The organism is Streptomyces sp. NPDC052107, assembly GCF_040680215.1.
GTDB lineage: Bacteria > Actinomycetota > Actinomycetes > Streptomycetales > Streptomycetaceae > Streptomyces.
The window spans coordinates 111,371-166,422 of record NZ_JBFAWG010000012.1; the positions used below are offsets into that span (position 1 = coordinate 111,371).

Below are 55,052 nucleotides of genomic sequence, written 5' to 3' on the forward strand. Positions count from 1 at the left end.
GGCGGTGGGCAGGTCGTGTCCGACGCCGACGAGGATCGCGGCGCGGTCACCGGCCTCCTCGACGGTCGACTCGGTGACCAGGCGGCGCTCTTCGGGGGTGAGGGCGTAGAACTCGCCGGTGTTGCCGTTCGGGGTGAGGGTGCGGATCCCGCCGTCGAGCAGGCGACGCAGCAGGGCCCGGTGGGCGGCGGTGTCGACGGAGCCGTCCGCGGCGAAGGGGGTCACCGGGATGGCCACCACGTCGGCCAGGGCCGCCCGTTGGCTCTCGAACGTCACGCTGCTCATGGATGACCTTCCTGTGCGTGGGGGGCGGCTACCTCGGTTTCTCCGGTGTCCTCGGTGTCCTCGGTGTCCGAGGTGTCCGAGGGGAATGCGCGCCGGACGAAGGAGGCGATGTGGGCGTGCAGGGCGCTCGCCGCGCCGTCGGCGTCGCCGTCGAGCGCGAGCCGGAGGATCTCCCGGTGCTCGGCGGCCTCCCGCTCCCAGGAGGGGTCGGCGGCCCAGGCGACTGCGGAGACCAGCGCGGCCTGGTCGCGGACCTCGTCCAGCATCCGGCCGAGCAGCGGGTTGCCGCACGGCAGGTACAGGGCGCGGTGGAACTCCCGGTTGGCGAGCGACCGTTCGGCGGTGTCGTGGGCGGCGTCGGCCCGGCTCAGCGCGTCACGCGCGGTGTCGAGTGAGGCACCCCGACGGACGGCCCTTCGCAGCGCCTCGGGCTCCAGCAGCAGCCGCACGTCGTAGACCTCGCGTGCCATGTCCGCGTCCACCATGCGCACCGTGACGCCCTTGTACTGGTTCATCACGACGAGACCGGTCCCGGCGAGCGTCTTCAGCGCCTCTCGCACCGGGGTCTTGGACACCCCGAACTGCGCGGCCAGCTCCGCCTCGACCAGGGCCTGACCGGGTGTCAGCTGCCCGGTCAGGATGCGGCGTTTGATCGCGTCCAGCACGAACTGCGTGCGGGACGGGATCGGGGTGGGCACAGAGGTCATGCAGCCCTCTCGGATCTCATGTATCGCGTCTCATATATGACATACGAAGTACGACGCGTTGAAGGTAGGAGGGGGGCCGTGTTTCGTCAATGCCTCTGACAAAGAAGGGGGGCGGCGACCTCAGACGGTGCGGGTGTCGCCCTCCACGGCGGTGTGCGTGGGCCGGCCGGAGACTGCGGCGGCGCGGGCGGTGGCTTCCTCACGGGTGAGCGTGGGTCCGACATGGGTGACGAGCAGTTCGCGTACCCGCGCCTCGAGGGCGATACGGCCCGCGTCCTGCGGCGTCAAATGGATCTGGTGGCCTTCGCGATGCTCATCGGTGTCCGCCTCGCACAGGAATCGGCGACACCGCGCCTGTTCCCGCACAGAATGTCGTCCCATCGACGGGCGAGCGGCGGACTGGAGATCTCCACCGCTTCCCGCAGCAGGCCGTCGGCGGCGAGCGCGTGGAGATATTCGAGACTTTCGGGAGTTTCGTCGGCGGCACCTTCCGTAATGTCGGCGCGGGTTGCCTCAGAACATTTTTCGGGCGGCGTGGTGGGAGCCGCCCCCCGGTGCGCCTCCGCAGGCCCGGATTCCGGGCTTTTCCCGACTCGGCCCGCGGCCGGAAAAGGGATTTTCCGGCCGCGCAGAAGTGCCGCTGGAGCATGTCCCGATCTATTTTCGCGATAATGCGATGATCGATGCTTCTGTGAGGTATTTCCGTTACGGACGCCACCCCGGGTCCCGCCCGCTCAGACCCACCACCCGGTCCAGCAGGGGTGCCTCCGGCGGCACCGGGACGACCGGCCCGAAGATGCCGCCGCCGCGGTTCGGGTCCTGGGCGGCCGCGAGCAGGAAACCGTGGGCCGAGTCGAGGGCTGCGGGGTCGGGAGCATAGGGCCGGCCGACGGCGCGGGCCAAGTCCCAGCCGTGGACGACCAGTTCGTCGGCGACGACGGCGCCGGCGACATCGCCGGGCAGGTTCACCCCGCCCGCGCGGGTCATGCCGGTCCAGGCGTCCGGTTCGCGCCAGGCGTCGGCCAGTTCGTCCAGGACCTTGGGCAGCTCCTCGCGCCAGCCGGGGCCGATGTCCGGGACGGCGGCGTTCGGGTTGGTGTCCGTCGTCGTACCGAGGTCCTTGCGGGCCGCGTCCCGGAAGGCGACGGACAGGTGCAGCAGGTGGCCCAGCAGATTCCGCACCGCCAGGTCGGGGCACGGTGTGCGGCCCGACAGCTGCTCGTCGGTCACGGACTCGGCGAGCCCCGCCAGGATCCGGGTCTGCGGGCCGAGGTCGATCATGGTCATGCCGCTACTCCTCCACGGTTGCACTCGTACGAAGGACTGACCGGCCGACCCGCGAAAACTCATCGGTGCCGCGCGGCCATCGCCACGGCGATCGCCCGCCGCCCAGGCACCACACCGCGATCACCGGGTCGCACAGCGCGCAGCCGAACGAGGAGTCATGGGCGAACGGGATGATCGGGTGTCCCTTGAGGTGGTGCACGACGTCCCAGGCCGTGTGCAGCAGCCAGCCGACGCCGATCCAGGCCCAGGAGTCGAGGCCCTTGTAGGCGACAAAGGTGGCCACCGCGGTGAACGCGAACTCCCAGCCGCCGAGCCCGCCGCCGCTGAGGTAGGCGGCGCCCGCGCCGGCGACCATGACCGCGTTGAGGCGGCGCCGGTGGCGTTCCGGGACGAGGGACATCAGCAGGACGTAGACGATACCGATCAGGATCGGGGCGATGTAGCGCATGACGCCGACAGTAGGTTCGGGCGGGCGCGCGCCCCAGGGGCATTTCTGACAGGTTCCGACGGATTGTCGCCGTCTGCCGGCCCTCCGGGACAGGGCATCTTACCGATCCGCGCCCGCCCGCCTTAGACCCACGATGAGCAGGCATGACGACTTCATGGACCCTGCTCCCCGTGCTGCGGGACCGCAACACGGGGCTGTATCTGACGGCGGTGGTGGTGTCGAGCTTCGGCAACTCCGCGCTGTTTCTGGCATCGGGTGTGTGGGTGAAGGACCTCACCGGGTCCGACGGCCTGGCCGCGCTCTGCATGCTCGCCATGTGGGCCCCCACCCTGGCCGGACCGCCGCTGGGCACGATCGCCGACCGCGTGCCACGCAAGCCCCTGCTGGTGGCCCTGAACGCGGGCCTGGCGGCCCTGCTGCTCACCCTGTGCACCGTGGACTCCCCGGGCGGTCTGTGGCTGCTCTTCACCGTCCTGCTGGTCTACGGCGCCGCCGAGGTCGTGCAGGACGCGGCCGAGTCGGCCCTGGTGACCGCGGCGATCGGCCCGGAGCGCCGCGGCGACTTCAACGGGCTGCGCATGGCCGTCACCGAGGGCATGAAGCTCGTCGCCCCGCTGACCGGGGCGGGTCTGTACACGGCCTTCGGCGGCCCGGCCGTCGCCTGCCTGGACGCGGGCACCTTCGTGGTCGCCGCCAGGCTCTACGCCCTGCTGCGGGTGCGCGAGGAACGGCCCGCCCGGTCCGGCGGCAGCCGGCGCGAGGAGACCGCGGAGGGCGTCCGGCACCTGTGGGGTCACCCGGGGCTGCGCCCGCTGGTCCGGGCGGGCGGTGCGACGATGCTCCTCACCGCCCTGTGCAGCACGACGCTGTACGCCGTCGTCGACCGGCTCGGCCACTCCCCCGCGTACGCGGGCGTGCTGTACGCCGTCCAGGGCGCCGGTTCGGTGGCGGCCGGGCTCATCTCGGGCGCCGCGCTGCGGCGGCTCGGCGCGCGCCGGTTCGCGGCGGCGGGGATCGCGCTGACGGCGCTCGCGGTGGCCGCGCGTGCCGTGCCCTCGGACGCGGTGGCCCTCGCGTCGTCCGCGGCGGCCGGTCTCGGCCTGCCCTGCGTGCTCGTCGCGGTCTTCACCGCCGTGCAGCAGCAGACGCCCGGCCCACTGCTCGGCCGGGCGACGGCCACCGCCGGCACCCTGGTCTTCACGCCCAACGCCGTCGGACTGGCCGCAGGCACGGGGCTGGTCGAACTCGTCTCCCCCGCACTGCTGTTGCCGCTGTACGGCCTCGCGCTGCTCGGGACGGGCGCTTCCCTGGCTCAGCGCGCGGACAGCGCCTCGCGCACCGCCACCAGGTCTCCGTCGGACGCCAACCCGGCGTGATAGAGCCGCAGTTCGGTCGCGCCCTGAGCACGCGCGCGTGCCGCGTCCGTCGCGAGGGTGCCGGGGCTGCCGCCCATCCCGGAGACGACGGTGAGGTTGGCGGCCAGCACCGTCCGCTCCCGGCCCTGTTCGGCGAAGGGCGCCAGCAGGGCCGTACCGCCGGTGCAGGGCACCACCACGCCGTCGGCCGCGGCGATGACGCGGGCGGGGTCGGCGCCGGCGTTGGCGCCGCAGTGGTAGGAGACCGGGTCGGCGTGCAGCAGGACCTGGAAGCCGGCCGGGGCGGCGGCGCGTACGGCGGCGACGGCCTCCTCCTGGAGCGTGCCGGCGGTGTCGTCGCGCCACGCGCGCGTGCGGGCGGCCTTCTCCTCGCCGAGCAGCTTCTCGACCGTCGGCCAGCCCTCGTCGCCGGTCGCGCCCCGCCACAGCGGCTCCAGCGCGGTCCGCACGGAGGCGGCCAACTCCCCAGGTTCCATGCCCTGTTCGGCGTACCCGGCGCGGCAGGACGGGCAGAAGCACAGGGACATCAGGTACTGCCCGGCCTCGCCGAGACCGACCCCGGAGATCTTGTCGTGGGCGTGCAGGTGCTGGAGCCCGTACCAGCCGAGGGACTCCAGCTCGGTGCCGTGCGCGCCGGGGCGTACGGCGGCCTCGGCGGCCAGGTCGACCAGGTACGCGCGCGTGGCGGGCTGGGCGATGCAGGGCGCCCACGGGTAGTGGTCGCCGTAGGCGTTGACCACCGAGGTGTCCGGGTGTTCGGCGCCCAGGCGGGAGTTGTGGGCGAGCACGACCCAGGTGTGCACCTCCAGGCCCGCCGCGGCCAGGGCTGCAGCCGCCTCGCCGTAGGAGTCGCCGGGGGCCCAGCGGCCGGCGGGGTACGGCCTGAGGCCGCGGCCCGCCCAGCGGTCGCCCGGCGGGTAGAGCACGGCCGCGTACTCGGCGGTGACGATGCGGTGGCGGGGGTGGCGCGGGGTCAGGGCCCGCGTGGAGTGGTAGGCGGCGGCGAGGGTCACCTGCTCCACGCCGAGCCCGGCGATGCGCGCGGGCGCCTCGGGATCCCCGTCGACATCCCAGGGGTAGACGAACGCCGACGCCTTCACGCTGTCCCCTCCAAGCCGTACCGACGCCGGCTCACGCGTCCTCCTCCAGCAGCGCGTAGCCCCGCTCGATCAGCTGGGCGAGCTGTTCGACATGGTCCTCCGCCGGTTCGTGCAGCGGGGGCCGGACCTCGCCGACGTCCAGGCCGCGCAGCCGTACGCCCGCCTTGACGAGCGAGACGGCGTAACCGCGGCCCTGGGCGCGCAGTTCCACGAACGGGCGGTAGAAGCCGTCCAGAAGGCGCCGCAGGGTCGCGGTGTCGCCCTCGGTCAGGGCCCGGTAGTAGGCGAGGGCGATCTCGGGGGCGAAGCAGAAGACGGCCGAGGAGTACAGGGGGACGCCGAGGGCGTGGTAGGCGAGCTGGGTCTGCTCGGCGGTGGGCAGACCGTTGAAGTACAGGAAGTCGCCGGTGACTTCGGTGCGTACGGCGCTGATGATCCGCTGCATCAGATCGAGGTCGCCGAGGCCGTCCTTGAGGCCGATGATCCCCTCGGCGCGGGCGAGTTCGGTCACCGTCCGCGGGGTGAAGACGGCGTTGTCCCGCTGGTAGACGATGACCGGCAGGGCGGTGGCCGCGGCGACCTCCCGGTAGTGCCGCAGCAGCCCCTCCTGACCGGCGAGGACGAGGTACGGCGGCATGGCGAGGAGGCCGTCGGCGCCTGCCCGCTCGGCGAGACGGGCGTAGCGGATGGCGAGCGCGGTGCCGTAGCCGGCGCCCGCGACGACCGGGACGCGTCCCTCGGCCGCCTCCACGGCCACCCGGACGCAGGCCTCGAACTCCTCGGGCAGCAGCGCGTGGAACTCCCCGGTGCCGCAGCAGGGGAACACGGCGGCGGCACCGGCGGCGACGCCGCGGCGGACGTGGGTGCGGTAGACGTCGAGGTCGAGCGAGCCGTCGGGGCCGTAGGCGGTGACGGGGAAGAAGAGCGGCCCGCTCGGTTCGCGGAGCCGTTCGGTGAGAGGGGCTGGCGTCACGGGCTCTCCCTTGAGACACGCCGGTGCATGTTTCTGATCCACGTCTATATTTCTGAACGCAACCACGCTAAGGGGCCCACTTATGGCAGGTCAAGCAGGCAAACTCGCAACACTCGGAGCGAATTCACTGACATCACGGGACACTTGACGGTGCACGGCGAAAGTCTCTAGCGTGTCCATGTATGTGAATATCGGCCACAAGGAGAACCGAGGATGCCCGCTCCCCGCACCGTTCTGCTCACCGGCGCCGCCGGCGGACTCGGCACCCTGATGCGGTCCCTGCTGCCGGAGTACGGTTACACGCTGCGCCTGTTCGACGTGCGCCCCATCGACGACGCGCCGGACGCGATCACCGCCGACCTCACCGACACGGCCGCCCTGCGCGAGGCCGTCCGGGGCGTGGACGCGATCCTGCATCTCGCGGGCATCTCCCTGGAGGCCCCCTTCGAGAAGATCCTGAAGTCGAACATCGAGGGCACCCACAACCTCTACGAGGCCGCCCGCCAGGAGGGCGTGCCCCGGATCGTCTTCGCCTCCTCCAACCACGCCGTCGGCTTCACCCCGGCCCCGCGCGCGGGCGAGCCGCTGATCCCGATCGACACCCCGCGCCGCCCGGACACCTTCTACGGCCTGTCCAAGTCCTTCGGTGAGGACCTCGCCCAGCTGTACTGGGACAAGCACGGCCTTCAGACCGTGTCCGTGCGCATCGGCTCCTGCTTCCCGGAGCCGACCAGCGTGCGCATGCTCTCGGTGTGGATGAGCCCGGCCGACGGCGCCCGCCTCTTCCACGCGGCCCTGACCGCCGAGGAGGTCGGCCACACGGTCGTCTACGGCTCCTCCGCCAACACCCGGCTGTGGTGGGACCTGACCAGCGCGCGGTCGCTCGGCTACGAGCCGCAGGACGACTCCGAGCCGTACGCCGAGAAGCTGATCGCCGAGCAGGGCGAGCTGGACCCGGCGAACCCGGCACACAGCCACCTCGGCGGGCACTTCGTGAACGACCCGCCGATCTGGCCGTACTGAGCCTCCCGGGCGCCTCGGGCAACTGTCCGAAGATCCCCGGCGGCGCAAAACGATCGCGCACGCGCGCGGGCGGGCACCGAACGGGCCCGCCCGCCGCCGTGTTCGGGCATCCACGGCGCCCGCTCCCACCCGGCCGGGCACCGCCTCGCAGGTCCGCGCCGGGCACTGCCCTCGGTAAACGGGCGCAAGCGGGCAGTATCGGGCCCGCAACAAGCCTGGTCACTGTCGCACACCCGCTGTAGAACTTCCCCCAAGGGTCCGAACGGGCAGTTCCGCGGGAAAGTGGGTGACGAGATGAGCACAAGGACGGCGGAAGAACGCCAGCGCGCGATCGTGCGGGCCGCGCGCGCCACCGGCTCGGTCGACGTCACCGCGCTCGCCGCCGAGCTGGGCGTGGCCAAGGAGACCATCCGGCGCGATCTGCGCGCCCTGGAGGACCACGGACTGGTCCGCCGTACGCACGGCGGCGCCTATCCGGTGGAGAGCGCCGGCTTCGAGACGACGCTCGCCTTCCGCGCCACCAGCCACGTGCCCGAGAAGCGCCGGATCGCGACCGCCGCGGCCGCGCTGCTCGGGGACGCGGAGACGGTCTTCGTGGACGAGGGCTTCACCCCGCAGCTCATCGCCGAGGCCCTGCCGGCCGGCCGGCCGCTGACCGTGGTCACCGCGTCCCTGCCGGTCGCGGGCGCCCTGGCGGAGGCCGAGCAGATCTCGGTGCTGCTGCTCGGCGGCCGGGTCCGGGCCGGCACGCTGGCCACCGTCGACCACTGGACCACGAAGATGCTCGCCGGTTTCGTCCTCGACCTCGCCTACATCGGCGCCAACGGCATCTCCCGCGAGCACGGCCTGACCACGCCCGACCCGGCGGTCAGCGAGGTCAAGGCGCAGGCGATACGGGCCGCCCGCCGCACCGTCTTCGCGGGCGTCCACACCAAGTTCGGCGCGGTCAGCTTCTGCAGGTTCGCCGAGGTCGGCGCGCTGGAGGCGATCGTGACGAGCACCCAGCTCCCGGCCGCCGAGGCCCACCGCTACTCCCTGCTGGGCCCGCAGGTCATCCGGGTCTGAAAGTCCAACCCACTCCCCTAGAGGCCCTCCACACCGCTAATTGCCCCTTATCTCCCGATATCTCCAGGAGCGATCCATGCGAACCCAGAGCCGACGGAGGCCGCGAGCCACGCTCGCCATGGCTGCCGCAGGGACGCTGCTCGCCCCGCTGCTCTCCGGCTGCTGGGTCGGAGCGGGCGGGACCGGTTCCGGCGGCAACTCCATCAACGTGCTGATGGTCAACAACCCGCAGATGACCGAGCTGCAGAAGCTCGCCCCCCGCTTCACCGAAGAGACCGGCATCAAGGTCAACTTCACGGTCCTACCCGAGAACGACGTCCGCGACAAGATCAGCCAGGACTTCGCCAACCAGGCGGGCCAGTACGACGTGGCGACGCTGAGCAACTACGAGATACCGATCTACGCCCGCAACGGCTGGCTGCACGAGATGAGCTCGTACGTCGCCAAGGACCCGTCGTACGACGAACAGGACGTCCTGGGCCCCATGCGCCAGTCCCTCACCGCCTCCGACGGCAAGCTCTACGGCCAGCCCTTCTACGGCGAGTCGTCCTTCCTGATGTACCGCAAGGACGTGTTCGCGGCGAAGGGTCTGACGATGCCGGCGCATCCGACCTGGCAGCAGGTCGCCGACCTCGCCGCGCAGGTGGACGGCGCACAGTCCGGCATGAAGGGCATCTGCCTGCGCGGCCTGCCCGGCTGGGGCGAGATGATCGCGCCGCTGACCACGGTGGTGAACACCTTCGGCGGCACCTGGTTCGACAAGAACTGGAAGGCTCACCTCGACTCCCCGGAGTTCGAGAAGGCGACGAAGTTCTATGTCGACCTGGTGCGGGGGCACGGCGAGTCCGGCGCCGCCCAGTCCGGCTTCGCCGAGTGCCTCAATGACATGACCCAGGGCAAGGTCGCCATGTGGTACGACGCCACCTCCGCGGCCGGCCTGCTGGAGGCGAAAGGATCCCCCGTCAAGGGCAAGCTCGGCTACGTCCCCGCCCCCGTGGAGAAGACCCCGTCCTCCGGCTGGCTCTACACCTGGGCCTGGGGCATCCAGCAGGCCTCCCGCAATCCGGACAAGGCCTGGAAGTTCGTGTCCTGGGCGTCCGGCAAGGAGTACGAGCGGCTGGTCGGCGAGACCAGCGGCTGGCCGAACGTCCCGGCGGGCAAGCGGGCGTCGACGTACACCAACGCCGACTACCGCGCATCGGCCGCCGCCTTCCAGGACATGACCAAGCAGGCCATCGAGAGCGCCCGCCCGAACGACCCCGGCGTACAGCCGCGCCCCGCGCCCGGCATCCAGTTCGTCGACATCCCCGAGTTCACCGATCTCGGCACCAAGGTCTCCCAGGAGATCAGTGCGGCCATCGCCGGACGCCAGTCCGTCGACTCGGCCCTGAAGAAGTCTCAAGCGCTCGCCGAGAAGATCTCCAAGGAGTACGAGGGACGATGACCGTGACGACAGCACCCCTTGCGACCACACCGGTACGCGCCACGCGGCAGCCCTCCGCCCGCCTGCGCGCCTGGGCCACCCGGGCCCCCCTCATGCCCGCCCTCGTCTTCATGATCGTCGTGACCCAGCTGCCGTTCGTGGCCACGCTGGTGATCTCCTTCTTCGACTGGAACGCCCTCTATCCCAAGGCCCGCCACTTCACCGGCCTGGACAACTACCACCAGGTCCTGACCGACGCGGACCTGCGCCACTCGGTCTGGACGACCGTGCTGCTCACGGTGACGGTGGTGCTGGTCAGCCTGGTCCTCGGACTGGCGCTGGCCCTGCTCCTGGACCGGAAGTTCCGCGGCCGGGGCGTCGTCCGCACCCTGCTGATCGCCCCGTTCCTCGTCGTCCCGGTGGCCGCTGCCCTGCTCTGGAAACATGTGCTCTACAACCCCGAATACGGCCTGCTCAATGGGTTGTTGCACTATGTGGGCGGCCCAGAGCCCGACTGGATCTCCAACACCCCGCTGCTCGCGGTCGAGGCCTCCCTGGTGTGGCAGTGGACGCCGTTCATGATGCTGATCCTGCTGGCCGGACTGCAGAGCCGTGACCACGAGCAGATCGAGGCCGCGCGGGTGGACGGCGCGAACGACTGGCAGGTCTTCCGCCATCTGACGCTCCCGCACCTGCGGCGCTACCTCGAACTCGGCGCCCTGCTGGGCTCGATCTACATCGTCCAGAACTTCGACGCGGTCTTCACGATCACGTCCGGCGGACTCGGCACCGCCAACCTGCCCTACACCGTCTACCAGAGCTTCTACCAGGCCCACGAGAACGGCCTCGCCTCGGCCGCCGGCGTCCTGGTGGTCATCGGCTCGATCATCATCGCGACCTTCGCTCTGCGCGTGGTGTCGTCCCTGTTCCGCGAGGAGGTGTCCCGCGCATGAACGCCGTGCTCCGCCGCAACGGCCTGGGTCTCGTCGCCTGGCTCGTCGGGATCGTGTTCTTCCTGCCCATCGCCTGGATGGCGCTGACCTCCTTCCACTCGGAGGCGGACGCGGCGACCAATCCGCCGTCCTTCGCCGCGTCGCTGACCCTCGACGGCTACCGCGAGTTCTTCGGGTCGGGCGGCGGCGCGAGCCCCTGGCCGGCGCTGATCAACTCCACGGTGGCGTCCGTGGTGTCGACGATCTGCGTGCTGCTCCTCGCCCTGCCGGCGGCGTACGCGCTGTCCATCCGGCGGGTGAGGAAGTGGACGGACGTCCTGTTCTTCTTCCTGTCCACGAAGATGCTGCCGGTGGTGGCCGGTCTGCTGCCGATCTACCTGTTCGCGAAGAACACCGGGATGCTCGACAACATCTGGCTCCTGGTCATCCTCTACACCTCCATGAACCTGCCGATCGCGGTGTGGATGATGCAGTCCTTCCTCGCCGAGGTCCCGGTGGCGGTGATCGAGGCGGCGCAGATCGACGGCGCCCGGCTGCCGACCATCCTCGCGCGCGTGGTCGCCCCGATCGCCCTGCCCGGCATCGCCGCCACCGCACTGATCTGCTTCATCTTCAGCTGGAACGAGCTGCTGTTCGCCCGGGTCCTGACGGGCGTGGTCGCCGAGACCGCCCCCGTCTTCCTGACCGGCTTCATCACCAGCCAGGGCCTGTTCCTGGCCAAGGTGTGCGCCGCGTCGCTCGTCGTCTCCCTGCCGGTGCTCGCCGCGGGGTTCGCCGCCCAGGACAAGCTGGTCCAGGGCCTGTCGTTGGGAGCTGTGAAATGAAGGCCGCCGTCATCGAGTCCGTGGGCCGCGCCGTCGTCACCGAGGTGCCCGACCCGACTCCGGGCCCCCGCGAGGTCGTCGTCGAGGTGGCGGCCTGCGGCCTGTGCGGCACGGATCTGCACATCCTCCAGGGGGAGTTCGCGCCCAAGCTGCCGATCGTCCCCGGGCACGAGTTCGCGGGCGAGGTGGTCGGCGTCGGCGGCCAGGTCACCGAGGTCGCGGTCGGCGACCGGGTGGCCGTGGATCCCTCCCTGTACTGCTACGAGTGCCGCTACTGCCGCGACGGCCACAACAACATGTGCGAGCGGTGGGGTGCGATCGGCGTGACGACGGCGGGCGGGGCGGCACAGTACGCGGTCGCCCCCGTGGCCAACTGCGTGAAGCTGCCCGAGCACGTGCGCACCGAGGACGCGGCCCTGGTGGAGCCGCTGTCCTGCGCGGTGCGCGGCTATGACGTCCTGCAGTCCCGCCTGGGCGCCCATGTGCTGATCTACGGCTCCGGGACCATGGGGCTGATGATGCTGGAGCTGGCCAAGCGGACCGGAGCGGCGAGCGTGGACGTGGTCGACGTCAACTCGGCCCGCCTGGGGACCGCCCGCAAGCTCGGCGTCTCGGGCGCGGCGGAAAGCGCGGAGGAGCTGGACCGCCCACAGGGCTGGGACGTGGTCGTGGACGCGACCGGCAACGCGGCGGCGATCCAGGACGGGCTGGAGCGGGTGGCGAAGGCGGGCACGTTCCTGCAGTTCGGGGTGGCCGACTACGCCACCCGGGTGACGATCGACCCGTACCGCATCTACAACCAGGAGATCACCATCACCGGCTCCATGGCGGTGCTGCACAGCTTCGAGCGGGCGGCCGAGCTGTTCGCGAACGGGGTGCTGGACCCGCAGGTGTTCATCAGCGACCGGATCCCGCTGGCCCGGTACCCGCAGGCGCTGGAGCAGTTCGCGGCCGGGGTGGGACGGAAGATCGTGGTGGTGCCCTGAGGCGATTCGGGGTCGGGCCCTGAGCCGATCGGGGGTCGGGTAAGGGAACGGTAAAGCGGTGTCGTTCGTTCACCCGGCATGACAGCTATGACCCCTGGCTCGAACATCCCTCTCCCCGCCGCGCGCGTGACGGTGGACGTCGCCGCTCCCGTGCGGCTCGACGTGTCGGGCCTGCTGCTCACGGCCGACGGCAAGGTGCGCTCGGACGACGACTTCATCTTCTACAACCAGCCGGCGGGGCCGGGCGTGACGTACACCTCCGGCGGCGGTGCGGCGCCGGACGCGATCACGGTCGACACCGCCGCCGTCCCGCCGGACATCGAGAAGATCGTGGTCACGGCCAGCCCGGACGCGGCCGGCCAGACCTTCCAGGGCATCGAGCCGACGGCCACGATCCGCGACGCGGTCGGCGGCACGGTGCTGGCCACGTTCACACCACCGCAGCTCGGCGCGGAGACGGCGCTGGTCGTGGTGGAGATCTACCGCCGGGGCGGCGTCTGGAAGGCCCGCGCGGTCGGCCAGGGATACGCCAACGGGCTGGCCGGCATCGCGACGGACTTCGGGGTGACGGTGGAGGAGCCGGCGGCCACGCCCGCGGCACCCCCGCAGCCGGCCGCCGCCCCCGCGGCCCCGCCGCAGCAGCCCGTCGCTCCGCCGCCGCCCACCATGCAGCCACCGGTCACCCCGCCGGTGTCCGCTCCCCCGGCCCCGCCCTCCCCGGCACCGGGCGCGGGGAAGATCAACCTCGACAAGGGCCGGGTCAGCCTCCAGAAGAACCAGACCGTTTCCCTGATCAAGGGCGGCCGCCCGCTGCTCTCCCAGGTCAAGATGGGGCTCGGCTGGGAGCCTGCGTTCCGCGGCGCGGACATCGACCTGGACGCCTCCGTCATCGCCTACGGCCCGCAGCGCAACCACATCGACAGCTGCTACTTCGGCAAGCTGACGATCCTGAACGGCGCGATCAGACACTCCGGCGACAACCTCACCGGTGAGGGCGCGGGCGACGACGAGGTGATCACGGTCGACCTCGGCCGGCTCTCCCAGGAGGTCACCGGCCTGGTCTTCACGGTCAACTCCTTCTCCGGGCAGAAGTTCACCGAGGTCGCCAAGGCCTACTGCCGTCTGCTGGACGCCACCACCGGCGAGGAACTCGTCCGCTTCGACCTCACCCACGCCGAGCCCCAGACGGGCGTGATGATGGCCAAGCTCATCCGCCAGTTCTCGGGCGAGTGGGACATGACGGCGATGGGAGACTTCGTGAAGGCCCGGACGGTGAGAAACATGGTGAAGCCGGGGGCGCAGGCCCTGTAGCTCGTCGGGGGCGGGGAGCTGTGCGGCCGGAGATCGCCGTCGGGGTGCGGACCGTTGCCGGGCGCGGGTCCATCGTGGCCGGCCGCGCCCGCGCGGCGGTAGCCGCATATTCAATGCGGCCCCGCGCCCCTTCGGGGCGCCAGCCCCTCCATCAGCAGTGCCAGGTACCGCCGGATCTCCCGCCCCTGCCCGCCCCCCAGTTCCGAAGCCGTCGCCACCCCGTGGGCCAGCCGCAGCAGCTCGATCGGCCGCAGGTCGGCCCGCAGGGCACGCTCCTTCTGAGCCGCCTCCACCAACCGGCCCGCCGCCCTCTGCACCGTCGTGGCGCACGCCGTCGACGCGGCCGAGCTGCCGTCCGTGACCGCCGATCCCAGCAGGGCCTTCATCCCGCGCACCTGAATTGTGGCCACGCACAGCTCGTTGAGCCACTCCATCAGCGCCTCACCCGGCGGCAGTTCCTTCGCCAGTTCGTCGGCCCGCGCCCCCAGCGCCTCCATCCGGTCCACGTACGCGGCCTCCAGCAGCGCCTGCCGGGTCGGGAAGTGCCGGTAGAGCGTGCCGGAGCCGACGCCCGCCCGCTTGGCGATGTCGTCCAGCGACGCGTTCTCCCCATGCTCGGCGAAGGCCTGTGCCGCCACCTTCAGCAACCGCTCGTAGTTGCGCCGAGCGTCCGCGCGCATGGGTCTGACCTGCGGCATCCAGCAACTCCTCGCACACCGGGGATCGTCTCCACAGCCTAGCGAGACCCGGTTCGCCCGGTCAGCGCCGCTCGGGTGGCTCGTATCCGCCGCTCGCCGGGTCCGGTCCGGTGTGGCGGCGTACGGCACCGGTGCCCAGGCCGACCGTGGCGCGCGTCCGCATGGGGCCGTCACCACGGCGGGACAGCACGGCGATCTCGTCCACGCGCGCGTGCAGCACCCCGAGCCGGGCGGCGCATTCGGCCGCGAGGACACGCGGGACACGGGTGCGCCCGAGCGAGAGGTGCGGGGTGAAGCGGGGGAAGCGGTCCGTGCAGGACGGGAAGGGCTCCGCCAGCACGCGCCGGAGCTCCGTCCAGGGCGCGGCGCCGGCCGCCGCGGGGTCGAGCCACACGGTGGAGTAGGACCGGTGGCGGAAGGAGCGGACCCCGCCGAGCCGGATGTCGAAGGGCTCGCACTCCGTGGCCGCGGCGGCCAGCAGCGGGAGCGCCGCCGGGAAGTCCTCCTCCGGCACGAAGCCGAAGATCAGGTTCACATGGGGCGGCCAGCGCCGGATCTGCGGGTCGTGCTCGGCGCGGATGCCCTGGATGGCGGGCCACAGCCCGGCCGGGGGCAGCCATGCCACGGCGGTCCGGGGCGTGGGGGCCGACTCCAGGCGGCCGGGGGCCGCCGCCGGGAGGGGGACCTCGGGCGGACCGGGCACCTCAGCCGGTCGGTGGGCCTCGGGCGGTCGGTGGGCCTCGGGCGGGCCGGGCTTCGCGGGGCGGGGCACCCTTCCATCATGGCCCCGCCCCCCAAGCGGGGCGTCGACGCGAGCTCGGCCCGAACAGGGCTGGGACAGAACTAGAACAGGGCGCTGTAGGCGTTGAGCGCCGGCTGGCCCCCGAGGTGGGCGTAGAGCACGGTGGAGTCCGCGCCGATCTCGCCGCGCCCGACGAGATCGATGAGCCCGGCCATCGACTTCCCCTCGTACACGGGGTCGGTGACCATGCCCTCGGTCCGCGCGGCCAGCCGCATGGACTCCAGGGTGTTCTCGTCGGGGATGCCGTACGTCCCCGCGTGGTACCGCTCGTCCAGCACGATGTCCGTCTCGGTCAACTCCCCCTTCAGTCCAATCAGTTGACCCGTGGCGTGGGCGATGCGGGCGATCTGCCCACGGGTGGCGGCGGGTTTGGCCGACGCGTCGATGCCGATCAACCGGCGCCGCCGTCCGCCCGCCTCCTCGAGCGCCCGGAACCCGGCGACCATGCCCGCCTGCGTGGACCCGGTCACCGAGCACACGATCACCGTGTCGAAGAAGACGTCCAACTCCTCCTCCTGCTGGGCGACTTCGTAGGCCCAGTGGGCGAAGCCGAGGCCGCCGAGCGGGTGGTCGGAGGCGCCGGCCGGAATGGCGTACGGCTTGCCGCCCGTCGCCTCGACGTCCCTGAGCGCCTGCTCCCAGCTCTCCTTGAACCCGATGCCGAACCCGGCCCGCACCAGCCGCACCTCGGCCCCGGCCAGCCGGCTGATCAGGATGTTGCCCACCTTGTCGTACACGGAGTCCGGCCACTCGACCCAACTCTCCCGCACCAGCACGCACTTGAGTCCAACGCGGGCGGCGACGGCCGCGACCTGGCGGGTGTGGTTGGACTGCACCCCGCCGATCGACACCAGCGTGTCGCAGCCCTGGGCGAGCGCGTCGGCGACCAGGTACTCCAGCTTGCGGGTCTTGTTCCCGCCATAGGCGATCCCGGAGTTGCAGTCCTCCCGCTTGGCCCACAGCGAGGCGCCACCGAGGTGCGCGGTCAAGCGTGGGAGCGGATGCACCGGGGAGGGACCGAAGAGGAGGGGGTAACGCTGGTACGACGCCAGGGACGCGGGCTGGGACACGGGGCCTCCAGGGACGGAGAAGGGATCAGTCGGGGTCGGCCAGGTCGGTGAGCGTGCGCCAGATCTGCTCCGTGACGCGGACCGCGCCGTCCACGTCACCGCCGGCGCAGGCCTCGATCAGCCGCTCGTGCAGTCCGGCCGAGCGGCACGATCCGCCCTCGCCGAAGCGCTGTCGCTCCAGGCGGCGGATGAGCGGGGTGTAGCGGGCGACGGTGGCGGCGGCCGCGCGGTTGCCGGCCGCCCGGACCAGCACGTCGTGCAGATCGTCGTCGCCGCGCAGGGCCTCGTCCACGTCGCCGGCGCGCGCGGCGGCGGCGAACCGTTCGTTGGCCGTGCGCATCTCCGCCACGTCCGCCGGCCGCAGCCGGGGGACGGCGACCCGGGTGACCAGCTCGTGCATGGCGCCGACCACGGCCGCCGCGTCCCGTACGTCGGCGGCGACGAGCGGGGTGACCCGGGTGTAGCTCTGCGGCTTGCTCTCCAACAGCCCCTCGTCCACCAGCCGGGAGAAGGCCTCGCGCACCGGCGCCCGGGACAGCCCGAGCCGCTCGGCGAGGTCGGCGTCGCGCACCACCGCGCCGGGCTCGATCTCCCCGGCCACGATGGCGTCCCGGATCGCGGCGTAGGCACGGTCCCGCAGCAGGGTGCGGGGAACGGGTCGTAGGGCCTGCATGACTAAAATGTTAGATGTCAGCCTGCTGCCCGACAATCCCCCAGGCACAGATGTGGCCCGCACCCCCCGTAGAAGTGCGGGCCACGCTCAGGGCCGGATGCGGATCAGGCCTGCCACGGCCAGCGGCTGTCGTCGGCCGTCTCAAGGAGGGAGACCATCCGGAAGGCCGCGTCCGAGAGGCCGCCGAAGGTGTGGCGGTTCCCCGTGCCCGACGGTCCGTGGCCCGCCCGGTATCCCTCCAGGTTCCAGGTGTAGACGGGCACATGGGCCGGGATCTGGGCGGTGGGGTCGCCGTGCCGGTTCGGGGCGTACTGCTCGTCGGTGACGATCAGCACCCGGTCGTGCTTCCGGTAGTGCCGGCGCACCGCGTCGGTGGTGTCGGTGCCGCCCAGGCTGCCGAAGCGCTCCAGGATCTTCAGCACCGACTCGCCCTTGCGGAACCTCACCTTGTCACTGGCCGTACCGAACTGGACGAGGTCGGCGTCGGCCGCCCGCAGGGCGAGCGCGGTGCCGAAGATCGCCGCCGCGTCGGCCCGGGTGAGCTCCGAGCGGTCCCGGGACTGCGCCCAGAACATCGAGCCCGACCGGTCGACCAGGACCAGCGTCCGGCCCGGCAGCGCGGGCACGTTGGCCAGCGAGTGGCCGAGCGCCTGCTCCAGCGGGTAGGACCAGCGCAGCGACGGCGCGTGCCGGTAGGCGGCGAGGTAGCGGAAGGGGAACTGCCGCGAGCGCGCCACCTGCTCCGGGTCGCTGATCTTCGCCGCCACCCGGACCGCGACCTCGTCGGACACCCCGGCCTCGTCGAAGTTGCGCAGATTGCGCACGAGCGCCATCGCACCCATCGACGGGATCACGGCCTCCCAGGCCGCCTTGTCCATGGGGCCCTGGAGCCAGCCGGCCAGCGCCTCCCAGGTGATCCCCGCCGCCGCGAGCCGTTCGGTGCCACCGGGCGAGGTGACGACCGCCCGCCGGTCCCGCACCGGCAAGGCCATCAGTTCGCGGTGTGCGGTGAGCACCGGCAGGGACGCGGGCGGCACGGCGGTGTCCGGGTGGTGCCGGCGGTCGAGCGCGTACTGGAACAGCTCGCCCTGCCACGGCTTGTCCGGGTCCGGTGCCGCGTGCACCAGGTTGAGGATGTCGCCGAAGCGGTAGCCCTTGGACGCGGTGTCGTACTTCAGCAGCGACTTGGCGTGGTACAGCCGTCGTACGGCGTCGGCGACTCCGCGCTTGACGGGCTTGGGCACGGCACGGCCGTGGACGGACGTCCAGTACGCGAGCAACTCGCCGGGCTCGTCCGGGCGCTGGAGTACGGAGTCCACGACCTGCCGGTTCGACGGGCCGTCGGTCGCACCGGCCGTCAGACGTGCGTGCACGTACTCGGCGGCGCCGACGAGCGAGGCCGTCCGCAGGTGCCCGTCCCCGCGCAGCCAGCCGAGCAGGCCGGCCGTCCAGTCGGGGTCGCCGACGGCGAGCTCGCGCACGAGCCGGGCGAACCGGTCGTCGCGGTCGGTGCCGGACTCGTAGAAGGTGCTCCGCGTGACGAAGTTGGAGACGGCGAGCAGAAAGAGCTCGGAGCGTGCGTCCCGCTCGTGCCCCCGGCCGCCCTCGTACGTCGACAGGGTCCGGCCGGTCGTGGTGACGGGCGAGATCGGCTGCGCCTTCGCGACACGCGTGTTGAATCGCGCCATGGTGAATTCCCCCGAATTCCTTGCCATTTCGGAGGGAGGCGCAGCAAGTGGAGGGTGTCCGAGGTCGAGAGTCGGCGACGGTCCTTAGTCAGATGCTCTATCCATTGAGCTACATCGACCCGTGGTCGACGACGGGAGTCGAACCCGCAACCTTCTGATCCCATGAAGTATCCGCGGCCTGCGCACCGGACACCCGCCATGAGCTGCGCCTCCCGAGATCAAGTCGGCTGCGGCTGTTGTTTCATTCCTGGAGAGGGAAGTAGCCGCTGCCATCGCACCGGGAGGTGCGTGACGTTGTGATCTCACTGTAGGAGGCGCAGCTCTGGAGGTGCGAGCCAATTAATCTCCGCTTCCGGCGTTACCGCTGCTGCCGCTTCCACGGCCCGGTGATGGCGAGCATGATGCCGGGCGTCTGGATGTTGGCGAACAGGATCCGGCCGTCGGGTGAGAAGGTGACGCCGGTGAACTCGCTGTACTCCGGCTCCGCTTCGGTGCCGATGTTGAGCTCGTTGCGGGCGATCGGGTAGGTACGGCCGCTCTCGGTGGCGCCGAACAGGTGCTGGACGCCCTCGCCGTCCTCGGCGATGACGAGGCCGCCGTACGGGGAGACGGTGATGTTGTCGGGGCCGTCGAAGGCGCCGTCCTTGGCCGGTTCCGGGTTCACACCGAGCAGCACCTTCAGGGTGAGGGTCCGGCGTCGCGGGTCGTAGAACCAGACCTGGCCGTCGTGCTGGACCGGGCTCTCCGCACGGGCGAAGGAGGAGACGATGTAGGCGCCGCCGTCGCCCCACCACATGCCCTCCAGCTTGCGGGCGCGGGTGACCTGGCCGTCGGTGAACTGCTTACGGACCGAGACCGTCTTGGCGTCGCGGTCGGGGACGTCGACCCAGTCGACGCCGTAGACCGTGCCGATCTTCGTGGCGCGGGACAGGTCGTCCACGAACTTGCCGCCGGAGTCGAAGCACTTGAAGGCCTGCAGCACACCGGCGTCGTCGGCGAGGGTGCGCAGCTTGCCGCGGCCGTGGCGGAAGCCCTCCGGCGGGGTCCAGCGGTAGAGCAGGCCGTTGGGGCCGGCCGCGTCCTCGGTCAGGTAGAGGTGGCCGCGCTTGGGGTCGACGACGACGGCCTCGTGGGCGTAGCGGCCGAGGGCCTTGATCGGCTTGGGGTCGCGGTTGGCCCGGCGGTCCTCCGGGTCGACCTCGAAGACGTAGCCGTGGTCCTTGGTGAAACCGTTCTTGCCGGCCTTGTCCTCGGTCTCCTCGCAGGTCAGCCAGGTGCCCCACGGGGTGCTGCCGCCCGCGCAGTTGGTTGCGGTGCCGGCGATGCCGACCCACTCCGCGACCTCGCCGCCGTGGCGGACCTCGACGACGGTGCAGCCGCCGGCCGCCGCCGGGTCGTAGACGAGGCCCTCGGTCAGCGGGACCGGGTGCGGCCAGTTGGCGCGAGCGCCGGCGAGCTCGTGGTTGTTGACGAGGAGGGTGGTGCCGCGGGGGCCCTCGAAGGTGGCGGTGCCGTCGTGGTTGGACGGGGTGAACTCGCCGGACTCCAGCGTGGTCTTGCCGCTGTAGGTGATGATCTTGTACGTGAAGCCCTCGGGCAGGGCCAGGATGCCGTTCGGGTCGGAGATCAGCGGGCCGTAGCCGACGCCGTGGTGGCCACCGTGCGCCGACTCCGCCTCGTCGCTGTCGATGTCCGTCGCGGCGAGGGCGTTCGGCGCCGTGGCGAGCGCGCCGACGCTGCCCGCCAGGGCGACACCGGCACCGGTGATCGCGGATTTTCTGGCGAAGTCCCTGCGGGTGAGCGACATGGTGTGTCTCCTGAGACGGTGGGAGTGCCGTGGAGGGTGGCGGACCTCGGTTCGGCGCACACGCTCCCGCCACACCTTGAACGGGAGTTGAACAAAGGACTACTTCAGAGGCCCTTGTTCAAGAATCCGTATGCGCCACCCCATGACCGGCCCAAGGAGATGTCAAGCCCCGTGCTGCGACCGCGCCTTGAACGCGGCCTTGCGCGCTTCCTTCGCCACCTTCTTGTCCGGATGCAGCCGCCCCATCGCCTCCAGCACCTCGGCCGTGGCCGGATGCTCCACCCGCCAGGCCGCGGAGAAGAACCCGCTGTGCTGCTCGGCCAGCCCCTCCACCAGCGCCTGGAGCTCCTCGGAGTTGCCCTCGGCCGCCAGCTGCGCCGCCACCGTGTCGATGGTCAGCCAGAACACCAGCTCCTGCGACGGCGCCGGCACACCCGCCGCACCCCGTTCGCTGAGCCACACCCGGGCGAGCCCGCCCAGTTCCGGGTCGTCCAGCACCTCCCGCAACGCCGGCTCGGCCTCCGCGCCGATCAGGGACAGGGCCTGCTGGCAGCGCAGCCTGCGCAGCGGCGCGCCCGCGTCCGCACCCCGTGCCGCCGCCAGCAACTCCCGTGCCGCGGTGAGCGGTTCCCGCCGGGCGAGCCACTGCTCGGTCTCGGCGCGCGCCGCCGCCTGGCCGAACGCGGCCGTACCGTCGAGCAGCGCGTCCGCGCCCTTGTCGGCGAGGTCACCGACGGCCGGTGCCTGGAGCCCGGCCTCCAGCAGCCGCGCCCGCAGCCCGTACGCGCCGAGCGGGGTGAGCCGGACCATGCCGTACCGCGAGACGTCGGTGTCGTCCACCGGCGCGGCGGGCTCCTCGTCGGCGTCGGCCATGAGGGCCTCGTCCACCGGCCGGTACTCCACGACCCCGGCCGGCTCCAGCATCCGGAACTGGTCGTCCAGCCGCATCATCGCGTCGGAGACCTGCTCCAGGACGTCGTTGGTGGGCTCGCCCATGCCGTCGGGGAGGATCACCGAGGCGGCCAGGGCGGGCAGCGGGACCGGGCCGTCGCTGGGGCCGTCCTCACTCACCGTCAGCAGATACAGGTTGCCGAGGACGCCGTCCAGGAACTCCGCCTCGGCCTCGAGATCCCAGTCGAGTGACGAGAAATCGATCCGGCCGCCCCCGTCCAGGGCGTCGACCAGATCGTCCAGATCCGGAACGCTCGCGTCGGCGATGACGGTCTCCAGCGCGGCGAGCCACACGGCGAGCACATCGGCCGGAGCACCGGCGGTGAGCAGCTTCAGCTCCTCGCCGGCGCGGACCGTTCCGGCCTCCTCGTCCACGATCTCGACCAGTCCGGCGTCCACGGCGACCCGCCAGGCCTCACTGGCGTACGCGGCGGCGTCGTCGCCGCTCAGTCCGAGCAGTTCGGCGGCGGCCGGAAGCTGCTCCTCGGCCAGTCCGCCACCGGCGTCCACGCGGGTCTCGGGCCCGGCCCAGCGGGCGAGGCGGGCGGCGCGGGAGAGCAGCGGAGTGGACAGCGCGGCGCGTGCCAGCTCCGCTTCGGAGTGCAGCCGTACGGGCGGCAGGGGGGCGCTGTCTGACATCGGCTGGTTCTCCTCGGACCGTGAAAGGGCTCAGCCGCTCAGCCTAGACGGATTTCCACCCATGCCGCCCGGTTCATCTCCCCGTCAGCCGTCGTACATGGCCGAAACCTTGACAACTCCCCACCCCAGGCAGGAGATTGACGCGCGTAGAAGTTGGGGGGACAACTGTTCACTCGGCTCTGCGCGTGTCACAGAGGGCTACGAGCCCCACACGCTCCCGTACCACCCTCGTCCCGGCGCATCGTCACGTCCCCGGAGGGATCCCTTGCCGAGCAGGTCTTCCGCGCGCCTCGCCGCGCTCACCGTCGCCGCCGTCTGCAGCGCGGCGTCCGCCGTCGTCCTCACCTCGCCCGCCCACGCCGACTCCGTGCGTATCCACGACATCCAGGGCACCACCCGAATATCGCCGTTCGCGGGCCAGAAGGTGACGGACGTGCCGGGCGTCGTCACGGCCACGCGCGCATACGGCTCCTCCAGAGGTTTCTGGATCCAGGATCCGAGCCCGGACGACAACCCGGCCACCAGCGAGGGCGTCTTCGTCTTCACCAGCTCCACCCCGAAGGTCGCGGTCGGCGACTCGGTGACGGTGACCGGCACGGTCTCCGAGTACGTTCCCGGCGGCACCTCCTCCGGCAACCAGTCCCTGACGGAGATCACCAAGCCGACGATCACCACCGTCTCCACCGGCAACGCGGTCCCGGCGCCGGTCGTGATCGACGAGGACTCGGTGCCGGACGCGTACACGCCCGAGGGCGACACCGCCGCCGCCGGCTCGATCAACGGCCTGACCCTGGACCCGTCGGCGTACGCCCTGGACTACTACGAGTCCCTGGAGGGCATGAACGTCCAGGTCGAGGACACCCGCGTGGTCACCGCCACCGACCCCTACAGTGAGCTGTGGGTCACGGTGAAGCCGTGGGAGCACCGCGGCCACCGGGGCGGCACGGTCTACGGCTCCTACGACTCGCAGAACACCGGCCGGCTGCAGATCCAGTCGCTGGGCTCCACCGCCGACTTCCCGAAGGCGAACGTCGGCGACACCCTGGAGGGCGCCACCACCGGCCCGCTGGACTTCAACCAGTACGGCGGCTACACCCTGGTCGCGAGCAAGCTCGGCACGCTGCAGAGCGGCGGCCTGGAGCGGGAGACCACGCAGAAGCAGTCGAGCCGCGAACTGGCGGTGGCGACCTACAACGTCGAGAACCTCGACCCGTCGGACGCCACCTTCGACCAGCACGCCGCCGCGATCGTGAACAACCTGCAGTCGCCCGACATCGTGTCCCTGGAAGAGATCCAGGACAACAACGGCGCCAAGGACGACGGCACGGTCGACGCGAGCGAGACCGTGAACAAGCTGATCGACGCGATCGTCGCGGCGGGCGGCCCGAAGTACGAATGGCGCTCGATCAACCCGGTCAACGACCAGGACGGCGGCGAGCCCGGCGGCAACATCCGCCAGGTGTTCCTGTTCATCCCGGAGCGGGTGTCCTTCGTGGACCGCGCGGGCGGCGACTCCACCACCGCGGTCGGTGTCACCAAGGTGGACGGCAAGGCGCAACTGACGGTCTCCCCGGGACGTATCGACCCGACGAACGCGGCCTGGAACAGCAGCCGCAAGCCGCTGGCCGGCGAGTTCGTCTTCCACGGCAAGACCGTCTTCGTGATCGCCAACCACCTCAACTCCAAGGGCGGCGACCAGAGTCTGACCTCGCAGTACCAGCCGCCCGTGCGCAGCTCGGAGATCCAGCGCCACGCCCAGGCGACCGAGGTGAACGCGTTCGTCAAGGACATCCTGTCCGTGCAGAAGAACGCGAACGTCATCGCGCTCGGCGACATGAACGACTTCGAGTTCTCCGAGACCGCGAAGATCCTCGAAGGCGACGGCGAGCTGTGGTCGGCGATCAAGTCGCTGCCGAAGAGCGAGCGGTACACCTACGACTACCAGGGCAACGAGCAGGTCCTGGACCAGATCCTGATCAGCCCGGCGATCCGGCGCGGCTGCGACTTCGAGTACGACAGCGTGCACATCAACGCCGAGTTCAACGACCAGATCAGCGACCACGACCCGCAGGTGCTGCGCTTCCGCCCGTGAGCGAAGCCGCTCTCAGGACCGGCTGAACACTCCGTTCAGCCAGTCCTGCCAGCCGTTCTCGCTCGCCTCGGCGTCGGCGTCCGGCGCGAAGTCGTGCACGCTGATGCCGAGCGGAGCGCCCCAGTGGCCGCGCCCGAAGAAGCGGATGAGCGCGTCGTCGGTGCGCAGCCCGATGAAGTACGGGGTGCGGTAGTCGAGTACGGCGTCCAGGGTCCGCCCGCCGGGACCCTGGACGGCGACCTTCGCACCCGCGGCGGCGTCGTCCGCCAGGCCGAGGGCACGCCCGGCGGCGGCGAGCGCCTCCGAAGTCCCCGAGGCCGCGGGCCCGTTCAGCTGGGCGAAGGTGACCGGGCGGGGCGCGAAGTGCGTGAGGTACTCGCACAAGGTGTGCAGATAGAAGTTGGTGTGCTTGCTGGCGCCGTCGTACTGGTTGTTCCAGTCGTCGGTGAAGATGCCGCTGTGCACATAGCGCACCCAGGCACGGCGGCCCTCGTCGCGGGGCTCGATGGTGTAGTCGAGCTGGTTGAGCGACTGGACCGGGAAACCGACGTCCTCGCTGCGGTTGGTGTAGTGGTGCGGCGGGTCCCAGGCGGTGACGGTGGACCCGAAGGGCCCCGAGCCGCCGACCCGGGGCTCGGGCGGGTCCATGGGCCACAGATAGCCACCGGTACCGGTGGTGACGGCCTCCCACACCTTCTCGGGCGGGACGTCGACCTCGAACTCGCGGACGATCTCGAATTCCTGGGACATGGCGGGGCTCTTTCTCACTGGTCCAGTGCGGGGGCGGACTGCTGTTCCTTGACCGTGGGGTGGAGGGCGACGACGATCCGGTGATCCCTGCCACCCTCGGCGTCCGGGGCGTCGTACTTGCGGATCAGGGCGCTCACGCCCGCCGTCAGCTCCTGCACGAAGGCCGCGCGGTCGGCGGCGGAGGCGAACCGGACCTGGCCGTCCAGGGCATAGGTCGCCAGCCGCTTCCTGGCCTTGGCCGCGCCGGTGATCAGCGCACCGACGTCCCGCACCAGGCGGGCGCCGAGCGCGAGCAGCCAGCGCGCGGAGAGCTGGTCACGGAAGCGGTCCGGGTCCGGCTGTACGGCGGGCAGGGCGGCCGGCGAGATGACGTACGACGCCGCGGTCGCGCGCATCAGCCGCTCGGTGACATTGCCCTTGCGGCGCTCTCCGGCCAGCTCGACCAGGCCGTGCCGCTCCAGCGCCTTGAGGTGGTAGTTCACCTTCTGGCGGGGCAGTCCGACCTTGCCGGCCAGCATCGCCGCCGACGCGGGTCCGGCGGCCAGCTCGGCGAGCAGCCGGGCCCGGACGGGGTCCAGCGACACGGCCGCCGCCTCGGGGTCCTCGATCACGGTCACGTCCAGCATGCGACCACCCTCGCACCGAAAATTTTGTTTGTCCAGACGGACTGAGTTTTCGGCAGGAGGGTGGCGTCGAGCCCCCCGTGGGCCGGGGCGGTCAGTGGCGGCGGCGCTGCCTGCGCCAGGCGATGGCCGCCGTCACCGCGGCCGCGCCCAGCACCCCCGCGGCGAGGACGGGCCCCGGATGACGCCTGCCCGCGCGCAGCGCGCCACGCAGGGGCTGCGGGACGGTGTCGCCCATGGCGTGGCCCGCGCGCCCGGCCCGTTCCTGCACGACGTGCCCGGCGCGACTCGCCCGGCCCTGCGCCGCATGCCCGGCCTGCGCGGCGCGCCCCTGCAGCGCGTGCCCCACCTGCCCGGCCCTGCCTTGCACCGCGTGGCCCGCCTGGGCGGCCCGGCCCTGGACGGCGTGACCGGCCTTGGCGGCCCTGTCCTGCATGCCGTGGCCGGCGTGGGCGGCGCTCACGCGCAGTTGCACGGTCATGGCGCCGGCCTTGTCCCTCAGGTCGGCGGCCCGCACCCGGGCCCGGCCTTTGACATCGGCCTTGCCGACCAACTGGGCGACGGTGTGGCCGAGTTGATGCCTGGTGTGCTCGATCTGCTGCCGCAGCTCGTCGGGACCCTTGGCGCCCGATCCGTGCGGAACCCTGTGCTTCATCGGTGTGTGCCCTTTCCCTGATCGCTGTAGCGCTGAGCGTGATGCCTCCTGAGGCCGCACACGGCGGGGAGGGGACGTGGCGGGTGGTGTACGCCCGCGGTGGCCGGCGAAGACCTCCCGCACCACGCGACGATCAGCCCGCCGGACCGAGGACGGACACCACCCGGCGCGGCACCGACTCACAGACCACCGTAGGCGCGACACCGGCCACCACGCACCCGCACGGGCCGCCGCAGGCATCCGCACCAACGCACCCACACGTTCGGGTACCCGGCCCGAAGCCGGTTAGCCCCGCTCGGCGCCCCCGGTGCCGCGCTCACCCAGCCGCGCGAGTTGGCTCTGGAACCAGTCGAGTCGCGCCTGCAACAGCGCGGCCTCCGCGACGAGTTCGGGCACCCCCAACTCCGCCCCGGCCCGCGACTCACCGGACTCGCCAACGGGAAGTCCGCTGCCTCCGCCCCGCGCCGCCACCCGCAACCCCTGCCCGGCCAGCCGGGCGAAGCCGACGAGCGAGACGGACGTACGGCCGCGCACACAGCCCGCGCAGACGGGGCCGAGGGCCCGCCAGCCGGGCCTGCCCCAGCCGGCGTCGACGAGCGCGACGGCGGTGGCGCCACAGGCGCACGGGCCGGCGGTGGCCGTGCGCACCCGCTGCCGGGCGTAGCGGAAGCCGCGCTCGAAGCGGATGTAGGCGCCGAGCACGGAGACCTCCAGCAGCAGGGCGGTCCGGTGCTCGGCGGTGCACAGCATGGCCTCGGCGGCACTGCGGTCGTGGACGCAGTGGAAGCCGCAGTCGCACAGCCGGGCCGGCGGGCGGTGCCGGCGCCCGTAGACGCAGGAGGCGTCGTCGAGCACGGTGTACGGCAGCGCGCCGCCGAGCGACACACCGGTGAACCCGGCCCGGGTGCCGTCCTGGGACAGCACCGGGTGGGCGATCTTGTATCCGGTCGGCGGCTCCGTCGGGCGTTCCGCCGGGAGCCGCAGTCTCATCGGGCGGCCGGGACCTCTTCGCGGGCCGGCTCGGCCGGTTCGACGGGGGCCACGGTCTCCTCGGGCAGCGGGGTCCGCTCTTCGTGGACGAGCGGCCACTCCTCGGCGACTCCGGTGGCCAGTGCCTTGCCGAGCTTCATGGTGCCTCCATGACGGACGTCGGTGACCCTCCGGCCATAGTGACCCATGAGGGGCCGAGTTGGACACAGGACCTTCGGTCACCACGCCGATGCATCAGCAATGCTTAGCAATACTTTGTAGGAGAATTAAGTAGAGCTTCACCGAGGTCGTGCCGACACTACCCGTATGACAACCTCACGCACCACCACCCGCCCCTTCGGCCGCACGCTCTGCGCGATGATCACGCCGTTCACCGCGGAAGGCGCCCTCGACCTGGACGGTGCCCGGAAGCTGGCCGCGTGGCTGGTGGCGGAGGGCTGCGACGGCCTGGTGCTGAGCGGCACCACGGGCGAGTCGCCCACCACCACGGACGCGGAGAAGACCGAGCTGATCGCGGCGGTCCGGGAGGCGGTCGGCGACCGGGTGCCCCTGGTCGCGGGCGTCGGCAGTGCCGACACCCGGCACACCGTCGAGCTGGCCCTGGCGGCCGAGAAGGCGGGCGCCGACGGCGTGCTGGTGGTGACGCCGTACTACAGCAGGCCGCCGCAGGAGGCGGTGGAGGCGCACTTCCGCGCGGTCGCCGACGCGAGCGGGCTGCCCGTGATGCTCTACGACATCCCGGGCCGCACCGGCACCCGGATCGAACCGGAGACGATCATCCGCCTCGCCGCGCACCCGCGGATCGTGGCGGTCAAGGACTGCTCCTACGATTTCCTCGGCACCCAGAGGGTGCTGGCCCACACGGACCTGGCGTACTACGCGGGCTGCGACGAGCACGTACTGGCGCTGCACGCGGTCGGCGCGGCGGGCTGTGTGAGCACGGTCGCCAACGCCGTCCCCGCCGAGATCGCCGCGATCCTGGACGCCTTCGACGCCGGTGACACCGCCCGGGCGGCCGAACTCCAGCTGCGGGCCACGCCGTTGATCGAGGCGATGATGGGCGCGGGCCTGCCCGGCACGGTCACCGCCAAGGCCCTGCTCGCCCGCCTCGGCCGGCCCTCGGGCCCGGTGCGGGCCCCGCTGCTGCCCGCCGGCCCGGAGGCGGCCGACGGGCTGCTGGCGCAGTACGAGGCGCTCACGACGATCTGATCAGCGGTCGGCGAACACCGGCTCCCAGTCCCGGTCGCCGTAGCCGTCGTTCGGCTCCTGGAAACCGCTGAGCGGGACGACCTTGGTGCTGCCGATCGTGACCAGCACCAGCCGGGGCCGGTACCGCTCCACATCGGGGTCCCGTTCCCAGGCGATGAGCCGCTCGTCGTCCGCCCAGGCGAGCAGATGGGAGCCGCGCACCCGGATGATCTCCCTGCCGGTCAGCGGATCGAGGATCGAGGAGTACGACGTGTGGTGCGGCTCCGCCACCAGCCCCCAGGCGGCGAGCCGCCCGTCCGGGGACAGCCGGGCGCCGACGTCCGACCTCAGGTGGGCCTCGTTCGCGGGCGCGGGCACCTTCCGGCCCGTGAAGTCGTAGAACTGCTGCATGCCGTCGCGGGGTCCCACGATCCGCGCGTACAGCAGGTCACCGGCGCGGCTGAAGGCGAAGTCCTCCCGGCCGAGGAACTCGCGGCCCTGCGGAACCGCGACCCAGGTTCCCCGGCCGGAAGCCACGTCCAGGATCTCGAAGCCGGTCCGGGACAGGGACTCGAAGCGCGGCACCCAGTGGGAGCGGCCGGTCCGCCCGTCCATGGCCTTCTCGAACCCGTCGGGGTTCTCCGTGTACGTCGTGGCGACCAGCCTGCGGCCGTCACGCGAGAAGGCGAGCCCCCCGACGCCGTGCGACACCGGGATCCACCGCTCGACCTCCCCCGTCGCGAGGTCGAGCAGTCCGATCCGGGCGGCGGGCAGTTGCCGTTCCAGCACGGCGGCGGTCCGCAGGCCCGGGGCGACGGCCACGAACGACCACCGGTCGTCCTTCTCGTACCGGCCGGTCCTCTGGTTCAGCAGCCAGTACGTGCGCTCGCCGATCGCCCGGTCGGCGCTCCGCGGCACCACCTTCACCGTGTAGTACGCGGCCAGCACCGACCGCCCCGCCGCGACCAGCTCACGCGGCGGCCCCTGGTCCGGATGCGCGCTGACGTCACGGGAGTCCAGCACACCGGACGGCCGTACGTCCTTCCGGCCGCCGGAGTCCAGCAGCGGCACCCCGACACCGACGGCCACCACGGCGGCGGTGGCCACGGCGACGGACGCGAGCCGGCGGTTACGGCGGCGCCTGCGGGCGCCCAGCACCCGGTCGGCGAATCCCGCCGGCGCCGGCGGCTGCCGCTCGGCCTGTTCCCGCAGCGCGTCGCGCACGAGTTCCTCGACGTTCACGGGCGCACCTCCACGGGCGAGAAGTCACGGGACGGCTGCTGCCGGCCGGGGTCCAGTGCCGCCAACTCGGGGGCCAGCTCACGGAGTCTGGCCAGGGAGCGATGGGTGGTGGACCGTACGGTGCCCACGGAGCAGGCCAGGATCCGGGCCACGTCGGCCTCGGGCAGGTCCTCGAAGTACCGCAGCACCAGCACGGTGCGCTGGCGGGCGGTGAGCCGGGACAGGGCCGTACGCAGCACGAGCCGCAGCTCGGCGGCGCCGGACGCGTCCGAAGCCACGGCGTCCTCCGGAAGCTCGGCGACGGTCACCTCCCGCCGCGGCCACTTCAGCCGCCAGCGGCTGATCTGCTGCCGGTACAGGATCCGCCGTACGTACGCCTCCGGCTCGTCGATCCGCTGCCATCGTCCGGCCGCCTTGACCAGCGCGTTCTGCAGCAGGTCCTCGGCGGCGTGCCGGTCGCCGCCGGTCAGCAGGACGGCGGTCTTCAGCAGCGCGGACGACCTGCCGGCCACGAACTCCCGGAAGCTCTCCTGCGCTTCGGCATCCATCGTCACCTTCTCTTTCCCCCGGGCCCCTCGTCGTCGGGGGCCCTACATCCCTCCTGACGCGCGCAGCCACCGCCCGCTATGCCTCACACCCGCAAGAAAATCCGGGCGGGCCGGCAGTCTGTCCTGCCGTACGGTGTCCCCGTGAACCGCCCCCTGCTGTTCCTGGACGTCGACGGCCCCCTCAACCCCTACGCGGCCAAGGCGGAACGCCGGCCCGCGGGCTATACGACGATCCGGGTGCCTGTGTTCTCCCGACGCCCGCTGCGGGTGTGGCTGAACCCGGACCACGGTCCGGCCCTGCTCCGGCTCGGCTACGAACTGGTCTGGGCGACGACGTGGACGGCCGAGGCCAACGTCTGGATCGCCCCGGTCGTCGGCCTGCCCGAGCTGCCGTACGTCGACTTCGGCACGGGCCTGTTCGCCGAGCGGCCCGACGGCGTGCACTGGAAGACGGAGGCGATCGTGGCGTACACCGGGGGCCGCCCGTTCGCCTGGGTGGACGACGAGCAGAGCGCGGCCGACGGCCGGTACGTCAGCACGCACCATCCCGGATCCGCCCTGCTCCATCACGTGAACCCGAGGATCGGCCTGCGCGAGGACGACTTCGCGGCGCTGCGGGAGTTCGCGGCGGCTCCGTCCGGATGACGGAGCACCCTTCACCGCGCGGTGAAGGGCGCTTCGTGTCGGACTCTCAGCCGGATCTCAACGGCGAGTGACGAGCGCGCGGTAGAACTTTCCCTGCTTCATCCAGCCCGGCTGCGCTCTGCTCCGCCGGGCGCGCTCCCGGCTCCGCTGCGGGCGACGCTCCTGCCTCCGGCGGGGGATCGGCCGGCACCGGGATGGAGGGGCGCCGTCTGCGACTGCGGGTCCGTCGTGGCGTGCGCGGGGGCTCCCATCCCGTCCACCATCGACCCAGGCAGAGCCGAGCAGACGCGGCCCATGGCGTCCAGGTCGTTCGTACAGTGGCGCGCTCCACCTGGACGCCAGGAACCACGCCCGCTCCACGGTGTGTGGGTCCACGGCGGACGGGATGGGAGCTGGGGAGGGTGGTGGGTTGGGGAAGGTGGGACGCCACCGGTACAGGAGAAGGCGACCACCCTCAAACTCCTCGGCGCCTCGCAGCAGCGGGGTACGCGCGGCCAGAGCGGGCAGGAACCGGCGGGCCACCGCGTGCAGTTGCTTGACGTGCCCGTGGCTGAAGGACCGCAGGAAGGAACCCAGCGTGGAGGGGGCCCGCACCCCGGCGAACAGCCTCGGCAGCCCGCCGTGCCGCAGCCGGTCCATGTCATCGATGCTGTCCGCCCGGCGACCATGCCGCCGACCAGCGACATCACCTTCGCCGCCGGGAAGGCCGATGCCGTCCTTCGAGGCCGGCAGCCCGACGTGCTCGCCGACGAGCGCGGGCAGTCCGCACCGCTCGGCCGGCCGCACCACCGAGGCCGGCCCGCCGTAGCCGACCAGATTCGGATCATCGAACCGTGCGGAGACCCTCGCCGCGGCATGGGAAGATTGCCATCTCGGAAGTGCCTTGCCGATCGTGCGTACCGGAAGCGTGAAGAACTCCCATCATCGCAGGTCACAAGGCGCTTCCTCGTTTCCGGAGAAACCATCCGCAGGCACCAAGCCGGTGAATCCGGGTTCAGGTACCCTCCAGTCTCACCGCCGCTTCCTCTCCGCGTTTTGGTGGCATCCCTGAGGGGGTGAAGCCGTGCCCATTCCACCGGTATTCGATCGTGACCGCGGGCAGGGAGGGACAGCACAATCCATCATCGGGCCCGTAATGGGCGTAGGTGACTCGGATGGTACCCGGTTTTCCGGGAGTGATGGCTTGAATGGCCAGGCTTTCGCCGCTGCTGTCCCAGCCGACAAACGTCGTGCCGTGCCAGAAAAAGACCAGTTGCCCGTACCCGTCTACGCTCGGAGAACGGGTGCCGATCACCGCGGTCAGATAACCGCCGGACCCGTCCGCTACCGTGACCGGGGCGCTGGACGGCGCGAAATGTTCCGAGGGCTCGCCTGTCTCGACGGTCGTGGTCATCACCCGCGCGATCGCGCTGGGACTGGGCACGTCGGCCCGGGAGGAGCCGGGCAGCGCCTCGATCGTCGCAACGCTCAGACCGGGCCGGGACCCTACGGAGGGGGCAAGCCCCCCGGAGGGGGGCGCGGCTAGTGCCGTTGCGGGGGCCAGGGTCAAGACGACGGCGGTGGCAGCGAGGGCGGTGTACAAGAACCGGGAACGGAGTGCCGGCCTGGGCTGTCTCGGTGGCAAGCCCTGGGCGGGTACGGCCGCCGCGGGCACCGGGTGATGGGTGCATGAGTGAGTGCTCATGGGTTTTTTCTTTCCGGGGGTGCAGGGTTTTCGGCCCGGCGCACGGGTTGGTGAATTTTCGTCGTGCGCCGGGGCGGCCGCATCGCGAGGGATGAGGAAAGGCACTGCGGTGGGGTTCGTGCCCTTCGGGGTTTTGCATCGAGTCGGCCCGGCCGAAAATTCATCAGGAGGAATGAGGAATTACGGCTCGACAAGTTCGGTGGTCCAGGTTGCCGGGGCTGCCCTGTCCGGTGCCGTCACTGCTGGTGCCCCGCCGGGTGCCGCCAGGGCCGCCGTGGTCGTGGCCCTCCTGGTGGCGCTGCCCGTGCCGAGGGCCGTCTCCCCGCGCCGCAGCGCCAGATACTTCCGCAGGCCCCTGTTGGCTTCCCGTCGTACCCGGCGCAGCACCGGGACCTGGGTGGCCCTGTGCAGCTGGTAGTGCCACGGCGCCTGGGCGCCCTGCCGTACCGACATCGCGTAGGCGAAGTCCACCAGATCCTGCTCAAGGTAATGGCCGAGATGCTCGAACCAGGCCATGCTCGTGCGGGCCGCGGCCTGCACGGGATGGAGCGCGGCCCGGCGGCGCTTGTCGTAGGCCTGCAAAGCGGCAGGCAGCTCTGCCTCCGTATAGAGGCTGTGCGCGAGCTCGATCGCATCCAGCAGCGCCAGCCGGGTGCCCGAGCCCAGGGTGTAGTGGGTGGTGTGGGCGGCATCCCCCAGCAGCACCACGTTGTCGTGGCACCAGGTGGCGTTGCGTACCTCGGTGAAGTGCTGCCAGCGTGCCGGTTCCCCCCGGGACTGGCCAAGCAGCGCGTGGCCGTCCAGAGCGGAGGCGAAGATCTGTTCCAACAACCGCACACCGTCGGCGGTGTCGAGCGTATCGAGCCCCAGCCCCCGCCAGGTCTCTGGGGCGCACTCGACGACGCAGGTGCTGATTCCCGCGCTCGAGGGGTAGGCGTAGAACCAGATCCACCCGGCCGGGGTCGGTTCGAAGGCGAAGGTGAAGCGGGGGAACACCTTGTCGGTGCCCAGCCATATGTAGGGGTTGCGGCCGACTTTCAGGCGGGTGCCGAAGTGGTCGCCGTGCAACTGGCGCACCCGGCTGTTGGCCCCGTCGCAGGCGACGATCAAGTCGGCGTCGGCGAGCTCGGCCAGGTCGTCGACCTTGCGGCGGTGCTGGACATCCGCCCCCAGCTCGGTTGCGCGTCGGGTGAGGATGTCGAGCAGGGTGGCGCGGGCGATGCTGTAGCCGTACCGGCCCAGATACGCGGTCTGTTCCCCGCGGCGGACCTCGTGGTCTTGCCACACGGCCGAGGCCGCACGCACCGCCTGGGCGCTGTCGGGGTCGTTGCGGTAGAGGTGGTCGAGCAGGTCGTCCCCATACCCCACGCCCCAGCCGTAGGTGGCCCCCGGCGGGTCGCGTTCGATGACGGTGATGTCATGGCCGGCATCGCGGCGCTTGGCCGAGATCGCGAAGTACAACGCGCCCGGTCCACCGCCGACGCACACGATCTTCATGGCGTGTCCCGTTCTGGCCGCACGGCCGGGCGGCCGCATCGCGGCTGCGGCACCCTGGTGCGCGGTCGGTGTCGGATCGGGGCCGCCCAGCGGCGGAAGGGCGGCCCCGGCCGGCGTCCCCTGCCGGTCGGGTCCTTGGAGTAGTGGTCGCATGGGTTCCTCTTCCCTGGGTTGAGTCTCCGGGTTGACTCGGTGGGCTGGGTCTTGGTGCCTGTGGGTCGGTGCGCACCCGAGGCCACAGAAGGGGGCTGGGCCTGTGCCCGGCACCGGGCGCGCGGGTGCGGTGCTCTCACACCTGAGATGTGTCTGCCGCACCCGCGCCCGGGCCTTGGCGATCTGACCGGGGGCTCCTCGTGGCTGGTCAGGCGCCGCCTCGGGGTGCCACGGGGGTCAGGGCAGCGTCGGCGCCGCCTGCCCCGGGTCGGCTACCCCCAGCTGTCCCAGCTGTCCCAGCCCCAGCCACCCCAGCCTCCGTGGTGGCACCAGCCCCAGCCTCCGTCGTGACCCCAGCCACCCCAGCCTCCGTGGTGACCCCAGCTGTCGTCGCCCCAGCCGCCCCAGCTGCTGACGCTTGCCACGGTGGGGGCGTGCGTCGTGGCGGTTGCGGCCTGGGCGGCAGCGCCGCCGCCCAGGAGTGCCCCTGCGGCGGTTACGGTGATGGCCGCGACCTTGGCGATCCTCTTACTCGTTCGAAACACGACTGTCCTTCTTTCGGTGGATGAGCCTCACTCCGGATCGGTGAGGTCGTCTTTCGAGTAAGCCCGAACGGGTCATGCGTCGTCACGCCACTGGATGTCGTGACTTGACACCCGCAAATGATCTTGATATAGGTCGCGTCCCGCCCAGGCCAGCCCGGTGCCCAGCCCCGTGACAGCCCTGCCGGCCCTGGGACGGGCCCCTTGAGGCGCCGGCCCCGTAGACCAGCCGGACGGTCACCGCGCCCCCGCCCTCCGCACCGGCCCCGGAGTCTTCGCGGTCTACCTGTACGCGGCCAGACCGAAGCTCGTGAAGCGGATCATGAACCTGGTGCTCGCGGGCGTGGCCCTGGCGATCTCCAGCTTCTGGTGGACGGCGGCCGCGTCCACTGGTGCGCGCCTCGGAACGGCCGTACATCGGCGGCTCCACGGACGGCATCGCCTAAGACCTAATCATGGGCTACAACGGCCTCGGCCGGGTCTTCGGCCGCAAGGGCAACGACGGAGGCGGCGGTGGCGGAGGCGGCGGCTTCACCGGCGGCCAGCAGGGCAACGGCAAGACGGGCGGTACGCCCCCGAACGGCACCGGCGACAACGGCCGTACCGGCGGCACGGCGGCCGGGCTCGGACCGAACTCCTCATGCGGTGCTCACGCACGAGCGCCCTCCCAGGCCGTCCTTGGGCCGTGGAAGGGCGCTCAACGATGACCAACGCCGACAACTGCCGACAGCTAACCAGCAGGTCAGGACGTTGATCGGTAAGGCGGCCGCAGGTCACGGCCGCCGGTGATCAGTTGTGGCTGTGCAGGATGTCGTTCAGGCCGCCCCAGACCGCGTTGTTCGGGCGGGCCTCGACCACACCGGTGACCGAGTTACGGCGGAAGAGGATGTTGGAGGCGCCGTTCAGCTCGCGGGCCTTGACGATCTGGCCGTCGGGCATGGTGATCCGGGTGCCCGCGGTGATGTAGAGGCCGGCCTCGACCACGCACTCGTCGCCGAGCGCGATGCCGACGCCCGCCTCGGCGCCGACCAGGCAGCGCTCACCGATGGAGATGATCACGTTGCCGCCGCCGGACAGGGTGCCCATGGTGGAGGCGCCGCCGCCGATGTCGGAGCCGTTGCCGACCACGACGCCCGCGGAGATGCGGCCCTCGACCATGGAGGTGCCGAGCGTGCCGGCGTTGAAGTTGACGAAGCCCTCGTGCATGACCGTGGTGCCCTCGGCGAGGTGCGCGCCGAGGCGTACCCGGTCGGCGTCGGCGATGCGGACGCCCTTGGGGACGACGTAGTCGGTCATCCGCGGGAACTTGTCGATCGAGGTGACCTGCAGGTGCAGGCCCTCGGCGCGGGCGTTGAGCCGCACCTTCTCGATGTCGTTGACGGCGACCGGGCCGAGCGAGGTCCAGGCGACGTTGGCGAGGTGGCCGAAGATGCCGTCCAGGCTCTGGCCGTGCGGCTTGACCAAGCGGTGCGAGAGCAGGTGCAGACGCAGGTAGGCGTCGTGGGCGTCGATCGGCTTCTCGTCCAGCGAGGCGATGACCGTGCGGACCGCGACCACCTCGACGCCCCGTCGGGCGTCCGGGCCGATCGCCGCGGTCGCGCCGCCGCCCAGCAGCTCCGCCGCCTGCTCGGCGGTGAGCCGCTCGGTGCCGGCCGGACCCGGCTCCTCGACCAGCTCGGGGGCCGGGAACCAGGTGTCGAGAACGGTGCCGTCGGAGGCGAGGGTGGCGAGGCCGGCGGCGACGGCGCCGGTGGCGCGGGAAGCAGAGTCGGTCATGCAGGCAAACCTAACGTGGGCGGGGTGGTCAGGGCGAACCGCGTCTCACGTGCCGGGCGCCCCTTCAGGGGATCAGCCGAGCGAGGGCGCCGCGGGCGTACTCCTCGTCGTAGGAACCGCCCGTCAGCAGCACCTGGAGACAGATCCCGTCCAGCAGCGCGAGCAGGGCGCGGGCCGTGACCGGGTCCGTGCGGCGGACCAGCAGGGCCGCCGCGGCCTCGGTCCACTCGGCGGCGACGGGGCGCAGGGCGGGCCGGCGCAGGGCCGCCAGGTACAGCTCGTACTCCAGCTCCACACCCGTACGGTCGCCGCCCAGCCACACGCCGAGCGCGCCGGCGAGTTCGGCGGCGAGATCGCCCTCACCGTCCTCCGGCAGCCGCTCGGCCAGCACCCGGCCGAAGTTCTCGTTCGACTGCCGCAGCGCGGCCACCATCAGCTCTTCGAGGGTGGCGAAGTGGTACGTCGTGGAACCGAGCGGTACGTCCGCCTCGGCGGCGACCGAGCGGTGGCTGAGGCCGGCGATGCCGTCGCGGCCGACCACGCGGATCGCCGCGTCGATGAGGCGCCGGCGCCGGTCGGGGTCGTAGCGGCGGGGCATCAGTGGCTCGCTCCCCCAAGGTTCAGCACGACCACTCCCCCGATGATCAGCAGGATCCCGCCGACCTTGGCGACGCTCAGCCCCTCCCCGAACAGCAGCAGACCGAGGAGGGCGATGGTCGCGGTGCCCACGCCGGACCAGATCGCGTACGCCGTGCCGATCTGGACGGTCTTCAGCGTCTGGGCGAGCAGCGCGAAGGAGACGAGGTAGCCCAGGGCCGTCACGAGCGAGGGCCACAGCCGGCTGAACCCCTCGCTGTACTTCATCGCCGTCGTCGCGGCGACCTCGGCGGCGATGGCGCCGGCGAGCGTCAGATATCCCATGTGTACGAGCGTACACAACGAATGCGTACGGTCGTACACATCCCCGTGAACGACGAGAAAGTTTCACTTTCATAGAAACGCTCGCTACAGACCCTCCGGCCACTGATCTGCGGGCCCGTGCCCGACCACACCCCCCCATCCCTGGGAGACCGGCCGGACGGCAGACATCTCCCGTTCCCCGGCACCCGAAGACTCTGGCTGGCCGGCGCGCTGGCGCTCGCGGTCGTCATCGCCTGCGCCACGGCATTGGTCATGAACGGCGGGCCCGCGCACATCACGGCCACCCCACAGGCGACCGGCGCACCCCCGGACAACGGCCCCGGTCTGCTCTCCTTCGCCTCCCGTCGGCGCGTAAGACCGCTCCCCCGAAGGGCAGGCGCGGCACGACTCCGGTGACACCGCAGGCGGCCTCCTCCCCCTCCGCCGAACCGAGGTCCACGCCCTCCAAGCCACCGGCGCCTCAAGGAAGTTCATCCAGCTCACCCGAGCCCACCGCGAAGGGCACCTCCGTCCGCTCCGTCAACTACCCGGACCGCTACTGGCACATCAGCGGCGACTACGTGCGGCTCGACCCGGTCACCTCGCCCGCCGATCGCCGGGCCGCGACCTTCACGGTGGTCAAGAGCCTTGCGGAGAGCCGCTGTTACTCCTTCGCCACGGCAGACGGCGGCTACCTCCGCCACCAGAACTTCCTCCTCCGCGCCGAACACGACGACGGCGCACCCCTGTTCCGCCAGGACGTCACCTTCTGCCCCCGCCGGTCGTCCTTCGGCGGGGCGGTCATGCTGGAGTCGGTCAACTACCCCGGGCGCTTCCTGCGCCACCAGAACCTCCGGCTGAGGCTGGACCCGTACCAGAACACCGACCTCTACCGCGCTGACTCCGCGTTCCTGCTGGTGGACGGGCTCGGCTGAGCAGACGAAAGCGGCGGCACCCGTGAGAGGCGCCGCCGCTTTCGCGCGTACGGAAGCTGTCAGACGTTGAACCCGAGCGCCCGAAGCTGCTCGCGGCCGTCGTCCGTGATCTTGTCGGGGCCCCACGGGGGCATCCAGACCCAGTTGATGCGGAGTTCGTTGACGAGGCCGTCCGTGGCGGACTTGGCCTGGTCCTCGATGACGTCCGTCAGCGGGCAGGCAGCCGAGGTCAGGGTCATGTCGACCGTGGCCACGTTGGAGTCGTCGATGTGGATGCCGTAGATCAGGCCGAGGTTGACGACGTCGATGCCCAGCTCGGGGTCGACCACGTCCATCAGGGCCTCGCGGAGTTCCTCCTCCGAGACCGGCTTCATCTCTGCGGTGTCGGTCATGCCGTCTTCCTTTCGGCGTCCGCGCCACCCAGCGCCTGGGCCGTCGCGTCCTTCCACGCCATCCAGCTCAGGAGGGCGCACTTGACCCGCGCGGGGTACTTGGAGACACCGGCGAACGCGACCGCGTCCTCCAGGACGACCTCCATCGCGTCGTCCGGCTCGATCCTGCCCTTGGACTGCATCAGCTCCAGGAAGGTCTCCTGGATCTTCTGCGCCTCGGTCAGGTCCTTGCCGACCAGCAGTTCGTTGAGGACCGACGCGCTCGCCTGGCTGATCGAGCAGCCCTGGCCCTCGTACGAGACATCCGCGATCTTCGTGCCGTCGTACTTCACGCGGAGGGTGATCTCGTCGCCGCACGTCGGGTTCACATGGTGCACCTCGGCGTCGCCATCCCGCAGACCACGCCCGTGAGGGTTCTTGTAGTGGTCCAGGATGACTTCCTGGTACATCGAGTCCAGCTTCACGGTTTCAGCTCACGCCTCTCAGCCGAAGAAGTTCCGTACGTGCTCCAGCCCCTCGACCAGTGCGTCGATCTCGGCCGGCGTGGAGTACAGATAGAACGACGCTCGCGTGGTCGCAGGAATTCCGTAGCGCAGGCAGACGGGCCGCGCACAGTGGTGGCCGACGCGGACCGCGATGCCCTGCTCGTCGAGGACCTGGCCCACGTCGTGCGGGTGAATGTCACCGAGCGTGAAGGAGATCGCGGCGCCCCGGTCCTCGGCCGTGGTCGGGCCGATGATCTTCAGGTCCGGGACCTTCTGCAGACGCTGGACCGCGTACTCGGTCAGCGCGTGCTCATGGGCGAGGATCTTCTCCATGCCGATCGACTGGAGGTAGTCGATCGCGGCGCCGAGACCGACCGCCTGAGCAATCGGGGGCGTGCCCGCCTCGAACTTGTGCGGCGCCGGGGCGTAGGTGGACGAGTGCATCGAGACCGTCTCGATCATCTCGCCACCGCCCAGGAAGGGGGGAAGGTCCTCCAGCAGCTCCTGGCGGCCCCACAGGACGCCGATGCCCGTCGGGCCGCACATCTTGTGGCCGGTGAAGGCCACGAAGTCGGCCTGCAGGGCCTGCACGTCCAGCGGCATGTGCGGGGCGGCCTGGGAGGCGTCGATGCAGACCAGCGCGCCGACCTCCTGGGCGCGGCGCACTATCGCCTCGACCGGGTTGACGGTGCCCAGGATGTTCGACACCAGCACGAAGGAGACGATCTTCGTCTTCTCCGTGATGATCTCGTCGATGTTGGACAGGTCCAGCCGGCCGTCGTCGGTGAGGCCGAACCACTTCAGCTTCGCGCCCGTGCGCTGCGCCAGCAGCTGCCACGGCACGATGTTGGAGTGGTGCTCCATCTCCGTGATGACGATCTCGGTCTCGTGGTCCACCCGGTAGGGCTCCTCGGCCCAGCCCAGCATGTTCGCCACGAGGTTCAGCGACTCGGAGGCGTTCTTGGTGAAGATCACCTCGTCGCGGCTCGGCGCGTTGATGAACGCGGCGACCTTGTCGCGCGCGCCCTCGTACAGCGCCGTGGCCTCCTCGGCGAGCACATGCACACCGCGGTGGACGTTGGCGTTGTAGCGCTCGTAGTACTCGCTCAGGGCGTCCAGCACCTGGCGCGGCTTCTGCGAGGTCGCCGCGTTGTCCAGGTATACGAGCTTCTTGCCGTCGTGGACCTGACGGTCCAGGACGGGGAAGTCCTTGCGGATCGCCTCGGTGTCGAGGAGGCCCGGCAGCTGTGTCACGCGGATACGCCACCCTTCGTGTACGCCTCGTAGCCCTCGTCCTCCAGCTTGTCGGCGAGCTCGGCACCGCCGGACTCGACGATCCGGCCGCCGGAGAAGACGTGGACGAAGTCGGGCTTGATGTAGCGCAGAATGCGCGTGTAGTGCGTGATCAGCAGGGTGCCGACCTCGCCGGTCCCGCGGACGCGGTTGACGCCCTCGGAGACGATGCGGAGCGCGTCGACGTCCAGACCGGAGTCCGTCTCGTCCAGGATCGCGACCTTCGGCTTGATCAGCTCCAGCTGAAGGATCTCGTGGCGCTTCTTCTCACCGCCGGAGAAGCCCTCGTTGACGTTGCGCTCGGCGAAGGACGGGTCCATGTTGAGGCGCTCCATGGCCTCCTTGACCTCCTTCACCCAGGTGCGCAGCTTGGGGGCCTCGCCGCGGACGGCGGTGGCGGAGGTGCGCAGGAAGTTGGAGACCGAGACGCCGGGGACCTCGACCGGGTACTGCATCGCCAGGAACAGGCCCGCGCGGGCGCGCTCGTCGACGGACATCTCCAGGACGTCCTCGCCGTCGAGGGTGACGGTGCCGCTGGTGATCGTGTACTTCGGGTGACCCGCGAGCGAGTAGGCGAGGGTCGACTTGCCGGAGCCGTTGGGGCCCATGATGGCGTGCGTCTCGCCCTGCCTCACGGTGAGGTCGACGCCCTTGAGGATCTCCTTCGTGGCGTTGTCGGCCTCGACGGTGACGTGCAGGTCTCGGATTTCAAGCGTTGCCATGGGTGCCTCAGGACTCCTGGGTGAGGGAGACGAGAACGTCGTCCCCTTCGATCTTTACGGGGTATACGGGGACGGGGCGCGTGGCCGGGAGGCCGGACGGCTTGCCGGTGCGCAGGTCGAAGGCGGAGCCGTGCAGCCAGCACTCGATCTGGCAGTCCTCCACCTCGCCCTCGGAGAGCGAGACGTTCGCGTGGGAGCAGATGTCGTAGATCGCGAACACCTCCCCCTCGGTCTTGACGACCGAGACCGGCGTGCTGTCGATCTCCACCCGCTTCGGGGTGTCCTCCTCCAGCTCGCTCAGCCCGCAGACGCGTACGAAGGTCATGCGACCGAAGCCTCCAGCTCCTCCTCGATCTTGGCGAGCAGGCGCTCCTCGATGTCGGCGACACCGATCTGCTGGACCAGCTCGGCGAAGAAGCCGCGGACCACCAGGCGCCGGGCCTCGTGCTCCGGGATGCCGCGGGCCATCAGGTAGAAGAGCTGCTCGTCGTCGAAGCGGCCGGTCGCGGAGGCGTGGCCGGCGCCGACGATCTCGCCGGTCTCGATCTCCAGGTTCGGCACCGAGTCGACGCGTGCGCCGTCCGTGAGGACCAGGTTGCGGTTCATCTCGTAGGTATCCGTGCCCTCGGCCTTGGCCTCGATGAGCACGTCGCCGATCCAGACCGCGTGCGCGTCGTCGCCCTGGAGCGCGCCCTTGTAGACGACGTTGGACTTGCAGTGCGGGGTGTTGTGGGTGACCAGCAGGCGGTGCTCCTGGTGCTGCCCGGCGTCGGTGAAGTACAGGCCGAACAGCTCGGCCTCGCCGCCGGGGCCGGCGTACGTCACGCGCGGGTGCAGGCGGACGACGTCGCCGCCGAAGGTCACGACCACGGACTTGAAGGAGGCGTCCCGGCCGACCAGCGCGTTGTGCTGGGCCACGTGCACGGCCTTGTCGTCCCAGTCCTGGACGGAGACGACGGTCAGCTTCGCCCCGTCACCGAGGACGTAGTCGACGTTGGCGGCGAGCACCGCGTCACCGGTGTGGTCGATGACCACGACGGCCTCGGCGAAGGCGCCCAGCTCGATCACCTGGTGGCCGAAGGCGGTGCCGCCCTGGCCGTGCACCGCGATGCGGATCGGCTCGGTGAGAACGGTCTCCTTCGGGACGGTCACGACCGAGGCCTTCTCGAAGGCGGAGTACGCCTGCGCGGCGACCCGGTCCACCGGGGTGCCCGCCTTGCCGAGCCGCGCGTCGTCGCGGCCGACGGCCTCGACGGTGACGCCCTCGGGGGCCTGGACGTCGACCTTCACGCCGTCGCCGTTCGCCACCGCGGTGCCGTCGTGCAGCCCGCGCAGGCGCTCCAGCGGGGTGAACCGCCACTCCTCCTCGCGGCCGTGCGGGACCGGGAAGTCCGCCACGTCGAAGGACGGGGGCGCGCTCATGCGCGAGACGACGGTCGACTCCGCGGCGACCGCGATCGAGCCGGCGGTGGTGGAACCCACCGGGATGTTCTGGGCCTCAGCCATGGCTGTCGTTGTGCTCTCTTTCCTGCGTCAGTTGAGATCCTCGGCCCGCCCACGAGGCGGGCCGCCGCTGCTGGGAGGCCGGCCTTAACCGACCGCGCCCTCCATCTGCAGCTCGATCAGCCGGTTGAGCTCCAGCGCGTACTCCATCGGCAGTTCCTTGGCGATGGGCTCGACGAAACCGCGGACGATCATCGCCATGGCCTCGTCCTCGGACAGGCCGCGGCTCATCAGGTAGAAGAGCTGGTCCTCGGAGACCTTGGAGACGGTGGCCTCGTGGCCCATGGACACGTCGTCCTCGCGGACGTCGACGTACGGGTAGGTGTCCGAGCGGGAGATGGTGTCGACCAGCAGCGCGTCGCACAGCACGTTGGACTTCGACCCGGCGGCGCCCTCGCCGATCTCGATCAGACCGCGGTAGGAGGTACGGCCACCACCGCGCGCGACCGACTTCGACACGATGTTGGACGAGGTGTTCGGCGCCATGTGGACCATCTTGGCGCCGGCGTCCTGGTGCTGGCCCTCGCCCGCGAAGGCGATGGACAGGGTCTCTCCCTTGGCGTGCTCGCCCATCAGGTAGACGGCCGGGTACTTCATCGTCACCTTGGAGCCGATGTTGCCGTCGATCCACTCCATGGTCGCGCCCTCGTAGGCCACGGCGCGCTTGGTGACCAGGTTGTAGACGTTGTTCGACCAGTTCTGGATGGTCGTGTAGCGGCAGCGGGCGTTCTTCTTGACGATGATCTCGACGACCGCGGAGTGCAGCGAGTCCGACTTGTAGATCGGCGCCGTGCAGCCCTCGACGTAGTGCACGTAGGCACCCTCGTCGACGATGATCAGGGTCCGCTCGAACTGGCCCATGTTCTCCGTGTTGATGCGGAAGTAGGCCTGGAGCGGGATCTCGACGTGCACGCCCTTCGGCACGTAGATGAAGGAGCCGCCAGACCACACGGCGGTGTTCAGCGCGGCGAACTTGTTGTCACCGGCCGGGATGACCGTGCCGAAGTACTCCTTGAAGAGCTCCGGGTGCTCCTTCAGCGCGGTGTCGGTGTCGAGGAAGATGACGCCCTGCTCCTCCAGATCCTCGCGGATCTGGTGGTAGACGACCTCCGACTCGTACTGGGCGGCGACACCGGCGACCAGGCGTTGCTTCTCGGCCTCCGGGATACCCAGCTTGTCGTAGGTGTTCTTGATGTCCTCGGGCAGGTCCTCCCAGGACTCCGCCTGCTTCTCCGTGGAGCGCACAAAGTACTTGATGTTGTCGAAGTCGATGCCCGAGAGGTCGGAGCCCCAGTTCGGCATCGGCTTCTTCTCGAAGAGCTTCAGGCCCTTCAGGCGCAGCTTGGTCATCCACTCCGGCTCCGACTTCTTGCCGGAGATGTCGCGGACGACCTCCTCGTTCAGGCCGCGCCTGGCGGAGGCACCGGCCGCGTCGGAGTCGGCCCAGCCGTATTCGTACTTGCCCAGGCCCTCGAGTTCGGGGTGGGCAGTCTCCGTGGGGAGAGTCATGCGGGGTTCCTCCCGGCCGTGCTTGCAGGTGCGTCAGTGGATGTCTCGGGGATGAACGTCGTGCAGACGCCGTCGCCGTGCGCGATGGTCGCCAGTCTCTGGACGTGGGTACCCAGCAGCTCCGCGAAGATCTCCGTCTCCGCCTCGCACAGCTGCGGGAACTGCTCCGCGACATGGGCGACCGGGCAGTGGTGCTGGCACAGCTGCTCGCCGACCGGTGCGCTGCGCGCCGTAGCAGCGTACCCGTCCACGCTCAAGGCCTTGGCCAGCGCTTCCGCGCGCTTGTCGGGCGTCACGGCCTCGATCGCCTTGCGGTACGCGCTCGCCTGGGCGGCGATCCGGGCGCGGGCGAAGGCCGCGACCGCCTCGGGCCCCCCGCCCTGCTCGGCGATCCAGCGGAGCGCGTCCGCGGCGAGCTTGTCGTACGACTGGTCGAAGGCGTCCCGGCCGCAGTCGGTCAGCACGAAGACCTTGGCGGGGCGGCCGCGCGTACGCGTGCCGTACACACGCTGTTCGCGGGCCTCCACGACGTCGTCGGCGACCAGTGCGTCCAGGTGGCGCCGGACGGCCGCCTGGGTCAGTCCCAGCCGGCCGGCGAGTTCGGCGACGGTCGACGGGCCGTGGTCCAGGATGGAGCGCGCGACGCGGTTGCGCGTGGAGCGCTCACCGGTCGCGAGTTCCTCCTGCGGGGCCCCCAGGGGGGTCTCCCGAGCCTCGCCGACGTTTTTCACAACGCCATTGTTGCGTAATTCCTCGGAGCCTGACAAGCGCCGTCCGGATCATCGAGCGGTGCCCTGCGTCACTTAGGCATACCTAATGCGACCTGCGGAAACGATCTTTGATCGATCATTCGGCGCGCTCCTGAGCAGGCAATTCGGTGGCGGCACGCGGGCCCGTCGGGAAGACTCGCGAACCATGCCGACACCCCCTCCGACCGGCCCTCTTGTCACACGGGACACCCTGGCCACACAGTTGCGCCTACTGGGTGTCGAGACCGGCGAGATCCTCCTCGTCCACTCCTCGCTCAGCTCCCTCGGCTGGGTCAACGGAGGCGCCGTCGCGGTCGTCCAGGGACTGCTCGACGCCCTGGGCCCGTCCGGCACCCTGGTCGTCCCGGCCCAGTCGGCCCAGCTGTCCGACCCGGTGCTGTGGGCGAGGCCGCCGGTGCCCCATGAGTGGTGGGACCGGATCCGGGCCACCATGCCGCCGTACGACCCGCTGATCACCCCCTCCCGCGGGGTCGGCGTGATCCCGGAGACCGTGCGGACCTGGCCGGGTGCCCTGCGCAGCACGCACCCGCAGACCTCGTTCGCGGCGCTCGGCCCGCGCGCCCGGGAGATCACCGACGGCCACGCCCCCGACTGCCGGCTGGGCGAGCACAGCCCGCTGGCCCGGCTGGAGAAGCTGGGCGCCCGGGTCCTGCTGCTCGGCGCGGGCTACGACTCCTGCACCAGCTTCCACCTGGCCGAGTACCGGATACCCGCGCCGCTGGTGGCGGTCGGGCGGCCCGCTCCCGGCGGCGGCTGGGAGACGGTGATCGAGGTGTCGATCGACTCCGACCGGTTCGACGAGCTGGGCCACGACTTCGAGCGGGACCGGCCCGTCGTACGCGGCAAGGTCGGCGCGGCGGACGCACGGCTGTTCCCGGTGGCGGACGCGGTGGCCTATGCCGAGCGGTGGCTGCCGCTGCACCGGCCCCGCGAGGAGTAGCCCGGCCCGCGGGAACCCCGTGCGGAGGACTTCCCGCACCCCCGCGCCTGAGCGGTCCGGCCTCTCCCTAGACTCTGGATTCATGCGAAGTGAGCCCGCCCACCCGTCTCCCGACCACCACCCTTCAAGGAGACGCTTCGCGTCGCACCCGCTCATCGAGGTCCAGGCCCTGGTGAAGCGGTACGGCACGAAGACCGCGGTGGACGGCCTCGACCTGGTGGCCGGGGCGGGCGTGACCGCCGTCCTCGGTCCCAACGGGGCGGGGAAGACGACCACGGTCGAGACCTGCGAGGGGTACCGGAAGCCGGATTCCGGCACGGTGCGCGTCCTGGGCCTCGACCCCGTACGACAGTCCGCCGAGCTGCGTCCCCGTATCGGCGTGATGCTCCAGTCCGGCGGCGTGTACTCCGGCGCCCGGGCCGACGAGATGCTCCGGCACGTCGCGAAGCTGCACGCGCACCCGCTGGACGTGGACGCCCTGATCGAGCGGCTGGGTCTGGGCAGCTGCGGGCGGACCTCCTACCGGCGGCTGTCCGGGGGCCAGCAGCAGCGTCTCGCGCTCGCCATGGCCGTCGTCGGGCGCCCGGAGCTGGTGTTCCTGGACGAGCCGACGGCCGGTCTGGACCCGCAGGCCCGCCGGGCCACCTGGGACCTGGTGAAGGACCTGCGCGCCGACGGCGTCTCGGTGATCCTCACCACCCACTACATGAACGAGGCCGAACAACTCGCCGACGACGTGGCGATCATCGACGGCGGCCGGGTCATCGCCCAGGGCTCCCCGGAGGCGCTGTGCAAGGGCGGCGCCGAGAACACCCTGCGCTTCACCGGCCGCCCCGGCCTCGACGTGGGCTCCCTGCTGAAGGCCCTCCCGGCCGACTGCACGGCCGCCGAGCTCACCCCGGGTGCCTACCGGGTCGCCGGCAAGGTCGACCCGCAGCTGCTGGCCACCGTGACCTCCTGGTGCGCCCAGCACGGAGTGATGCCGGACCGGATCTCGGTGGAGCGGCACACGCTGGAGGACGTCTTTCTGGAGCTCACGGGCAAGGAGTTGCGCTCATGATTCCGGCTCACACGGAGATCGGCCGGGGGTCCGGCCCGCGGCGGAGCCGCAGTCAGATTCAGCGGCTCCCGGGAGGACACGTCCTGGAGCTGACCGGCAAGGAGCTGCGCTCGTGACGACTGCAACCGGTACCTACGCCCCCGAGCCGGGTGCGGCGCCGCTCCCCCGCATGATCGCGGCCCAGGCGGCCCTGGAGACGAAGATGCTGCTCCGCAACGGCGAGCAGCTGCTGCTGACCGTGGTCATCCCGACCCTGCTGCTGGTGCTCTTCAGCTCGGTGGACATCGTGGACACCGGCAAGGGCAAGGCGGTCGACTTCCTCGCCCCCGGCATCCTGGCGCTCGCCGTGATGTCGACGGCGTTCACCGGGCAGGCCATCGCGACCGGCTTCGAGCGCCGCTACGGCGTGCTCAAGCGGCTCGCCTCCTCGCCGCTGCCCCGCTGGGGCCTGATGACCGCGAAGACCGCGTCCGTGCTGGTCACCGAGGTCCTGCAGGTGATCCTGCTGACGGCGATCGCGTTCGCGCTGGGCTGGTCCCCGCGCGGCAACCCGGCCGCCGTCGTGCTCCTCCTCGTCCTCGGTACGGCGGCCTTCTCCGGCCTGGGCCTGCTGATGGCGGGCACGCTGAAGGCGGAGGCGACCCTGGCCGCCGCCAACCTGGTCTTCCTGCTGCTGCTCGTCGGCGGCGGCGTCATCGTGCCGCTGGACAAGTTCGGCTCGGGCGCGCAGGCCGTCCTCGGGCTGCTTCCCATCTCCGCGCTGTCGGACGGCCTGCGGGACGTGCTCCAGCACGGCGCCGGGATGCCCTGGGGCGACCTGGGGATCCTGGCGGTGTGGGCGGTCGTCGGGCTGGCCGCCGCAGGGAAGTTCTTCCGCTGGGAGTGAGCCCGCACGGTGGACCCTCGTGAAAGCGTGCACAAGCGGCGGCCTACGATGGTGCGCGTGCCCAAGCTGAACCCCGCCGACGCCGCAGCGGCCGTGCGCAACCCGCTCGCCTTCATCGCCGAACGCTGGACCCCGACCCCGAGGACGGTCCAGCGGGCGGCCCTCGCCGCGCTCGTGATGTCGGTGGTCATCGTCGTCACCGGCGGCGCCGTACGCCTGACCGGCTCCGGCCTCGGCTGCCCGACCTGGCCGGAGTGCACCGACGGCTCGCTGACCCCGACGACCGCGCTGAGCTACCACAGCGCGATCGAGTTCGGTAACCGGATGCTGACGTACGTGCTGTGCGCCGCGGTCGGCTGGGCGATCATCGCCGCCCGCTCCGAGAAGCCGTACCGGCGCAGCCTGACCCGGCTGGGCTGGGCGCAGTTCTGGCTGGTGATGAGCAACGCGATCCTCGGCGGCGTCGTCGTGCTGGTGGGCCTCAACCCGTACACGGTCGCGGCCCACTTCCTGCTGGCGACGGCGCTGACCACCGTCGCCGCGGTGATGTGGCAGCGCACCCGCGAGGGCGACGGCGCGCCCCGGCCGCTGGTCGGCAAGGCCGTGCAGCAGCTGGTGTGGTTCCTGGTGGCCGCGTCCCTGCTGCTCATCGCCGTCGGCACGGTGGTGACCGGAGCCGGTCCGCACGCGGGTGACTCCAGCGAGGTCAAACGGATCCCCATCGACTGGGAGACGGTGGCCAAGCTGCACGCGGTGCTCGCCTGGATCGTGGTGACGCTGACCTTCGCGCTGTGGTTCGTGCTGAAGGCGGTGGACGCGCCGAAGGGGCCGCTCGCCCGCACCCGCGATCTGTTCCTGATCCTGCTCGGCCAGGGTGTGATCGGCTACTTGCAGTACTTCACCCACCTGCCCGAGGTGCTGGTGGGCCTGCACATGCTCGGCTCCTGCCTCGTGTGGATCGGCGTCCTGCGTGTCCTGCTGGCCCTCCGCGAACGCCCGGAGGCCACCCTGGACCTGCCGGGTCCCTCGGCCGAGGTGACGGTGGGCACGCGCGCGTGAGTCACCCGTAGGCGGTGACCAGCGCGTCGACCGCCGGCCGGGGTAGGCGCGGGTCAGCTCGCGACTCCGGGTTCATCGGCGGCTGAGTCGGTCCTCGGCGGCCGGGGCGGATTCGTCGTCGTAGCGACGGTGGGCGGAGGTCAGCAGTCCGGCGAGGAGTTCGTCGCCCAGCCGCCGGTGGAGTTGCACCACCTGCGTACGGTCCCGAGGCTCACCGGGCTGATCCGAGTCCGTAAACGCGGCGCGCGTTGTCCGCCGCGATCATCCGGGCCACCCGCTGGGCGTCCTCCAGGGACCAGGCGCCCTCGGCGACCCAGGTGCCCAGGACCCGCGCCAGGGCCTCGCGGAACAGCCGGGCGCCTACGACGTGCAGCTCGGGCAGGCCATGGGCGCCCGTGGAGAAGAGGATCTTGCCGAAGGGCGCCAGCTCCAGGATCTCGGCGAGGACGGTGGCCGCGCGGGCGCCGGTGCGCACGAGCGCGGCGCCGGAGTCGGTGTAGACGTGCGGGAAGACGCCGGCCAGATGGGCGGCGTGGCGGTGGTACGGATAGCCGTGCAGCAGGACCAGGTCGGTGCCGAGGCCCGCCGTGGCCCGCACGAAGTCGGTGAGCAGCACGGGGTCGGTGCGGTCGATGCGGGAGGCCGGTTCGCCGAGTCCGGCGTGCAGTTGGAGCGGCAGGCCCGAGGCCACGGCGATCCACAGCAGGTGCCGCAGCAGCACCGGGTCCGTGAGCGGCCCGCCGACCCGGCGCCCGGCCAGCCAGCGGCCCGCCGCGCCCCGTACCTCCCCCGGACCCGGCGGCTCAGGCGCCAGCGCCAGGCCGTGTCCCAGCCCCGCCACGGAGGTGAAGGCGACCGCGTTCGCGGCGGCGCCGTGCACCGACTCGGCGAGGTTGGCGAGGAAGGACTCGACGGTGCCGGAGGTGTCGGCGACCTGCTCCGCGAGCTGCTCCAGCCGCACGATTTCGCGGGCGTCGGCATCGCCCGTGGACGCCAGCTCGGAGGGGCCGGTGAGGTCGCCGGGCAGGCCGGTGTCGACGAGGTAGGTGGTGATGCCGCTGCCGCGCAGCAGTCTGCGGCCCGCCTCCAGGACGCCCAGTTCCCGGCGCCGGGCCAGATAGCGGGCGGGCGGGCAGTGCGGCTCCAGGCCGAGCAGGGGTGGGCACCAGCGCCGTACGGCGAATCCCGTCTGGGTGTCGAAGAGGGTGGTGCCGGGTGCGGGTGGGCCCTCGGTGCGGGCGAGTTGGGCCTCGAAGGTGCCGAGGCCCAGCTCTGTTCGCAGTACGCCGTGGCAGTACTGGTCCACGAGGGACGGCGTTTCGATCATCCGGACTCCCCGTTTGGACGCGTGCTGCCTTACACGTCCTAACGGGTGAACGGGGTTTGAGGTCGCGGCTCAGCTCGGGACTGGGGGTTCATCGGCGGCTGCCGGCCGTCTGTGGTTGCTCGCGCCCACATGGCCGAGCCGAGCGCCCTTCGGGGCGCGCTGTTCAGCCGCCGATCTGAATGCCGGCCATCCGCTTCCACTCGTACGAACCCGTCTTCACCTTCGCCGCGAACTCGCCGTCGAAGGACTCGTGGACGGTGATGCCGGACTTCTCGACGGCCTTCTCGGCGATCTCGGTGCTGGGCGCCACCAGGTCGCCCCAGCCGCCGTCCTCACCGACGAGGACGATGCGGGCGCCGCGCTCGCCGATGTGGGCCACCTGGCCCTCGGCGCCGCCGTGGGCCTTGGCGAAGGCGCTGATCTCCCGGGCGAGCTTCGCGGCCTTGCGCTCGGCCCTCGCGTCAACCTGCTGCGTGTCTGCCATGGCCAGGATGCTACTCGTGGGTAGATCAGCTGGCGAGAGCAGGGCTCTGTGACGTACGCCCGGGGTGGGTCAGCGCAGGAACGGGTCCACCGCGATCGCCACGAACAGCAGCGACACATAGGTGATGGACCAGTGGAAGAGCCGCATCTCCTTCAGCTTCCCGCCCGTGACCTCGGCCTTGGCCCGGTTCTGCAGCGCGTGCGCCTCCCACAGCCACCAGCCGCCGGCGGCCAGCGCGACGGCGGTGTAGAACCAGCCGGTGTAGCCGAGCGGAGTGAGCAGCAGGGACACGGCGACCATCACCCAGCTGTAGATGACGATCTGCTTGGCGACGACCTTGTTGGACGCGATGACCGGGAGCATCGGGACGCCCACGCGCGCGTAGTCGTCCTTCACCTTCATGGACAGCGGCCAGTAGTGCGGCGGGGTCCAGAAGAAGATCACCATGAACAGGATGACCGGCGCCCAGGAGAGGGAGTTGGTCACGGCAGACCAGCCGATGAGCACGGGCATGCAGCCCGCGATGCCGCCCCACACGATGTTCTGCGACGTACGCCGCTTGAGGATCATCGTGTAGACGATGACGTAGAAGAGGAGTGCGCCGAGGGACAGCCAGGCGGACAGCCAGTTGACGGTGAAGCCGAACAGGAGCGTCGAGACGACCGCGAGCGTGATGCCGAAGGCGAGGCACTCGGGCGGGCTGACCATGCCGGTCACCAGCGGCCGCTGCGAGGTGCGGTCCATCAGGGCGTCGATGTCCCGGTCGATGTACATGTTCAGCGCGTTGGCGCCGCCCGCGGAGAGGTAGCCGCCGATGCAGGTGAGCAGCACCAGCTCGAGGTCGGGCACGCCCTGCTGCGCCAGGAACATCACCGGAACGGTGGTGATGAGCAGCAGCTCGATGATCCGCGGCTTGGTCAGAGCCACGAACGCCTTGACACGGGCCCCGAACGGCCGGTGAACCGGGCCCTGGCTCGCACCACCCAGCACGCCCGCTGGACGGGATTCGACGGCCGTCACGCACACCCCTGACAGAGACATCCCAGCAAGCCTCCCCGTGTGAAGTCCCGGTAAAGGCTCGCGCGTACCACGCCACTTTAGACGTTGCCCATACCCCGGCCTTCGCGGGGGTGGGGTCGTGTTGGCGCACGCCCCATAAGAGGGGACCCGCCACTCGATTGAGCGCTCGGATGACCGGCCCCGTATTCAAGTGCCACACGGCTTCTCGGCCAGTCGGGAGGCGGATCCGGCAGAGTCCCGGCAGTCTGGAAACACTCGAAAAAATGCACGTCCTTACGAGGGTAGGCTCGTCAGCGGCCGGCGGGCGACAAGCGCGTCGGCGGCCGGGTGGGCGCATGCCCCGAAGACCGGCGACCGACATGTGGAGAGGAGCCCTGACCCAGGGTGAGCACCAAGCCGACCACCACAGACCTTGAGTGGACCGAGCTGGACCAGCGGGCCGTGGACACCGCCCGGGTCCTGGCCGCCGACGCCGTACAGAAGGTCGGCAACGGCCATCCCGGTACGGCGATGAGCCTGGCCCCGGCCGCCTACACCCTCTTCCAGAAGGTGATGCGGCACGACCCGGCGGACCCCGAGTGGGTCGGACGCGACCGCTTCGTGCTGTCCGCCGGCCACTCTTCCCTGACCCTCTACACGCAGCTCTACCTGGCCGGCTTCGGCCTGGAGCTGCAGGACCTGGAGTCCTTCCGCACCTGGGGTTCGAAGACCCCGGGTCACCCGGAGTACGGGCACACCAAGGGCGTCGAGACCACCACCGGTCCGCTCGGCCAGGGCGTCGCCAACGCGGTGGGCATGGCGATGGCCGCCCGCTACGAGCGCGGCCTGTTCGACCCGGACGCGGCCGTCGGTGAGTCCCCCTTCGACCACTTCGTCTACTGCATCGCCGGTGACGGCTGCCTCCAGGAGGGCATCTCCGCCGAGGCGTCCTCGCTGGCCGGCCACCAGAAGCTCGGCAACCTGATCCTGCTGTGGGACGACAACCACATCTCGATCGAGGGCGACACCGAGACGGCCGTCTCCGAGGACACCGCTCTGCGGTACGAGGCCTACGGCTGGCATGTGCAGCGCGTGGAGGCCCAGGACAACGGCGACCTGGACCCGCAGGCGATCTTCGCCGCGATCCAGGAGGCGAAGAGGGTCACGGACAAGCCGTCCTTCATCGCGATGCGCTCGATCATCGCCTGGCCGGCCCCGAACGCCCAGAACACCGAGGCCGCGCACGGCTCGGCGCTGGGCGAGGAGGAGGTCGCGGCCACCAAGCGCGTCCTCGGCTTCGACCCAGAGAAGCACTTCGCCGTCGAGGATGAGGTGATCACCCACACCCGCAAGGCCCTGGAGCGCGGCGCCCAGGCGCGTGCCGAGTGGGAGAAGACCCTGCAGGTGTGGCGGGACGACAACCCCGAGCGCGCCGCCGAGTTCGACCGCATCAGCCGGGGCGAACTGCCCACCGGCTGGGAGGAGAAGATCCCGGTCTTCGAGCCGGGCAAGGGTGTCGCGACGCGTGCCGCCTCCGGCAAGGTGCTGCAGGCGCTCGGCGCGGTGATCCCCGAGCTGTGGGGCGGCTCCGCCGACCTCGCCGGGTCGAACAACACGACCATCGACAAGGAGAGCTCGTTCCTGCCCGAGGGCAACCCGCTGCCCGAGGCCAAGCCGTACGGGCGCACCATCCACTTCGGCATCCGCGAGCACTCGATGGGCGCCGAGCTGAACGGCATCACGCTGCACGGCAACACCCGTGTCTACGGCGGTACGTTCCTCGTCTTCTCCGACTACATGCGCAACGCGGTGCGCCTGTCGGCCCTGATGCACCTGCCGGTGACGTACGTGTGGACGCACGACTCCATCGGCCTCGGCGAGGACGGCCCCACCCACCAGCCGGTCGAGCACCTGGCCTCGCTGCGCGCGATCCCGGGCCTGAACGTCGTCCGCCCGGCCGACGCCAACGAGACCGCGATCGCCTGGCGCGAGGTGCTCAAGCGCTACTCCAAGGAGTTCGGCAAGGGTCAGCCGCACGGCTTCGCCCTCACCCGCCAGGGTGTGCCGACCTACGAGCCCAACGAGGACGCGGCCCGCGGTGGCTATGTCCTGTTCGAGGCCGAAGGGCCCGAAGGGCAGAGCGCGGCGCCGCAGGTGATCCTGATCGCCACCGGTTCCGAGGTGCACGTGGCCGTGGAGGCGCGTGAGCAGCTCCAGGCCGAGGGCGTCCCGACGCGTGTCGTGTCGATGCCGTCCGTCGAGTGGTTCGAGGAGCAGGACCAGGGGTACCGGGACTCCGTGCTCCCGCCGTCCGTCAGGGCCCGTGTGGCCGTGGAGGCGGGTATCGGGCTGACCTGGTACCGCTACGTCGGGGACGCCGGCCGCATCGTTTCCCTGGAGCATTTCGGTGCTTCCGCCGACGGCAAGGTGCTCTTCCGCGAGTTCGGCTTCACTGCCGAGAATGTGGCCGCCAAGGCCCGGGAATCCATCGCCGCCGCCCAGCGCTGACGCTCATATACGACACGTAGGAGATGTAATTCCATGACAGACGCACTCAAGCGCCTCTCCGAGGAAGGCGTCGCGATCTGGCTGGACGACCTGTCGCGCAAGCGGATCACGTCCGGCAACCTCGCCGAGCTGATCGACCAGCAGCACGTCGTGGGCGTCACCACCAACCCGACGATCTTCCAGAAGGCGATCTCGCAGGGCGACGGCTACGACCAGCAGGTCACGGACCTCGCCGCCCGCAAGGTCACCGTCGAAGAGGCCATCCGCATGATCACCACGGCGGACGTCCGCGACGCCGCCGACATCCTGCGCCCGGTCTTCGACGCCACCGGCGGCAAGGACGGCCGGGTCTCCATCGAGGTCGACCCGCGCCTGGCGCACAACACCAAGGCCACCGTCGCCGAGGCCAAGCAGCTGGCCTGGCTGGTGGACCGCCCCAACACCCTGATCAAGATCCCGGCCACCAAGGCGGGTCTGCCGGCGATCACCGAGACGATCGGCCTCGGCATCAGCGTCAACGTCACCCTGATCTTCTCCCTGGAGCGGTACCGGGCCGTCATGGACGCCTACCTCTCCGGCCTGGAGAAGGCCAAGGAGCGCGGCCTGGACCTGTCCCTGATCCACTCCGTGGCGTCCTTCTTCGTGTCCCGCGTGGACACCGAGATCGACAAGCGCCTGGACGGGATCGGCACCGACGAGGCCAAGGCGCTGCGCGGCAAGGCCGCCGTCGCCAACGCCCGCCTCGCCTACCAGGCGTACGAGGAGGTCTTCTCCTCCGACCGCTGGCAGGCGCTGGAGAGCGCGGG

The 55,052-nt window shown here is 71.0% G+C and carries 55 protein-coding genes and 3 pseudogenes (2 of these 58 running past the window's edge); 19 read left to right on the forward strand and 39 right to left on the reverse strand.

Annotated elements, in window-relative coordinates; genetic code table 11:
- The 5 genes and pseudogenes from AB0M27_RS16325 to AB0M27_RS16345 form a co-directional block, all read right to left on the reverse strand.
- On the reverse strand, positions 1 to 285 hold the start of the coding sequence (locus AB0M27_RS16325; protein ID WP_365722144.1) for a dihydrodipicolinate synthase family protein. 627 nt of this gene lie to the left of the window's left edge; 285 of the gene's 912 nt are visible here — the first part of the coding sequence; the start codon lies at positions 283 to 285; its stop codon lies off the left edge, out of view.
- Entirely contained in the window at positions 282 to 992 is a 711-nt protein-coding gene (locus AB0M27_RS16330; protein WP_365722146.1) for a GntR family transcriptional regulator, read from the reverse strand. Before AB0M27_RS16330 ends, AB0M27_RS16325 begins: the two co-directional genes overlap by 4 nt.
- Before the next feature lie 120 nt (positions 993 to 1,112).
- Positions 1,113 to 1,331: pseudogene (locus tag AB0M27_RS16335) on the reverse strand (MBL fold metallo-hydrolase); the annotation flags it as partial.
- Between the two features lie 366 nt (positions 1,332 to 1,697).
- Entirely contained in the window at positions 1,698 to 2,279 is a 582-nt protein-coding gene (locus tag AB0M27_RS16340) for a TIGR03086 family metal-binding protein (RefSeq protein ID WP_365722148.1), read from the reverse strand.
- 4 nt (positions 2,280 to 2,283) lie between these two features.
- A complete protein-coding gene (locus AB0M27_RS16345; RefSeq protein ID WP_365722150.1) occupies positions 2,284 to 2,727 on the reverse strand; it encodes a DUF6010 family protein in 444 nt (147 codons plus the stop codon).
- Between the two features lie 143 nt (positions 2,728 to 2,870).
- On the opposite strand from AB0M27_RS16345, the gene AB0M27_RS16350 reads away from it, so the two are divergent.
- On the forward strand, positions 2,871 to 4,103 hold the full coding sequence (locus AB0M27_RS16350) for an MFS transporter (RefSeq protein ID WP_365722152.1): 1,233 nt from the start codon (positions 2,871 to 2,873) through the stop codon (positions 4,101 to 4,103).
- Here the strand turns inward: AB0M27_RS16350 and AB0M27_RS16355 are convergent.
- A complete protein-coding gene (locus tag AB0M27_RS16355) occupies positions 4,040 to 5,203 on the reverse strand; it encodes a hypothetical protein (RefSeq protein ID WP_365722154.1) in 1,164 nt (387 codons plus the stop codon). The two genes, AB0M27_RS16350 and AB0M27_RS16355, sit on opposite strands and share 64 nt — an antisense overlap.
- A gap of 31 nt (positions 5,204 to 5,234) precedes the next feature.
- Entirely contained in the window at positions 5,235 to 6,176 is a 942-nt protein-coding gene (locus AB0M27_RS16360; protein ID WP_365722156.1) for a 5-dehydro-4-deoxyglucarate dehydratase, read from the reverse strand.
- 213 nt (positions 6,177 to 6,389) lie between these two features.
- Here AB0M27_RS16360 and AB0M27_RS16365 point away from each other — a divergent pair, with 213 nt between their 5' ends.
- From AB0M27_RS16365 to AB0M27_RS16395, 7 genes are all read left to right on the forward strand, one after another.
- Complete coding sequence (locus AB0M27_RS16365; RefSeq protein WP_365722158.1) at positions 6,390 to 7,199, forward strand: NAD(P)-dependent oxidoreductase; 810 nt, start codon at positions 6,390 to 6,392, stop codon at positions 7,197 to 7,199.
- 294 nt (positions 7,200 to 7,493) lie between these two features.
- A complete protein-coding gene (locus AB0M27_RS16370) occupies positions 7,494 to 8,264 on the forward strand; it encodes a DeoR/GlpR family DNA-binding transcription regulator (RefSeq protein WP_365722160.1) in 771 nt (256 codons plus the stop codon).
- Between the two features lie 76 nt (positions 8,265 to 8,340).
- Entirely contained in the window at positions 8,341 to 9,708 is a 1,368-nt protein-coding gene (locus tag AB0M27_RS16375; RefSeq protein ID WP_365722162.1) for a sugar ABC transporter substrate-binding protein, read from the forward strand.
- Entirely contained in the window at positions 9,705 to 10,640 is a 936-nt protein-coding gene (locus AB0M27_RS16380) for a sugar ABC transporter permease (RefSeq protein WP_365722164.1), read from the forward strand. Before AB0M27_RS16375 ends, AB0M27_RS16380 begins: the two co-directional genes overlap by 4 nt.
- A complete protein-coding gene (locus AB0M27_RS16385) occupies positions 10,637 to 11,464 on the forward strand; it encodes a carbohydrate ABC transporter permease (protein WP_365722166.1) in 828 nt (275 codons plus the stop codon). Before AB0M27_RS16380 ends, AB0M27_RS16385 begins: the two co-directional genes overlap by 4 nt.
- On the forward strand, positions 11,461 to 12,450 hold the full coding sequence (locus tag AB0M27_RS16390) for a zinc-dependent alcohol dehydrogenase family protein (RefSeq protein WP_365722168.1): 990 nt from the start codon (positions 11,461 to 11,463) through the stop codon (positions 12,448 to 12,450). The genes AB0M27_RS16385 and AB0M27_RS16390 overlap by 4 nt, the downstream gene beginning before the upstream one ends.
- An 87-nt stretch (positions 12,451 to 12,537) precedes the next feature.
- Positions 12,538 to 13,761, forward strand: a complete 1,224-nt coding sequence (locus AB0M27_RS16395; RefSeq protein WP_365722170.1) for a TerD family protein — start codon at positions 12,538 to 12,540, stop codon at positions 13,759 to 13,761.
- Between the two features lie 110 nt (positions 13,762 to 13,871).
- On the opposite strand, the gene AB0M27_RS16400 is transcribed toward AB0M27_RS16395, so the two are convergent.
- The 7 genes from AB0M27_RS16400 to AB0M27_RS16430 form a co-directional block, all read right to left on the reverse strand.
- Positions 13,872 to 14,459 (reverse strand): helix-turn-helix domain-containing protein, encoded by a 588-nt coding sequence (locus tag AB0M27_RS16400; protein WP_365722172.1) that lies wholly within the window; start codon positions 14,457 to 14,459, stop codon positions 13,872 to 13,874.
- 61 nt (positions 14,460 to 14,520) lie between these two features.
- Positions 14,521 to 15,231, reverse strand: coding sequence for a 2'-5' RNA ligase family protein (locus AB0M27_RS16405; protein ID WP_365722174.1), 711 nt, complete (start codon positions 15,229 to 15,231; stop codon positions 14,521 to 14,523).
- Positions 15,232 to 15,302: 71 nt separating this feature from the next.
- Complete coding sequence (locus AB0M27_RS16410) at positions 15,303 to 16,331, reverse strand: 1-aminocyclopropane-1-carboxylate deaminase (RefSeq protein WP_365722176.1); 1,029 nt, start codon at positions 16,329 to 16,331, stop codon at positions 15,303 to 15,305.
- Between the two features lie 25 nt (positions 16,332 to 16,356).
- Positions 16,357 to 17,004 carry a GntR family transcriptional regulator gene (locus AB0M27_RS16415; protein ID WP_365722178.1) on the reverse strand — a complete coding sequence of 216 codons (648 nt, stop codon included), beginning with the start codon at positions 17,002 to 17,004 and terminating at the stop codon, positions 16,357 to 16,359.
- 104 nt (positions 17,005 to 17,108) lie between these two features.
- The gene (locus AB0M27_RS16420; protein WP_365722180.1) at positions 17,109 to 18,692 is read right to left on the reverse strand and encodes a TROVE domain-containing protein; all 1,584 of its coding nucleotides are present in this window, start codon (positions 18,690 to 18,692) and stop codon (positions 17,109 to 17,111) included.
- A gap of 358 nt (positions 18,693 to 19,050) precedes the next feature.
- Complete coding sequence (locus AB0M27_RS16425; RefSeq protein WP_365722182.1) at positions 19,051 to 20,499, reverse strand: alkaline phosphatase PhoX; 1,449 nt, start codon at positions 20,497 to 20,499, stop codon at positions 19,051 to 19,053.
- 162 nt (positions 20,500 to 20,661) lie between these two features.
- A complete protein-coding gene (locus tag AB0M27_RS16430; protein ID WP_365722184.1) occupies positions 20,662 to 22,089 on the reverse strand; it encodes a hypothetical protein in 1,428 nt (475 codons plus the stop codon).
- 265 nt (positions 22,090 to 22,354) lie between these two features.
- Between AB0M27_RS16430 and AB0M27_RS16435 the strand changes: the two genes are divergently transcribed.
- Entirely contained in the window at positions 22,355 to 24,181 is a 1,827-nt protein-coding gene (locus AB0M27_RS16435; protein WP_365722186.1) for an endonuclease/exonuclease/phosphatase family protein, read from the forward strand.
- Between the two features lie 12 nt (positions 24,182 to 24,193).
- Here the strand turns inward: AB0M27_RS16435 and AB0M27_RS16440 are convergent, their stop codons facing one another.
- From AB0M27_RS16440 to AB0M27_RS16460, 5 genes are all read right to left on the reverse strand, one after another.
- Positions 24,194 to 24,931 carry an SRPBCC domain-containing protein gene (locus AB0M27_RS16440; RefSeq protein ID WP_365722188.1) on the reverse strand — a complete coding sequence of 246 codons (738 nt, stop codon included), beginning with the start codon at positions 24,929 to 24,931 and terminating at the stop codon, positions 24,194 to 24,196.
- Positions 24,932 to 24,945: 14 nt separating this feature from the next.
- On the reverse strand, positions 24,946 to 25,557 hold the full coding sequence (locus tag AB0M27_RS16445; protein ID WP_365722190.1) for a helix-turn-helix domain-containing protein: 612 nt from the start codon (positions 25,555 to 25,557) through the stop codon (positions 24,946 to 24,948).
- A 91-nt stretch (positions 25,558 to 25,648) separates the two neighbouring features.
- Positions 25,649 to 26,209: a DUF3618 domain-containing protein gene (locus AB0M27_RS16450; RefSeq protein WP_365722192.1), complete on the reverse strand. Its 561-nt coding sequence runs from the start codon at positions 26,207 to 26,209 to the stop codon at positions 25,649 to 25,651.
- A gap of 285 nt (positions 26,210 to 26,494) precedes the next feature.
- Complete coding sequence (locus AB0M27_RS16455; RefSeq protein ID WP_365722194.1) at positions 26,495 to 27,199, reverse strand: hypothetical protein; 705 nt, start codon at positions 27,197 to 27,199, stop codon at positions 26,495 to 26,497.
- On the reverse strand, positions 27,196 to 27,339 hold the full coding sequence (locus AB0M27_RS16460) for a hypothetical protein (RefSeq protein WP_365722196.1): 144 nt from the start codon (positions 27,337 to 27,339) through the stop codon (positions 27,196 to 27,198). The genes AB0M27_RS16455 and AB0M27_RS16460 overlap by 4 nt, the downstream gene beginning before the upstream one ends.
- Before the next feature lie 166 nt (positions 27,340 to 27,505).
- On the opposite strand from AB0M27_RS16460, the gene dapA reads away from it, so the two are divergent.
- Positions 27,506 to 28,408 (forward strand): 4-hydroxy-tetrahydrodipicolinate synthase, encoded by a 903-nt coding sequence (gene dapA, locus AB0M27_RS16465; protein ID WP_365722198.1) that lies wholly within the window; start codon positions 27,506 to 27,508, stop codon positions 28,406 to 28,408.
- Here the strand turns inward: dapA and AB0M27_RS16470 are convergent, their stop codons facing one another.
- Entirely contained in the window at positions 28,409 to 29,629 is a 1,221-nt protein-coding gene (locus AB0M27_RS16470; protein ID WP_365722200.1) for a WD40 repeat domain-containing protein, read from the reverse strand. It abuts the gene before it with no gap.
- Positions 29,626 to 30,177 carry a SigE family RNA polymerase sigma factor gene (locus tag AB0M27_RS16475; RefSeq protein ID WP_365722202.1) on the reverse strand — a complete coding sequence of 184 codons (552 nt, stop codon included), beginning with the start codon at positions 30,175 to 30,177 and terminating at the stop codon, positions 29,626 to 29,628. The genes AB0M27_RS16470 and AB0M27_RS16475 overlap by 4 nt, the downstream gene beginning before the upstream one ends.
- Before the next feature lie 141 nt (positions 30,178 to 30,318).
- Here AB0M27_RS16475 and AB0M27_RS16480 point away from each other — a divergent pair, with 141 nt between their 5' ends.
- Entirely contained in the window at positions 30,319 to 30,822 is a 504-nt protein-coding gene (locus AB0M27_RS16480) for a hypothetical protein (protein WP_365722204.1), read from the forward strand.
- Between the two features lie 474 nt (positions 30,823 to 31,296).
- Here AB0M27_RS16480 and AB0M27_RS16485 read toward each other — a convergent pair.
- From AB0M27_RS16485 to AB0M27_RS16500, 4 genes and pseudogenes are all read right to left on the reverse strand, one after another.
- Positions 31,297 to 31,529 (reverse strand): annotated as a pseudogene (locus AB0M27_RS16485) (IS1380 family transposase); the annotation flags it as partial.
- Positions 31,530 to 31,816: 287 nt separating this feature from the next.
- A complete protein-coding gene (locus tag AB0M27_RS16490; protein WP_365722206.1) occupies positions 31,817 to 32,215 on the reverse strand; it encodes an LppP/LprE family lipoprotein in 399 nt (132 codons plus the stop codon).
- A 471-nt stretch (positions 32,216 to 32,686) separates the two neighbouring features.
- On the reverse strand, positions 32,687 to 34,156 hold the full coding sequence (locus AB0M27_RS16495) for an FAD-dependent monooxygenase (protein ID WP_365722208.1): 1,470 nt from the start codon (positions 34,154 to 34,156) through the stop codon (positions 32,687 to 32,689).
- A gap of 272 nt (positions 34,157 to 34,428) precedes the next feature.
- Entirely contained in the window at positions 34,429 to 34,701 is a 273-nt protein-coding gene (locus AB0M27_RS16500; protein ID WP_365722210.1) for a hypothetical protein, read from the reverse strand.
- A 262-nt stretch (positions 34,702 to 34,963) separates the two neighbouring features.
- Here AB0M27_RS16500 and AB0M27_RS16505 point away from each other — a divergent pair.
- A pseudogene (locus AB0M27_RS16505) lies at positions 34,964 to 35,237 on the forward strand (hypothetical protein); the annotation flags it as partial.
- A 250-nt stretch (positions 35,238 to 35,487) separates the two neighbouring features.
- Here AB0M27_RS16505 and dapD read toward each other — a convergent pair.
- The 3 genes from dapD to AB0M27_RS16520 all read right to left on the reverse strand — a co-directional run bounded on the left by dapD (position 35,488) and on the right by AB0M27_RS16520 (position 37,395).
- Positions 35,488 to 36,474 carry a 2,3,4,5-tetrahydropyridine-2,6-dicarboxylate N-succinyltransferase gene (dapD, locus tag AB0M27_RS16510; protein ID WP_365722212.1) on the reverse strand — a complete coding sequence of 329 codons (987 nt, stop codon included), beginning with the start codon at positions 36,472 to 36,474 and terminating at the stop codon, positions 35,488 to 35,490.
- A gap of 64 nt (positions 36,475 to 36,538) precedes the next feature.
- Positions 36,539 to 37,072, reverse strand: coding sequence for a TetR family transcriptional regulator (locus AB0M27_RS16515; protein ID WP_365722214.1), 534 nt, complete (start codon positions 37,070 to 37,072; stop codon positions 36,539 to 36,541).
- Positions 37,072 to 37,395: a multidrug efflux SMR transporter gene (locus AB0M27_RS16520; RefSeq protein WP_365722216.1), complete on the reverse strand. Its 324-nt coding sequence runs from the start codon at positions 37,393 to 37,395 to the stop codon at positions 37,072 to 37,074. Before AB0M27_RS16520 ends, AB0M27_RS16515 begins: the two co-directional genes overlap by 1 nt.
- Positions 37,396 to 37,787: 392 nt before the next feature.
- Here AB0M27_RS16520 and AB0M27_RS16525 point away from each other — a divergent pair, with 392 nt between their 5' ends.
- Entirely contained in the window at positions 37,788 to 38,309 is a 522-nt protein-coding gene (locus AB0M27_RS16525) for an AbfB domain-containing protein (protein ID WP_365722218.1), read from the forward strand.
- Between the two features lie 59 nt (positions 38,310 to 38,368).
- Here the strand turns inward: AB0M27_RS16525 and AB0M27_RS16530 are convergent, their stop codons facing one another.
- The 8 genes from AB0M27_RS16530 to AB0M27_RS16565 all read right to left on the reverse strand — a co-directional run bounded on the left by AB0M27_RS16530 (position 38,369) and on the right by AB0M27_RS16565 (position 44,944).
- Positions 38,369 to 38,701, reverse strand: a complete 333-nt coding sequence (locus AB0M27_RS16530) for a metal-sulfur cluster assembly factor (RefSeq protein ID WP_103812962.1) — start codon at positions 38,699 to 38,701, stop codon at positions 38,369 to 38,371.
- A complete protein-coding gene (sufU, locus tag AB0M27_RS16535) occupies positions 38,698 to 39,165 on the reverse strand; it encodes a Fe-S cluster assembly sulfur transfer protein SufU (protein ID WP_365722220.1) in 468 nt (155 codons plus the stop codon). The genes AB0M27_RS16530 and sufU overlap by 4 nt, the downstream gene beginning before the upstream one ends.
- Before the next feature lie 18 nt (positions 39,166 to 39,183).
- A complete protein-coding gene (locus tag AB0M27_RS16540) occupies positions 39,184 to 40,440 on the reverse strand; it encodes a cysteine desulfurase (protein ID WP_365722222.1) in 1,257 nt (418 codons plus the stop codon).
- Positions 40,437 to 41,201: a Fe-S cluster assembly ATPase SufC gene (sufC, locus tag AB0M27_RS16545; RefSeq protein WP_365722224.1), complete on the reverse strand. Its 765-nt coding sequence runs from the start codon at positions 41,199 to 41,201 to the stop codon at positions 40,437 to 40,439. The genes AB0M27_RS16540 and sufC overlap by 4 nt, the downstream gene beginning before the upstream one ends.
- A gap of 7 nt (positions 41,202 to 41,208) precedes the next feature.
- Positions 41,209 to 41,526: a non-heme iron oxygenase ferredoxin subunit gene (locus AB0M27_RS16550; protein ID WP_228624096.1), complete on the reverse strand. Its 318-nt coding sequence runs from the start codon at positions 41,524 to 41,526 to the stop codon at positions 41,209 to 41,211.
- Complete coding sequence (gene sufD / locus AB0M27_RS16555; protein ID WP_365722226.1) at positions 41,523 to 42,707, reverse strand: Fe-S cluster assembly protein SufD; 1,185 nt, start codon at positions 42,705 to 42,707, stop codon at positions 41,523 to 41,525. Before sufD ends, AB0M27_RS16550 begins: the two co-directional genes overlap by 4 nt.
- Before the next feature lie 84 nt (positions 42,708 to 42,791).
- On the reverse strand, positions 42,792 to 44,213 hold the full coding sequence (gene sufB / locus AB0M27_RS16560; protein WP_365722228.1) for a Fe-S cluster assembly protein SufB: 1,422 nt from the start codon (positions 44,211 to 44,213) through the stop codon (positions 42,792 to 42,794).
- Positions 44,210 to 44,944: an ArsR family transcriptional regulator gene (locus AB0M27_RS16565; RefSeq protein ID WP_365722230.1), complete on the reverse strand. Its 735-nt coding sequence runs from the start codon at positions 44,942 to 44,944 to the stop codon at positions 44,210 to 44,212. Before AB0M27_RS16565 ends, sufB begins: the two co-directional genes overlap by 4 nt.
- Positions 44,945 to 45,128: 184 nt before the next feature.
- Between AB0M27_RS16565 and AB0M27_RS16570 the strand changes: the two genes are divergently transcribed.
- From AB0M27_RS16570 to AB0M27_RS16585, 4 genes are all read left to right on the forward strand, one after another.
- Positions 45,129 to 45,923: an AAC(3) family N-acetyltransferase gene (locus AB0M27_RS16570; protein ID WP_365722232.1), complete on the forward strand. Its 795-nt coding sequence runs from the start codon at positions 45,129 to 45,131 to the stop codon at positions 45,921 to 45,923.
- A gap of 82 nt (positions 45,924 to 46,005) precedes the next feature.
- Positions 46,006 to 46,983 (forward strand): ABC transporter ATP-binding protein, encoded by a 978-nt coding sequence (locus AB0M27_RS16575; RefSeq protein WP_365722234.1) that lies wholly within the window; start codon positions 46,006 to 46,008, stop codon positions 46,981 to 46,983.
- 169 nt (positions 46,984 to 47,152) lie between these two features.
- Complete coding sequence (locus tag AB0M27_RS16580; protein WP_365722347.1) at positions 47,153 to 47,869, forward strand: ABC transporter permease; 717 nt, start codon at positions 47,153 to 47,155, stop codon at positions 47,867 to 47,869.
- Positions 47,870 to 47,917: 48 nt separating this feature from the next.
- Positions 47,918 to 48,928: a COX15/CtaA family protein gene (locus AB0M27_RS16585; RefSeq protein ID WP_365722349.1), complete on the forward strand. Its 1,011-nt coding sequence runs from the start codon at positions 47,918 to 47,920 to the stop codon at positions 48,926 to 48,928.
- Positions 48,929 to 49,139: 211 nt separating this feature from the next.
- Here the strand turns inward: AB0M27_RS16585 and AB0M27_RS16590 are convergent, their stop codons facing one another.
- The 3 genes from AB0M27_RS16590 to AB0M27_RS16600 all read right to left on the reverse strand — a co-directional run bounded on the left by AB0M27_RS16590 (position 49,140) and on the right by AB0M27_RS16600 (position 51,765).
- Complete coding sequence (locus tag AB0M27_RS16590) at positions 49,140 to 50,255, reverse strand: amidohydrolase family protein (protein WP_365722236.1); 1,116 nt, start codon at positions 50,253 to 50,255, stop codon at positions 49,140 to 49,142.
- Between the two features lie 163 nt (positions 50,256 to 50,418).
- Positions 50,419 to 50,739, reverse strand: a complete 321-nt coding sequence (locus tag AB0M27_RS16595; protein WP_356304339.1) for a hypothetical protein — start codon at positions 50,737 to 50,739, stop codon at positions 50,419 to 50,421.
- Positions 50,740 to 50,808: 69 nt separating this feature from the next.
- Positions 50,809 to 51,765 (reverse strand): heme o synthase, encoded by a 957-nt coding sequence (locus tag AB0M27_RS16600; protein WP_365722351.1) that lies wholly within the window; start codon positions 51,763 to 51,765, stop codon positions 50,809 to 50,811.
- Between the two features lie 378 nt (positions 51,766 to 52,143).
- Here AB0M27_RS16600 and tkt point away from each other — a divergent pair, with 378 nt between their 5' ends.
- Together tkt and tal are read left to right on the forward strand one after the other, a co-directional pair.
- Positions 52,144 to 54,246, forward strand: coding sequence for a transketolase (tkt, locus tag AB0M27_RS16605; protein WP_365722238.1), 2,103 nt, complete (start codon positions 52,144 to 52,146; stop codon positions 54,244 to 54,246).
- A 33-nt stretch (positions 54,247 to 54,279) separates the two neighbouring features.
- Positions 54,280 to 55,052: the 5' portion of a transaldolase gene (tal, locus tag AB0M27_RS16610; RefSeq protein WP_365722240.1), read on the forward strand. The gene runs 346 nt beyond the window's last position; the window shows 773 of its 1,119 coding nt (coding positions 1–773); it begins with the start codon at positions 54,280 to 54,282; its stop codon lies off the right edge, out of view.

What these genes read in the sequence shown, in the direction of transcription:
- AB0M27_RS16330 (WP_365722146.1), bottom strand. Translation starts at nt 992, where the DNA reads ATGACCTCTGTGCCCACCCCGATCCCGTCCCGCACGCAGTTCGTGCTG.
- AB0M27_RS16340 (WP_365722148.1), bottom strand. Translation starts at nt 2,279, where the DNA reads ATGACCATGATCGACCTCGGCCCGCAGACCCGGATCCTGGCGGGGCTC.
- AB0M27_RS16345 (WP_365722150.1), bottom strand. Translation starts at nt 2,727, where the DNA reads ATGCGCTACATCGCCCCGATCCTGATCGGTATCGTCTACGTCCTGCTG.
- AB0M27_RS16350 (WP_365722152.1), top strand. Translation starts at nt 2,871, where the DNA reads ATGACGACTTCATGGACCCTGCTCCCCGTGCTGCGGGACCGCAACACG.
- AB0M27_RS16365 (WP_365722158.1), top strand. Translation starts at nt 6,390, where the DNA reads ATGCCCGCTCCCCGCACCGTTCTGCTCACCGGCGCCGCCGGCGGACTC.
- AB0M27_RS16370 (WP_365722160.1), top strand. Translation starts at nt 7,494, where the DNA reads ATGAGCACAAGGACGGCGGAAGAACGCCAGCGCGCGATCGTGCGGGCC.
- AB0M27_RS16375 (WP_365722162.1), top strand. Translation starts at nt 8,341, where the DNA reads ATGCGAACCCAGAGCCGACGGAGGCCGCGAGCCACGCTCGCCATGGCT.
- AB0M27_RS16380 (WP_365722164.1), top strand. Translation starts at nt 9,705, where the DNA reads ATGACCGTGACGACAGCACCCCTTGCGACCACACCGGTACGCGCCACG.
- AB0M27_RS16385 (WP_365722166.1), top strand. Translation starts at nt 10,637, where the DNA reads ATGAACGCCGTGCTCCGCCGCAACGGCCTGGGTCTCGTCGCCTGGCTC.
- AB0M27_RS16390 (WP_365722168.1), top strand. Translation starts at nt 11,461, where the DNA reads ATGAAGGCCGCCGTCATCGAGTCCGTGGGCCGCGCCGTCGTCACCGAG.
- AB0M27_RS16395 (WP_365722170.1), top strand. Translation starts at nt 12,538, where the DNA reads ATGACCCCTGGCTCGAACATCCCTCTCCCCGCCGCGCGCGTGACGGTG.
- AB0M27_RS16400 (WP_365722172.1), bottom strand. Translation starts at nt 14,459, where the DNA reads ATGCCGCAGGTCAGACCCATGCGCGCGGACGCTCGGCGCAACTACGAG.
- AB0M27_RS16415 (WP_365722178.1), bottom strand. Translation starts at nt 17,004, where the DNA reads ATGCAGGCCCTACGACCCGTTCCCCGCACCCTGCTGCGGGACCGTGCC.
- AB0M27_RS16420 (WP_365722180.1), bottom strand. Translation starts at nt 18,692, where the DNA reads ATGGCGCGATTCAACACGCGTGTCGCGAAGGCGCAGCCGATCTCGCCC.
- AB0M27_RS16425 (WP_365722182.1), bottom strand. Translation starts at nt 20,499, where the DNA reads ATGTCGCTCACCCGCAGGGACTTCGCCAGAAAATCCGCGATCACCGGT.
- AB0M27_RS16430 (WP_365722184.1), bottom strand. Translation starts at nt 22,089, where the DNA reads ATGTCAGACAGCGCCCCCCTGCCGCCCGTACGGCTGCACTCCGAAGCG.
- AB0M27_RS16440 (WP_365722188.1), bottom strand. Translation starts at nt 24,931, where the DNA reads ATGTCCCAGGAATTCGAGATCGTCCGCGAGTTCGAGGTCGACGTCCCG.
- AB0M27_RS16445 (WP_365722190.1), bottom strand. Translation starts at nt 25,557, where the DNA reads ATGCTGGACGTGACCGTGATCGAGGACCCCGAGGCGGCGGCCGTGTCG.
- AB0M27_RS16450 (WP_365722192.1), bottom strand. Translation starts at nt 26,209, where the DNA reads ATGAAGCACAGGGTTCCGCACGGATCGGGCGCCAAGGGTCCCGACGAG.
- AB0M27_RS16455 (WP_365722194.1), bottom strand. Translation starts at nt 27,199, where the DNA reads ATGAGACTGCGGCTCCCGGCGGAACGCCCGACGGAGCCGCCGACCGGA.
- AB0M27_RS16460 (WP_365722196.1), bottom strand. Translation starts at nt 27,339, where the DNA reads ATGAAGCTCGGCAAGGCACTGGCCACCGGAGTCGCCGAGGAGTGGCCG.
- dapA (WP_365722198.1), top strand. Translation starts at nt 27,506, where the DNA reads ATGACAACCTCACGCACCACCACCCGCCCCTTCGGCCGCACGCTCTGC.
- AB0M27_RS16475 (WP_365722202.1), bottom strand. Translation starts at nt 30,177, where the DNA reads ATGGATGCCGAAGCGCAGGAGAGCTTCCGGGAGTTCGTGGCCGGCAGG.
- AB0M27_RS16490 (WP_365722206.1), bottom strand. Translation starts at nt 32,215, where the DNA reads ATGACCACGACCGTCGAGACAGGCGAGCCCTCGGAACATTTCGCGCCG.
- AB0M27_RS16495 (WP_365722208.1), bottom strand. Translation starts at nt 34,156, where the DNA reads ATGCGACCACTACTCCAAGGACCCGACCGGCAGGGGACGCCGGCCGGG.
- dapD (WP_365722212.1), bottom strand. Translation starts at nt 36,474, where the DNA reads ATGACCGACTCTGCTTCCCGCGCCACCGGCGCCGTCGCCGCCGGCCTC.
- AB0M27_RS16515 (WP_365722214.1), bottom strand. Translation starts at nt 37,072, where the DNA reads ATGCCCCGCCGCTACGACCCCGACCGGCGCCGGCGCCTCATCGACGCG.
- AB0M27_RS16520 (WP_365722216.1), bottom strand. Translation starts at nt 37,395, where the DNA reads ATGGGATATCTGACGCTCGCCGGCGCCATCGCCGCCGAGGTCGCCGCG.
- AB0M27_RS16530 (WP_103812962.1), bottom strand. Translation starts at nt 38,701, where the DNA reads ATGACCGACACCGCAGAGATGAAGCCGGTCTCGGAGGAGGAACTCCGC.
- sufC (WP_365722224.1), bottom strand. Translation starts at nt 41,201, where the DNA reads ATGGCAACGCTTGAAATCCGAGACCTGCACGTCACCGTCGAGGCCGAC.
- AB0M27_RS16550 (WP_228624096.1), bottom strand. Translation starts at nt 41,526, where the DNA reads ATGACCTTCGTACGCGTCTGCGGGCTGAGCGAGCTGGAGGAGGACACC.
- sufD (WP_365722226.1), bottom strand. Translation starts at nt 42,707, where the DNA reads ATGGCTGAGGCCCAGAACATCCCGGTGGGTTCCACCACCGCCGGCTCG.
- sufB (WP_365722228.1), bottom strand. Translation starts at nt 44,213, where the DNA reads ATGACTCTCCCCACGGAGACTGCCCACCCCGAACTCGAGGGCCTGGGC.
- AB0M27_RS16570 (WP_365722232.1), top strand. Translation starts at nt 45,129, where the DNA reads ATGCCGACACCCCCTCCGACCGGCCCTCTTGTCACACGGGACACCCTG.
- AB0M27_RS16575 (WP_365722234.1), top strand. Translation starts at nt 46,006, where the DNA reads ATGCGAAGTGAGCCCGCCCACCCGTCTCCCGACCACCACCCTTCAAGG.
- AB0M27_RS16580 (WP_365722347.1), top strand. Translation starts at nt 47,153, where the DNA reads ATGATCGCGGCCCAGGCGGCCCTGGAGACGAAGATGCTGCTCCGCAAC.
- AB0M27_RS16585 (WP_365722349.1), top strand. Translation starts at nt 47,918, where the DNA reads ATGGTGCGCGTGCCCAAGCTGAACCCCGCCGACGCCGCAGCGGCCGTG.
- AB0M27_RS16590 (WP_365722236.1), bottom strand. Translation starts at nt 50,255, where the DNA reads ATGATCGAAACGCCGTCCCTCGTGGACCAGTACTGCCACGGCGTACTG.
- AB0M27_RS16595 (WP_356304339.1), bottom strand. Translation starts at nt 50,739, where the DNA reads ATGGCAGACACGCAGCAGGTTGACGCGAGGGCCGAGCGCAAGGCCGCG.